Raw genomic sequence first — 57,671 nt, 5'->3', positions numbered from 1 at the left:
GCGCGAGCAGGTTGCCCACTGCACCCCGCAATGGGCGGAGCAGATCACCGGCATCGCGGCTGCAACGATCGTGCGGATCGCACGCGAGATGGCGACGGTCGCGCGCGAGCAGCGCATCGTGTTGCCGGTCCAGTGGACCGATTCGTGGGGCAAGACGCACGATACGGTGGAGGGTGCGCCGGTTGCGTTCCATGCGATGCGTGGCCTGGCGGCGCATTCGAACGGGTTTCAAACGATCCGCGCGATGGCCGTGTTGATGTCGCTGCTCGGCACCATCGACCGGCCGGGCGGCTTTCGGCACAAGTCGCCGTATCCGCGCGCGGCGCCGCCTTCGGCGAAACCGCCCAACGATCCGGCGTCGATCAAGCCCAATACCCCGCTTGCCGCGGGGCCGCTGGGCTGGCCCGCTTCGCCCGCGGATCTGTTCGTGCACGAGGACGGTTCGCCCGCGCGCATCGACAAAGCATTTTCATGGGAGTACCCGCTGGCCGTGCATGGCCTCATGCATTCGGTGATCACGAACGCTTGGCGCGGCGATCCTTATCCGATCGACACGTTGCTGATCTTCATGGCGAACATGGCGTGGAATTCGTCGATGAATCCGGGGCAAGTGCGCGAGATGCTCGTCGATAAGCGCGAGGACGGCCAATACAAGATTCCGTTCCTCGTGGTGTGCGATGCGTTTCAGTCGGAGATGACCGCATTTGCGGATTTGATTCTGCCCGACACGACCTATCTCGAGCGGCACGATGTGATGTCGATGCTCGACCGGCCGATCTCGGAGTTCGACGGGCCCGTCGATTCGGTGCGGGTGCCGGTCGTGCCGCCGACGGGCGAGTGCAAGCCGTTCCAGGAAGTGCTGATCGAACTGGCGAGCCGTTTGAAATTGCCCGCGTTCACGACGCCGGAGGGCAAGCGCAAGTTCCGCGACTATCCGGACTTCATCGTCAATTTCCAGACGGCGCCCGGTTCCGGCACGGGTTTTCTGATCGGCTGGCGCGGCAAGGATGGCGAGAAGGCGGTCGTCGGCGAGCCCAATCCGAAGCAGTGGGAGCAGTATGCGAGCAACAACTGCGTGTACCACCACAGGTTGCCCGAAGCGCTGCAGTACATGCGCAATTGCAATGGCCCGTATATGCAGTGGGCGGTCGACAACGGCATGCGCAAGTTCGGTTTGCCGATCGTCATCCAACTCTATTCGGAGGTGATGCAGACGTTTCGCCTCGCGGCGCAGGGTAAGACGAGCGGGCGGCAGCCGCCCGATCATTTGCGCGAGCGGATCGTGCGTCATTTCGATCCGCTGCCGTTCTGGTATCCCCCGCTCGAATTCGATGCGACCGATCTGGGCCGTTATCCACTCGCGGCGATCACGCAGCGGCCGATGGCGATGTATCACTCATGGGATTCTCAGAATGCGTGGCTGCGGCAGATTCACGGTGAAAACCATTTATTCGTCAATCCCGCGACGGCCGCTGCAGCCGGGATCGACGACGATGGCTGGATCTACGTCGAATCGCCGTGGGGCAAGGTGCGTTGCCGCGCACGCTACAGCGAGGCGGTCGAGCCCGGCACCGTTTGGACCTGGAATGCGATCGGCAAGGCGGCCGGCGCGTGGAATTTGGCGCCTGGCGCCGGGGAGTCTCAACGCGGCTTCTTGCTGAACCACGTGATCACCGACGAGTTGCCGAGCGACATGCGGGCCGGGGAGCGGATCTCGAACTCCGATCCCATCACCGGGCAGGCCGGTTGGTACGACGTGCGCGTGCGTATCTATCGCGCCGAAGCCGATGCCGCGACGACGCTGCCGCAATTCGAGCCGATGCAGCCGTTGCCCGGTTCGACGCACGTGCTTCAGCGCATACAGGCGTATTTCGCCGGCAAGGGCGAGTTCGCGGCGAGACTTCGCCGCAATCCGACAACGAGCGAATCGCCGCGCGAGGCCGCGCATCCAGAAGGAGACCGATCATGACGCAGATGGCGCTTGTCATCGACCTGAACGTTTGCGTGGGGTGCCACGCTTGCGTGACGAGTTGCAAAGAGTGGAACACGTCCGGCGAGGCGGGCAGTCTTGCCGATGTTCGCCCCTATGACGACGATCCGTCCGGGACGTTCTTCAATCGCGTGCAGACGTATGAAGCAGGCGTATTCCCGATGACCGACACGATCCACTTCCCGAAATCGTGCCTGCATTGCGAGGATCCGCCGTGCGTGCCCGTCTGCCCGACGGGCGCGAGCTATAAGCGCAAGTCCGACGGCATCGTGCTGGTCGACTACGACAAGTGCATCGGCTGCAAGTACTGCGCATGGGCTTGTCCCTATGGCGCGCGAGAGCTCGACGAAGGTCGCAAGGAGATGACCAAATGCACGTTGTGCGTGGATCGCATCGACAATGAAGCATTGCCGGAGCGCGATCGCAAGCCGGCGTGCGTGTTGGCCTGCCCGACTTCGGCACGCTTGTTCGGCGATATCCACGATCCTCAGTCGGAGGTCTCGCGCGCGATCAGCGAGCGTGGCGGCTATCAGCTCATGCCGGAATGGGATACGAAGCCGTCGAACCATTACTTGCCGCGCGTCACCACCGCGCCTTCATGCGGCTGCGGCAGCACTTGCGGCGGCGCGGCGTCCGGCGCGCAACAGGCATCGCTCGAAACGAAACTCGAACGCGGCGAAATCGCGCTTGCCGCACTGGCCGTGCAGCGTTGAGGTTCACGCGCTCATTCAATTCAAACAGCATCGACGGAGCGCCCCATGCGGCCCGCCTTCTCAGTTATTTTTCTCACGACGCTTTGCGGTGCGGCGCAAGGCCTGCTGCTGACCCTCGTCGGGCTCGAAGCCACTGCGCGCTTTGCCGCGGGCGTGACCGTGCCTTCGGCGTTCTATGTCGTCGGCGCTGCGCTCGCGGTCGTGCTTGGCGCACTTGGCCTGCTTGCATCGTTTTTTCACCTCGGACACCCCGAACGAGCCTGGCGCGCGATCGCCATGTGGCGCACGTCGTGGCTCTCGCGCGAATGCATCGCACTGCCGGCGTTTCTATCGCTTGCGACGGTGTACGGCGTCGCGCACTGGCTAGGATGGGGCGATACGCTTGCAATCGGTTTGGCCGCCGCCGTGGCGAGCATCGTCTTGTTCGTTTGCACCGCGATGATCTATGCCTGCTTGCGCTTCCTGCAGGAATGGGCGAGTCCGCTTACGCTCGTGAACTTCATCCTGCTCGGCTGCGCTTCCGGTTGCACGTTGGCAACGGCGTGCGCGGCGTGGCTGGCGCCGGCGCTCGTCGTCCTGCTCGCGCCCTGCGCATGTGTGTTGACGCTCGCCGGTTGCGCGAGCCGCTTGGCCTCGCTCGCGCGTAATGCGCGCCTGAAGCCGAAATCGACCGTGCAGAGCGCAACCGGAATTCGTCACGGCAAAGTCGAGCAGAAGTCGCGCGGCTTCACGGCGAGTGCGTTCAACACGCGTGAGTTCTTTCATGGACAGAGCGCCGGTGCGCTGCAGACGATCAAGGCTGGGTTCGTGACGGCCGCGTTCGCGGCGCCGTTCGTGCTGACCGGCGCGGGTGCGCTCGCGCCCAGATCGAGCGCAGCGGCGCTCGTGTTGGGCGCCGCGTTCGTGGTGCAGTATTTGGGGCTCATCGCGGAGCGTTGGTTCTTCTTCGCCGATGCGGCGCATCCGCAGAACATCTACTATCAGCGCGCGTCATAGCGAAGCGCGTAGGTGTGCGCGCGTGTCGTCGATCGCGCCGTGTTGCGGGTCGGTCGCCGAACGCCGAGCTCCGGCTACACGCCAGGCCGCTGCGTGCGCACGCATTGCGCGAGCGCCCGCACGCCGGGTTCGATCCGATCCTGCGCAATCGCTGAGAATCCCATGCGGAAATAGCGCCGCGCGTCCTGATCGTCGGTCATGAAGAAAACGTTGCCCGGCTCGATCAATACGCCGACGGCTTGCGCATCGGCGGCCAGCCGCTCGGCATCGAGCCATTGCGGCCCTTCGACCCACGACGATGCGCCACCCGTGATGGGCACGTAGCGCGCTTCGGGCAGATGCGCGTCGAGCGCGGCCATCAGCGTCTGCGAGCGCTCTCGGTACGCATGCGCGAGCCGCCGCAACAGCGCATCGTGATGACCGAGGGCAAGAAACGTCGCGAACGCGCGTTGAACGTAGCCGACCGGATGCCGCACCATCAAACGCCGCAGCGCACGCAATTCGCGAATCAGCTCGCGCGGGCCGACGACATAGCCTAACCGCAGGCCCGGCGCGAAGGTCTTGGAAAGGCTGCCGACGTAGATCACGCGATCGGCGGTATCGAGGCTCTTTAGCGCCGGGTGCGGCGTGCCAGAGAAGGTGTTCTCGCTTTCGTAATCGTCTTCGACGATGACGAAGTCATGCTGCCGCGCCAACTCGAGCAGCGCGCGCCGTCGCTCGATCGGCATCGTCGCGGTGGTGGGGCATTGATGGCTCGGCGTGACATACACATAGTCGCAGCGCGCGAGCGAGGCGGCGAGCGCATCGGGCTCGATGCCTTGACTGTCCACGCGCAGCGGCAGCAACTGCGCGTTGCGGTTTTCGAAGATGTTGCGCGCATCCGGATAGCCGGGGTTCTCGAAACCGACGGTCGTCTCTTTGCCGCAGAGCAAATCGGCCACCAAGTACAAGGCCTGCTGGCAGCCGTTCGTGATGATGATTTCCTCGGGCGCCGCGAATACGCCGCGCCGCGGCAGCACGCGCGTGCGGATTTGCTGGATCAGCGATTCGTCGTCGCGCTCGATCAAATCGGGCGCCCAATTGCGAATCTCCATGATCGACAGCGCTTTCATGCAGCACTCGCGCCAATCGTTGGTCGGAAACAGCGACTGGTCGAACTGTCCGTAGATGAACGGAAATTCGTAATGCTGCCAATTCGCCGGCTTGACGATATTGCGCTGTGCCGAAGGCGGATGCGCGATGCGTTGCCGCCAAACGGGACGGCCGGCCGCCTCGCCGTTTTCTGCGCTCGATGGGGCGGGCGCTGCGGTGTCGAAGCGTGGCAGGCCGCGCAGCATTTCGGGATTGACGAAGTGTCCGCTGCGCTCGCGCGAGATCAAATAGCCTTCTTCGACGAGCATTTGGTAGGCGAGCACGACCGTGTTGCGTGCGACGCCCAATTGATCGGCCAGTTCGCGGCTCGACGGCAGGGCGACGTTGGGCACGAGTTGGCCGTCGAGGATCGCGGCGACGAGCATTTGCCGGATTTGATCCTGCAGACTCTGCTTCAATCCCGACGATCGCTGAAATTGCTGGGCCCATAACGCGGTCGGGGTGCGGCTCGGCATGCTCTCTCCTAGGGCGTCGGGATGGCGAGCGTCGCGCGAGGCATGCTCGGCGGCGCGGGTTCGCAGGACCATTCCGATTGACGGTGCTCGGTTCGCGTGATGATTGATCGAATGATACTGAACTCGGGTGCGCTTCGGCGATCGGGAGAAACATCCCTGGCGGATCGCACGCGCTTGAGGTTGCGTGGGCTCGGCGCGCTGCGGCCTGAGGCCCGTTACGCATCAACGTGTGATGAGCTCGAGCAACGAGCGCAAGATCTGGCCAAGCGCATGCCGCATCTCTTCCGGCCTGAGTTGATAGGCCAGCAGCAACGGGCTGCTCAGCAATGCAATCACCAGGTATTTCATCCACGCCTCCTCACGGTGGGGGTGTCGTGAGGCGGGCCGGTAACCGACCGCCTATCGTTTGTCGATGGCAGACAGCAGGTCCTATGCCATGTGCGCAAAGCCCGCATGCGGCATGGCATGTAAGCCATGGAGCCGCTTCGAATGAGCGATTTGCTCGCCTAGGCGTTGCGGCGCCGAAACATTGGGCGGGGAAGCGATTGCGCCCGGGAAGGCCACGCCGGTATCGGGCGATGCATTCCATGCGGCGTTGCGCGCGGCTCGGTGCGTTGAAGGGGCGATGCGCGCTTCGGATCGGTTGGCGCGAGCGGGTGTCCGCTTGCTTGGCAACGCTCGAAATGCGTCACAAAGATGAAACGTTGAGTTCGATAGAGCGGGCGGGTTTGGATACGGTGTCTAGCATTCGCTGAGAAGCGAAGCCGTGTTGGCCGTTTCGCCGCCAACGCACGCCGTCGTCGTTTGTTGAGGCGGATCAAGCTGCGCCGGGAGCATCAGGCGGATGCTGGAAGGCGCCCACCCTTGCGTGCGGTAGCGCATGAATCTAGCGCGGGCACGCGCCTTGTTGCGTTGCCCCCGAGCTTATCGGGCGCCGAAGCGGCGATCGGCCGCGTCGCAGCGCGCATGAGGCACGACATACCCCATGTTCATACCATTCGGAGGCGAGCCAAATGAGTTATTACTTCGCAAAGACGCTGCCCGTTCCTTTCGACGCTGCCGTTCAGCTGGTCGTCGACGCATTGAAGCAGGAGGGGTTCGGCGTTCTGACGGATATCGACGTGCAGAGCACGCTGAAGGCCAAGATAGGCGTCGACTTTCGTCGCTACCGCATCCTGGGCGCATGCAATCCCGCTTCCGCGCACCGGGCCCTCGAAGTCGAAGACAAGATCGGCACGATGTTGCCTTGCAATGTCATCGTTCAGGAGACGGCAGACGGCCAGACAGAAGTAGCTGCCGTCGACCCCGTGGCATCGATGCAAGGCGTCGGCAATGCGCAGTTGGCGCCGATAGCCGAGGAGGTGCAGGCCAAGTTGAAAAACGTGATCGCTCGGCTGTAGAGCGGGCGGAACTCGATCTCCAGCCGTGCGTCCGGCTCCTTGCTGCGCGTGCTCACTCCGCCAGAGACGATCGAGCGCGCCTGTGCTGCAAATAACGGCGCACGGCCGCATCGCTCGAGAGCCCAATCGCGATGTCGTACGACGCGAGCGCTTCGGTCCGTGCACCGGCGCGCGCGAGCAAATCGGCGCGCGCGGCCCAATAAGGTTGATAGTCGGCCAGCCGTGCATCGTCGGCATAGACCGCAAGCGCATCGAGCGCCGCTTGGGGGCCATCGCGCTCGCCCAGTGCGAGCGCCCGATTCACGGCGACGACCGGCGATGGGGCGAGCGCGAACAGCGCATCGTAGAGCTGAACCACTTCGGCCCAGTTGGGCCGCCGCGTTCGACAACGATGGATATGTGCGCACTGCAGTGCCGCTTCGAGCTGAAACCGTCCGATCGTGTTGCAAGCGCTCGCGCGCCGCAGCAACACATCGGCCGCATGGATCATCTCGGCATGCCACTTGGCCGGATCCTGCGCGGACAACGGCACATAATCGCCCGCCTCGTCCCGCCGCGCATCGCGCCGCGCGTGCGAATAGAGCATCAGCGCGAGCAAGCCCAGCGCTTCGGGCTCGTCGGGCAACAATTCGACCAACAGGTGCCCGAGAAACAGCGCTTCACCCGCGAGATCCTGCCGGACTGCATCGCCGCCGACCGGGTCCGTCCAGCCTTCGGCGAACACGGCATAGACGGCTTCGAGCACGGCCGACACGCGCTCGCGCAACTCCTCGCGTTCGGGCACGGTGAACGGCACGCCCGCATCGCGAATTTTGTGCTTCGCGCGCGCCAAGCGCTTGGTCATGGCCGCCGGCGAGGTCAAGAACGCCGACGCGATCGTCTTTGCGTCGATCCCGAGCACGACCTGCAGCATCAACGGCGTGCGGATGCCCGCTTCGAGCGCGGGATGCGTGCAGGCGAACAGGAGCGCGAGGCGGCGATCGGGCAAGGCGGCCGGGTCGCGCTCGTCGATTTCGTCGGCGAGCAACAGTAGCTGATTCGCACATTCGTCGCGCACGACCCGATGGCGCACCCCGTCGATCGCCCGACGCCGCGCGACCGTCATCAGCCACGCCTCGGGATTGGCGGGACAGCCGCGCGCGGGCCAATCGGCCAACGCGGCCGCGAACGCATCGGCGAGTGCGTCTTCGGCCGCAGCCACGTCGCGCGTGCGCATGGCGAGCAGCGCGACGAGCTTGCCGTAGCTGCGCCGCGCCACCGCTTCCGCGATCGAACGAGCGGTGTCGTTCGCGTCGCCGTCGCGGTGGGCCGGTGTCATGCGCCGCTCTTCGCCGCGTGGGGCAGGGTCCAGACCGGGCGCACTTCCATGATGCCGTGGCTCGCACCGGGACAGCGCGCCGCCCACGCGATCGCGGCATCGAGGTTGGCGGCCTCGATCAGGAAGTAGCCGGCCAACTGCTCCTTGGAGTCGGAGTAGGGGCCATCGAGCACTTGCGGCTTGCCGTCGACGAGCCGCACGGTCGTGGCCGTATTGGAAGGCTGCAGGCGGTTCGAGCCAAGGATCGCATCCGCTTTCCTCAACGATTCCGTGTACGCCTCATACGCGGCGGCGCCTTGTTGACGTTCGCTGTCGGACATTTGGTCCCACTGGCCTTCGGCCGAATAGATCAGCAGCAGATATTGCATATGAGCCTCCGTTGTTGGGTGGTGGCGGCAGCCCTGCATCGCGCCGCCATGACAATGACGTGCCAGGGCGGTGGCGAAGGACACGCGACGCCCGAAATAGTGCGCTCGCGGCACGCGGTTTGTCACGGCGAGGATCGCGGGGGGCGTATCCGTGTTCGAGGCGATGTTCGTGTTGTCGAGGGCAACCACGCACGGCATGGGGACACAGAGGTTAATTGTCTTACGTATTGAAAATCATTATCATTTGCATTAGTGTTAACTAGACGTAAGGTTGTCGCTCCCTGAACTTTCATCAACAACAAAATCCTTTGACGGACATGTCATTTATGTCATTTCGGCCAAGCTATCCGGCGGTTCCGCGCGCTTCTCATCCCACGCTCGGTGCGCCTTCCTTCGCGCGGGTGATATTGGCCATGCCGCTTGCGTTTGCCGGCACGCTGGCGTCGAGTGCGAATGCCGCCGCGCTTGCGCAAGAAAGCAGCGCCGCGGCACCGGCGCCGCAACCCGCCGAAACGCCAAACACGTTGCCTGCGGTCGTCGTCAAGGCCGACGCCTCGCCTCGCGTCTTGCCCAAGGCATACGCAGGCGGTCAAGTCGCGACGGGCGGGCGTCTCGGCATGCTCGGCAACGAGAGCGTCATGGACACTCCCTTCAGCGTCACCCATTACACGTCGAAGCGCATGGAGGACCAGGAAGCCGTCACGCTCGCCGATGTATTGAATCGCGATTCGTCGATTCGCTTCACCGGGCAGACGGGCGGCGTGACCGATTCCTTCTACATTCGCGGTTTTCCCATCAACGAAGGCAATCTCAGCGAGTTCGCGTTCGACGGCGTGTACGGCGTCGCGCCAAACTATCACGTGTTCCCGGAATACGTCGAACGCGTCGAGGTGCTCAAAGGGCCCGCTGCACTGTTGTACGGCATGTCGCCCAATAGCGGGGTGGGCGGTGTGGTGAACGTCGTGCCCAAGCGTGCGGCCGGCAAAGATCTTACGCGCTTCACCGCGGACTACGGCTCCGACTCGCAAGTAGGCGGACACGTCGACCTCAGCCGTCGGTTCGGCAGCGATCGCCAGTTCGGCGTGCGGTTCAATGGGCTGCATCGCCAGGGCGGCACGCCGCTCGACGGCCAAACTTCGCGCGCGGAGGTCGGCGCATTGGCCCTCGACTATCGCAGCGAGAAGTGGCGCGCGACGCTCGATGTCATCGAGCAGTACCAATGGGTGAATGCGCCCACACGCCCATTCGTCGTCGCATCGGGCATTGCCGTGCCCTCCGCGGCCGATGGCCGCCGTAACGTGACGCAATCATGGTCTTGGTGGAAATCGTACGATCAGTCGGCGTTGCTTCGTGCGGAATACGACCTGAATCCCAACGTGACCGTCTTTGCCGATGCCGGCGGCGCCAAGACCGACGTCGCGCGGCTGTCGGACCAGACGCCGACGATTCTCGATGCTTCGGGCAATACGCGTTCGATTCCGCAGAACTGGGCGTTTCAGATCAATCGCTGGAGCGCCGACACAGGCGTGCGAGCGCATTTCGATACGGGGCCCATCACGCATCGCGTCGCGCTGCAAGCGAGCTTCTACCGCGACCGTCTCGCGCAGGCGAGCAATTCGGGCGCCGCGGTGCTCTCGAGCCTTTATTCGCCGGTGGCAAGTCCGGCCCAGGATATCGCCACGCCGTCGCGCGTGCCGAAGGTCTCGTCCTCGCAACTGACCGGTATCGCGCTCGCCGATACGCTGAGCGTGCTGAACGAGCGCGTGCAACTGACTGCCGGGGTGCGGCAGCAGCAAGTGAAGTCGGAGAACTTCAATACGACCACCGGGGCGAGCGCATCGTCGTACGACAAAGGCGCGCTGACCCCGCTCGCCGCCGTGGTCTTTAGGCCGGCTCAAGACGTGTCCCTGTACGCGAACTATGTGGAAGGACTGAGCAAGGGGGACATCGCGCCCGCTAGCGCATCCAATGCGGGGCAGGTCTTCGCGCCGTACAAGACGCGGCAACAAGAGGTGGGCGTCAAGGTGGATCTCAAGACCGTGATGGCGACGCTGGCCGCATTCCGTATCACCAAGCCGAGCGGTCAGCTATACGGCGCCGCCTACACGGTGGACAGCCAACAGCGCAACCAAGGGCTCGAGCTGACCGTGGCCGGCGAGCCGCTCGAAGGCGTTCGGGTGTTGGGCGGGGTCACGCTGCTCGACGCCGAGTTGACCCAAACGAACAGCGCGGCGACGCGCGGCAATCGGCCCGTTGGCGTGCCCAAGTGGATGGCCAACGTAGGCGGGGAGTGGGATTTTCCGTGGCTGCGCGGGTTGACGCTGACCGGCGGCATCAACTTCACCGGGCAGACGTACGTGAATCAGGCGAACACGCAGTCGGTGCCGTCGTGGACGACCTTCGATTTCGGCGCGCGTTACGCGACGCAAGTCTATGGCAAGGCGACTACCGTGCGCGCAGGGCTGCTCAATGCTTTCGACTGCAAGTATTGGTCGGGCGTGGCGTCTTACGGAACGATCTCGCTGGGTGCGCCGCGGACGCTGTTCGCGTCGGCGACCATCGATTTCTGACGGGTGCAGCCCATGACTGCCGTGTTACGTGACGTGTCCGTCGACCCAACCCAACCTCGGCGCGGCTCGGGACCCGCAGCGTTGCCGCCGATATTAGGCCCCGCCATCGATCGGTTGATGCGTTCGCCGCAAGGCCTCATCGAGATGACCCGCACGTACGGGTCGCCGCTTAACGTCGTCTTGCCGCAGGTGTTGGAAGCAAACGTCGAGTCGTTGCGCGCGGTGCTGCGTCGTTACGACGTCGATCACCACCTTCTGTACGGCGCGAAGGTCAACAAATCGCCGGGCCTCGTGCGCGCCGCGGTCGATGCCGATATCGGCGTGGACGTGTCCAGTCTCGGCGAAATGCGCGATGCGCTGCGTGCCGGAATCGATCCGGCGCGGCTGTGTGCGACAGGCCCGGCGAAAACGCGCGTGTTTCATATGGCGTTGGTGGCCAACGGCGCGTTGATCTCGGTCGACTCCATCGAGGAGCTCGGCGATCTCGAAAGCGTCGCGCGCGAGATCGCTCCCGGGCGGCCGGTTCGCGTGCTATTGCGCTACCGGCCGAGCGCCTCGGGCGCGAGCCGATTCGGCATGGGCGAAGGTGAACTGCGGGTTTGCCTCGATCGCTTGGCACGGTGTGGGCCGGCGTTTTCGTTCGAAGGATTCCATTTTCACTCGAGCGGATATTGCTACGAAGCGCGTGCGAAGGCCGTGTGTGAACTGACACGCTTCGTGGATCTGGCGCGGGCTATGGGACTCGACCCGAAGCTCATCGATATCGGTGGCGGGCTCCCCGTTCGGTACGTCGAGCGCGATGCTTACGACGCGTTTCTCGACACCCAGAGCGCGGATCACTACCGCAACGGCAAGGTGCCGGCATCGTTCTATCCCTACGGCGGACCGATCGAGCCCGATGCATGGCTGGACCGTTTTCTCGCGTCGCCCTGCACGGGCCGCCGATCGATTGCGCAATATTTGAAGGCGCAAGGGTTGGCGCTAGCAATCGAGCCGGGGCGCAGCCTCGCCGATCAAACGGCGATCTCGATTTTTCGTATTGCGCGGGTGAAGGCGCGGGGCGCCGCTGAGGTCGTGATCTTTGTCGAAGGCAGCAGCTTCAGCGCTTGCGAAACGTGGTTCGCTTCGGAGTTCTTGGTGGATCCGATCCACATCCGCGCAAGCCACGGCGGAGACAACCATACCAACGACGCCAACGACGCCAACGATACGGCGGTCACGCGCGGTTGGATTGCGGGACACAGTTGCCTCGAGGAAGACGTCATCACGAATCGCTGGCTGCGGTTCGCAACGCGGCCCAAAGCCGGCGATTTGCTCGTGTATGCCAATACCGCGGGCTACCAGATGGATTTGCTCGAAAACGAATTTCACCGCCACCCGGCGCCTCGACGAGTCGCGCTCACGTACGACGCGGCGGGTGGCATCGACATCACACCTGACGATCGAATGGAGAAGTGGAATGATTTTGACTAAAGTCACCGACCTGATCGGCAATACGCCGATTCTCAGCATGTCCATTCCCGAAAAGCACTCGCAATTGCTGCTCAAGATCGAAAAGAACAATCCGGGAGGCAGCATCAAGGACCGCATGGCGCGCAACATGGTCGTCGCGGCGCTCAAGTCTGGGCGGCTGAGCGCTGGCGGGGTGATCGTGGAGTCGTCGTCGGGCAATACCGGGATCGGTCTTGCGATTGCCGCCGTCGAGTTTGGCTTGCGCTTCATCGCCGTGGTCGATCATCATGCCGCGCCCGACAAGATCGCCGTGATGCGTGCGCTCGGCGCCGAGATCCGATATGTCGAAGGCGATTACCGTGAAGACGAAGTCGCGGTAGTCGAGCGCCAGCGCTTGGCGGCCGAATTGGCGTGCGACATTCCCGGCGCGGTGTTCATGAATCAGTCGGACAACGCGGCCAACGCGGGCGGCTATTCCGAGTTCGTTCGAGAAGTCATCAATGAGATCGGCGGCGTGGATGCCTACGTCGGCTGCGTCGGGACGGGCGGTTCGATGACAGGCATTGCCCGGGGCCTGAAAGTCCACAATCCGCAAACCAAGACGATCGCCGTCGAGCCCGACGGTTCGATCGTCTTCGGGCAACCCGGTCATCCGTACTATCAGTCGGGCACCGGCACCCCGGCCGGCGATACGGTCGGTCTCGTACTCGATTACAGCTGCATCGATATGGGCGTGCAGGTGTCGGACTCGCAGGCGTTCGAAACGGCGCGCCACATGGCGCGGCGCACGGGCCTGCTCGTCGGCGGTTCGACGGGCGGGGTGATTTATAAAGCGCTCGAATTCATTCATAGCGGCCTGATCGGCGGCAACGTCGTCGCGGCGGTCGCCGACGGTGGCGAGAAGTACCTGCATACGGTCTTCAACGAGAGTTGGCTGCGAGAGCGAAATCTCCTCGACCCGCAGATAGGGCGCCAGCTCGACCGCTGGTTCGGACAGGAGGGCTCTGCCGAAGCGCCGCGCGATCTCCCGCGCCTGCATGCGGTGGCGGCGGCATGACGGCGGGAAACATAAGACGGCACGCGCCGCTGAAGGTGGCCGTTTGCGGCGCGGGCCGGACCGGGCATCTGGCGGCGGTCCTGTTCAAGCAACTCGACGGCGTGCATGTTTCGGTGCTCACCAGCAACCGTGACGCGATCGAGCGCCATCAGTACAGCGAGCACGGTATCGCCGCGACGATGCCCGATGGCACGACCCTCACCGCGCGTCTCGATGTTTTTTCGAGTGACGCGGGCACGGTGCTCGCCGATGCCGACATCGTCATCGTGACCGTGCCGGCACACGTTCGGCCGTCGATGTTGAGCGCCATCGCCGCCCATGTCCCGCGGCACAAGCGTGTCTATGTCGGTGCGATCCCGGGGTTTTGCGGTTTCGACTGGCTTGCCGAGCGCACGTTTGCGTCGCATCGCAATGTCGTCATCTGGGGCATGAAGGACGTATCGCATATCGCCTTCGATCTGACACCCGGCCTATCCGTGCGGATGGGCGGCGCAAAAAGCACGCTATATGTCGCGACGCACGCCCGCGAAAGCGCCGCCTCGCGCGCCGCCTTGCTCGCCCTGTTGCGCAGGCTCTATACATCGCCCATCGAGCTGCTCGACAACTATCTGGAGATCACGCTGACCCCGGGCAACCCCATCATGCACAGTTCGGTGATCTATGGCTTGATCGGTCCGTATGCGCAATGGCACAACAAGACGTTTGCCTCGCCGATCCGCTGGTGGAGCGATTGCCCCGAGCTCGGCGCCTATTTTCTCGAGCGCAGCGACGAGGAGAATCAGTTCCTCTGCAAACTGGTTCAAGCGCGCTTGGGCATCGATTTGTCGTCGATCAAGCCGCTAAAAGACGAAATCATCGAAGCGTACGGCACGCAGATTCGCGATCCCGGCACGATGCTGTCGGTGTTGCGTTCGAACCAAGCGTATGACGCGATCGAAGCCCCGTTGATTCGCGCCGACGATGGCCCAGGCTACGTCATCGACAAGGCGCATCGGGCCTTTCGCGAGGACGTGGCCTACGGCTTGGCGCTGCTGGTCGAAATGGGCCGGCGTCTCGATGCGCGCTTGCCTCACATCGAAGAAGTCTTTCGCTGGAACGTGTTCTACATGGATGGTCTACGCGGTTCCGCACTCGATTACTTTCCCGAAACTTGGCCAGCTTGATGCGCAGCCCTATGAAAAACACTCTTTCGCTATTGCAGCCCGATCACACCTTCTACGCGCAGCGGCGGCAGGGCGCCTGCGAAGCGGCGAACCGCAATGCATTGCGTCGCTTGATTCGCTGCCTATTCGCCGAAAAGATCATTGACGCGGGCGCGCTCATTTTTTTGCCGGATAGCCGTGCGGCCTGGTTCCCGCTGTGGAGCAGGCACGCGATGCTGCTCTTTAGCGACCTCGAGGTGGCGCCGGCCGATACTTTCATCAATCGCGGTGCGCTAACGCTGATCGAATCGAACGGCGTGCGCACGCCTCTCACGAGTCATGAGCAACTGCTCGATCTGCTTGCCCCATGCTTTGACTTCGCACCGAGCGAGCAAGGCATGAGCCGCCTGAAAGCCGACATCGCGAACAGCATCGAAAACGATGCGCTTGCACGGATCTACCGCGACGCATGGAATGCTGCGCTGCGCGAGCGAATCGAGGTGGCCGATGTGGGCGGCTTTGCCGGCTATCTGCATCGACAGATGACCGTGCGCGATGCGGCAGTGCTGCTCGATCAATGGGGCTCGCTCGAAGGTCACCCCTTCTATCCGACGTGGAAGAGCAAGCCTGCGCTCGATCCCGAGCAGGTCGCCGCGCTTTCGCCCGAGTTCAATGCGAGAGTCCCCGTGCGTATCGCCGCATTGCGCGGCGACATGGCTTATGTCGAGCGAATGCCGCATGTCGAGAGCGTCCACGCTTGGTTTGCGGCGAACTTCCCGCAGTTGTGGATCCACTGGCGAGACGGTCTGAATGAAAGGGGGCTCGACGAATCGGACTGGCTGCCGCTGCCGATCCACGCATGGCATCTGCAGCACTGCGTACACGAGGACTACGCGACGCAGATCGAGGAGGGTGTGCTGATTGTGGAGGGCCCCGATGTCGAGACTTGGCCTACGATGTCGTTTCGGACGATGATGCCGCGATTGCCGGGGCCCGTGCCGTTCATCAAATTGCCGGTGGCGTTGTGGCTGACGAGCGAACAGCGCAGCCTTCAGGCGAAGTCCATTCATATGGGGCCTCGCATCAGCACGGTGATTCAACGCATTCTTGCCGATGAAAACGGCTTCGACGGGACGCTCGAAATCTTCCCTGAGGAACTCGCGTTTCACTACAGGCACGCGGTGCGCCAGCAAGATAGCGCGGGACGCCATTTATCGGTTGCATTCCGTGCGAGCAAACAAGCCTTCGATCGTGCCGACGGCCTGCTGCCGATCACGGTGGCGGCATTGCTGACGGATTCGCCCTGGGATGGCCGTCCGCTCGTCACCGAGCTCATTGAAAAGCGCAGCGCCGCGCCAGCTACGAAGGAAGTCGTCGAGGCTTGGTTTCGCGAGTATGCGCGCGTCGTCACGCATCCTGTGCTCGGCATCTATCTGCTCTACGGCGTCGCGCTCGAAGCGCACCAGCAAAACGCCTCGGTCATGTTCTCCGCCGACGGCATGCCAAAAAGCATGCTGATTCGCGACTTCGGCGATGGCCGGACCTATGCGCCGCTATTGGCGCAGCGGGGACACCAACTCGAACCCTACGTCCATCCGGGCATTTTGCCGACCGTCTTCGCGGACGATATCGAGCCGGTTCGTGCGTTCGTGTTAGACGCGTGTTTCGTCTGTCATCTCCATGAAGTCGCGCTGCTGCTGACGCACGAGTACGACCTGCCGCCGGTCCGGTTGTGGGAAATTCTGCGCGATGAAACGGAACGCGCCTTCGACGCGTTCGCGCCTCGTGTCTCGCGCGAGCTTTGGAACACCGAGCGCGCTGCGTTCGTGGACGAGCCGTGGCCGACGCGGTCCGTCTTGCGGATGCATCTGCGCGAGTATTCGGACTATCGGCTACAGCACCACTTGCCCAATCCGTTGCGACGAGTCAGTGACGAGGGCTGACCGATGACGCATGCCGCTGTCGAGCCGGACCGCGGAGCGCGCTTGATTCACGTGCTCTTTGCCATTCAGCTCATCTCCATGGGGGCCATGGAGATGAGTGGCCCATTCTGGCCGCTCCATCTAAAAGCGCTTAGCACATCATCGCTGCAGTTTGCTATTGCGGGCGTTGCCGTCTATGTCGGGCCGATGCTCGGCATCATGCTGACGAGTGCGTTCTGGGGGCGGGTTGGCGACCGCACGGGGCACAAGCTGATGATGATTCGGGCGTTGCTAGGGTTGTCGCTGACTCAGTTTGCGCTGGCCTGGGCAGCGGACGTCTGGACGATTCTCGCGTTGCGGTGCGTACAGGGCGCGTGTGCGGGGTACATCGCGCCGGCGCAGACCTATGGCGTCGCGATCGTGGCGCCTTCGCGCAGAGCTCGGCTATTTGCGTATCTGCAGGTATCGACCAATCTTGGCTCGTTGGCCGGTGCGGTATCGGGCGGCTTGATCCTCGATCATGCGACTTTCTTCTGGATCAATATCGGCGCGGCGCTCCTGTGCATGGGCTGCGCGATGGCGGTGGCGGTGATGCTGCCGAGCGATCATGTACGCCGCGCTGTCCCGGCGGCATCTGAGGCGAAGCGCGCGGATGTGGACGGTTCGGCGTTGACGTGGCGATCGGCCCCGATACCGGGCTTGCTCGGTATCGTCGGGATGTTGTTGGTAAGCCGTATGCTCGCGCAGACACCGTTTTCACTCTACGTCAGTTCAACCTTCAACGTCGGCAACTGGGTGGTGGGCCTTTGTTACGGCATGCTGTCGCTGGGGTTCGCCGCATCGGCGGCGCTTTGGGCGCGCTATTTCGAATGCCGCGCGCTAGTCGAGTCGCTGCAGCGCATGACGTTCGTCGCGCTGGCCTGTGCCGCGCTCGCGCTCGGTGCGGCGCTAACACGCCAAGTCGGCGCGTTCGTCGCGATTCATTTCGTGTGGGGCGCTCTGCTCGGGGCGACGACACCGGTGCTGATGTCGGTGATCTCGAAAGCGGCGGGCGTCGCCCGCCAAGGGTATGTCCTGGGTGTCGCGCAAAGCACGACCCAGCTCGCGTCGGTGTCGGGCATTGCGCTCGGCGGCTGGCTGAGCGATGCGGTGGGCTTGCGATACATCTACTTCTTCGTCGCTGCGTCTTATGGGCTTGCGGCGGTCCTCATCATGGCGCTAAGACGCGAGCGCGGTGCGATGACTCGCGCTCTCATGTCGCCTGGGCAGTAAGGCTGAGACCGAGCGAACGCGGACGATCGGGTGGCGGCGTGCACTCAAGCATGCGGCTGCATCGTTCCGTATCGGGCCAGCCATCCACGCGACGCGCCCAGGCGCTCGAGAAGGGGATGCCAAAACGCGCGACGTTCAAAGGCGTCGACGGGAACGTCGGTTTCTATCGAGACCGTCTGCGCCAACTCGTCGCTGGTGAGCGGATCGCCTTCGATCAACTGTTGTCTCAGAACACTTTCATCGGCGTCCGACGGCTCCTCGGCATGCGTTGCTCGCCGGTTCAAGCGTTCGACCAGCACGGCGACATCTGCGCGGAAATCGGCGATGAAAACGGGAATAGCGAGGAAAGCGGCAAGCTCGATAAAGGAAGCACGATGCGCTCGATTCAGAAAACTCGCGTCGACCACGACCGGAAAGCCGGCCGAGAGGAGTGCGTCCGCGGTCGCGCGGAGTTGTGCGTAGTTCGCGTCGATCGCTTTCCGCGTGTACGTGCAGGAACGCGTGCCGTGTACCTTCGGAAATGTGAGGATCCCCCGCTCGTCGCGTTTTCGCTCCACATCGCTACTAAGGCGAATCGCGCCGATATGCCGCGTGAATGCTTCGCTCGCCACGGATTTGCCTGATCCCGAAAAGCCATGGCAAAGGATGAGGAACGTCTTCGGCGGCTCGACGAGACGGTCCACGAGGCGCGAATAGTTGCCAAGCGAAGACATAGCGTCGATGTCGCCCGCCCTGCCGTGTGTCTTCAAGGCCGTCACCAGCATTCGCACGAGTGCCCTGTATACGACGTACAGCCTCAGCGCCGCCAGCCCTGAGAAGTCTCCGGTCGAAGTCACCCAATCGTTCAAAAAGCGCGTCGCCAAATCGCCCCGCTCTCGAGCCAGTAGATCCATCACGACGAAGGCGATGTCCGCCGTGATATCGATCCAACGCAACGCATCGCTGAACTCGATGCAATCGAAGATTGCGACGTCATCGTTTCGACTCACCATGTTATCGAGGTGCAAGTCGCCGTGACATTCGCGTACGAATCCCTCGTTCCTGCGGCTATCGATATGCGCCTTTAGTCGAACGATCTCGTTGCGGCACCAGTTGGCCGCGCCATGAGGAACGGTGACCGACGGATTGCGCTCGAGCGAGGCGAGTACCTCATCCACCTGCTCGCAAACTTGCTTGGCCGAGCCCAGTGAGTCGCTCGGCGCATGACGCGAGGCGGCGGCGTGAAACGATGCAAGGCGCGCTGCGACACGGTCGATATGGGCCGTGCGCAGTGCGCCACGCGCAAGCAGCGCGGACAGCGTATCGCGTTCATCGAAGCGGCGCATTTTCAACGCGTGATCGACCGGCGCGCCTTCGGCGCCCACCCTGAACGTACGCCTGATGCGCACGATCGGCGCCACGCCAAGATAGAGCGAAGCGGCAAGGCGGCGGTTCAGCCGCAGTGCATCCCGGCAACTGCGGTATCGCGCTGCTCGCGTCGTGAAGTCGACAAAGCCTAAGTTGACCGGCTTGCAGATTTTGTAGGCGTATCGTCCTACGAGATAAACCACGGAGATATGCGTTTCGATGCGAACGACGCAGCCAGCGGGATGCGGATAGGTTACGGCGCGCCGCAGCGCCAGTTCCATGCGGCGCCATTCGGCTCGCGTCGCTTTGTCGTCGGGCGCATTGCAGGCGCGCTCGCGCGGGCGGCACCGGGTGATTTCCCGATCGGAACGATGCTTTATCGCCGAACCTCTCGCCATCTTCGTCCAGCACCCGGAGCAGTCGATACGTTGCACGTAGTGTGAGCCCGCCTTGAACGGTGGTATTGACTTCAATCAAGCTACGACATATGCCGGCGCTAAAGAATGAGATGGGGGCGAAGATCTGTTCGTGCATTTTTCGGAAATCCGCAGCGAGGGCTTCAAGTCGCTGCGTCACCCTCTGCTCGCTGCGCTCGCGCATGATGTCGTGCCGGAACACGACGGGCGGGGCCCCTAGCCCGACCTTCAAAAGAAAAATCGCGACAGCATCGGCAAAAGCGCCCAGACTGCACCCATGGCGTTTGCGTTCGCGATCGTCGAACCAGGAGAATCCGAATGGCTAAAAGCACGATGCGGGGCAATCGCGAAGCGAAAAAGCCGAAGCAACCCAAAAAGGTGGCCCCTCCTGCGGAAGGGATTTCTCTCGTGGATGGATCGAAGGTTGCCGCGACTCGCGTACCGGCCAAAAGAAAATAGGCGTATCCCGGGTATGGCTCCGAGGCATTTATGCCAACCCTTTCCCTCGAGGTCAGCAGGGAACACCCCTCTATAAGGACGGGGAGTCCCGGGTTGCTCTTTGGATGCCGCATCGGTTCGATGCGAAGCTCATCCGACGCTTTCGTGCATCGCTAACCGAACGCTACCCGTTCGAGCATGGCGAGGTATTGAGCGTGGATCGAGTCGTTCCCCTTGGCTGCAGTGTTCCTGCGCGATGTTCATCGACGCATGCGACACGTGTCGTCCAGCCATCTTCTCAGGAGGAACCGATCATGTCTCAGTTCGATCGACGGTACGTCGATGCCATGATGGCGTCCGCTACAAGCATCGCGAACCGCGCACGCCGTCGCGACGTGTCCTATCCGTCGGTAGCATGGGCGTCGCAGGAGATCCCTCTATGAACGCGTTGCTTCGCTATGTGGCGCGGCGTCGCTTCGCGTCGCCGCTGTGGACCGACACCGCCCCGGTGCGGCAGGAACTGTTCGGCGTCGAACGGCTCGAGCAACACGCGCAGAGTCTCGCTGCCGCGCAGGCCGTGACCAAGACGCCGCCCGCGGTGTTGTCCTTGCACGCACGGCTCGACGACAACGCAGCCGTCCTGCTCGCGGCCTATCGGGCGAGCGCGGCGGAACTGGATCGCGGCCGGGACGTCGTGCCGGCGGCCGAATGGCTGCTCGACAACTACCATCTCGTCGAGAAACAAATCCGTGCAATCTGCGACGACCTGCCTCGCGGTTACTACCGGCAGCTACCGAAGCTCGCCGCGGGTCCTTTTGCCGGCTATCCGCGCGTATTCGGCCTCGCGTGGGCGTTCGTCGCGCACACCGATAGCCACTTCGATCCGAAGGTCCTGCGGCGTTTCATCGACGCGTATCAGCGGGTCCAGCCGCTCACGATCGGTGAATTGTGGGCGGTCGAGATCACGTTGCGCATCGTTCTGATCGAAAACCTTCGGCGTCTCGCCGACCAGATCACCGTTGGCCGCGGCGCACGCGCCGACGCGGATGCGCTCACCGAGCGCCTGCTCGAAGCGGGCAGCGCGCGCTCGGCGCTCGAAGCGGATATCGCCACGCGCTCGTCGGGCGTGCTCTCGGAACTGTTCGCGGCACAACTGGCTAAACGGTTGCGCGACCAGGACCCGCGAACCACCCCCGCGCTGGGCTGGTTGGAGGAGCGGCTCAGGCTTCAGGGCACTAGCATCGATGAAGTAGTGCAGCACGCGCAACAGCGGCAGGGCGCCTCGAACGTCACCGTACGCAACGTGATTACCAGCCTACGGCTGATCGCCGATATCGACTGGACCGACCTATTCGAGAGCATGAGCCTCGTCGATGCGCGGTTGCGCGCGGGCAGCGCTTTCGATGCGATGGATTTCCCTACCCGCAATCTGTACCGCAGCGCGATTGAGCAACTGGCGCGCGGCTCGCGCTTGACCGAACAGGAGATCGCAGATCTCGCGCTGCATTCGGCGCATGCGGCGGCGGAGAAAGCGGGCGATGCAGCGGGTTCCGAGCGAGCCAGCGACCCCGGCTACCACCTGATCGCCGAGGGGCGCCGTGCACTCGAACGGATCATCGCGTTCCGTCCCCCGCCACGTTTGCGGCTCACGCGATTGTATGTCCGCCTCGGCATCGGCGGCTACGTCGGTGAGATTCTCACACTCGCCGCGATGTTGCTCGCGTTGGCGCTGTGGCTGCTTTGGCCGCGTGCGCCGTGGGCTTTCGATGCGACGCTGCTCGCATTGTTTGCCGTGTGCGCACTGCTGCCTGCCATCGAGATCGCGACCGCGCTCGTCAACCGAACGATCGCATGGACTTTCGGCGCGATCACGCTGCCGGGGCTCGAACTGAAGGCGGGGGTGCCGTCGTCGCTGCGCACGCTGGTCGCGGTGCCGACGTTGCTGACGAGCGAAGCGGACCTGCGCGAGCAGATCGAACGTCTCGAGGTGCATCACCTCGCAGGCGCGGGCGGCGATCTGTCTTTCGCGCTGCTCGCGGACGGCCTCGACGCCGATCGGGAGGTGATGGCGGGCGACGCGCACCTGCTCGAGGTGGCGGTCGACGCCATCGACGCGTTGAACCGTCGCTACGAGCCAAGCCCTGGCGGTAGCCGTTTCCTGCTGCTGTACCGCCGGCGCGTCTTCAACCCGAGCGAAAACACATGGATGGGCTGGGAGCGCAAGCGCGGCAAGCTACATGAACTGAACCGCTTGTTGCGCGGCGCGACCGACACCACCTTCGTGCCGATCGCGGGGCGTGCGCCGCACGTGCCGCCTGACGTGCGTTACGTGATCACGCTCGATGCCGATACGCGTTTGCCGCGGGATGCGGCGTTGCGGTTGATCGGCAAAATGGGGCATCCATTGAACCGCCCGAAGTTCAGCGCCGACGAGCAACGCGTAGTCGATGGGTACGCGATTCTTCAGCCGCGCGTCACGCCTTCGCTGCCTGTGGGCCAGGAAGGCTCGCTGTATCAGCGCGTTTTCTCCGCGCCCGGCGGAATGGACCCGTATGCGGCGGCGGTGTCCGATGTCTATCAGGATCTGTTCGGTGAAGGTTCGTACACGGGCAAGGGCATCTATGACGTCGACGCGTTCGAAGCGGCTTTGCATGGCCGAGTGCCGGAAAATGCACTGCTCAGCCACGATTTGTTCGAAGGGGTTTTTGCGCGCGCCGCTCTGGCATCGGATGTCGAAGTGGTCGAGGAAGTGCCCTCGCGCTATGACGTGACCGCTAAGCGTCAGCATCGCTGGACGAGAGGCGACTGGCAACTGCTGCCATGGATCGTCGGTCATCGCGGCCGGGGCCCGCACGCGATGCCGTCGATCGGCCGCTTCAAAATGCTCGACAATTTACGCCGCTCCCTGCTCGCGCCGTCGATGCTCGCCGCGCTCGGTCTGTGCTGGTTGATGCCGATCCGAACCGGGATCGAGGGCGCGTTGCTGGTGTTGGGCGCACTGGCCATTCCCGCCTTTGTGCCGACGCTGTTCGCCATCGCGCCAAGGCGTAGCGGCGTTCGTCTGGGCAATCACATCCGCGTGCTGGCCGCCGATGTGCGGCTCGCCGCGTTGCAAACGTTTCTGTCGGTCGCGTTCCTAGCCGATCACGCTTGGCGAACCGGCGATGCGATCGTGCGCGCCCTGACGCGTCTTGTCGTGACGCACCGCCACCTGCTCGAATGGACGACGGCTGCGCAGTCAAAGGGCAGCCCGCGCCTCGACTTGCGAGGCTTCTATCGGCAAATGACAGGCGGTGCAGTGCTCGGGTTGGCGCTGCCGGTTGCCGCGATCGCGATAGCGCCGTCGCATTGGCCGCTTGCGTCGTCATTCGCGTTGTTATGGCTAGCCGCGCCGTCGCTCGCTTCGTGGGCGAGCCGCTCGCCTCGCGTCGCGCAGCGCCTGGCTCTGTCGGACTCGGACGCGCGCGACCTGCGTCTGATCGCGCGACGCACTTGGCGCTTCTTCGAGACCTTCGTCACGCCAGCGGAGAACATGCTGCCGCCCGATAATTTCCAAGAAGACCCCAAGCCTGTCGTCGCGCATCGGACTTCGCCGACCAACCTCGGTCTTTATCTTTTGTCGGCTGTTGCCGCGCGCGATTTCGGCTGGACCGGCACGACCGAAACGGTCGAGCGCCTCGAAGCGGCGTTCGCGTCGATGCAAAAGCTCACGCGTTTCAAGGGACATTTCTATAACTGGTACGGGACACTGGATCTCAAGGCACTGGCGCCGGCTTATGTTTCGTCGGTCGATAGCGGCAATTTGGCGGGGCATTTGATCGTTCTCGCCAATGCTTGCGAAGAATGGCTGCATGGGCCGCTCGTGCCCGCCGCGCGTCAAGGCATGACCGATGACCTGCGGCTAGCGCGTGAAGCGGCCGGCGCGCTGCCTGCCGCGAGCAGTGCGCGCGGCAAGCAGCTCGCCGCGATCTTCGACGAAATCGAAGCGCAATTGCAAGGTCCACAGACGCTCGAAGCCCTCTCGCCGTCGCTGGTTCGTTTGACGGAAAAGGCCGCAAAAGCGACGCGTGAAATGGTTCCGGCCCGCAGCGACGACAGTTCCGCCGATCTCATGTTCTGGCTCGAGGCGCTAAGAAAGAGCGTGCTCGAACATGGCCGCGACCGGCAACAAGTCGCTGGCGCGCTGGATCAGTTGCGGGCGCGGTTGCAGTCGCTGGCCGACGCCGCGCGCGCGATGGCGCTCGGGATGGATTTCGCGTTTCTACTGGACCCGGAACGCAAACTGCTCTCGATCGGCTATTCGCAGTCCGATAACAGTCTCGACCCCAGTTGCTACGATTTGCTCGCGTCGGAAGCGCGGCTCGCGAGCCTGTTTGCGATCGCCAAAGGCGATGTCGCCACGCGCCACTGGTTCCGTCTCGGGCGCGCGGCCACGCCGGTCGGGAGAGGCTCGGCGCTGATCTCGTGGTCCGGATCGATGTTCGAATACCTGATGCCCTCGCTCGTGATGCGCGCGCCGGTCGGTAGCCTGCTCGAACAGACGAGCCGCCTGGTCGTGCAGCGACAGATGTCGTATGGAGCGTCACTCGGCATTCCGTGGGGTATTTCCGAGTCGGCCTATAACGCCCGCGACATCGAATTCACCTACCAGTATTCGAATTTCGGCGTGCCCGGTCTGGGTCTGAAGCGTGGTCTTTCGGAGAATCGCGTGATTGCGCCGTATGCGACAGGGCTGGCCGCGATGGTCGACCCTCGGGCCGCGCGGCAGAACTACGCGAAACTCGCAGGGCTGGGCGCGCTGGGGCGCTACGGTTTCTACGAAGCGCTCGATTTCACCCGCTCGCGGCTGCCGGAGAACAAAGAGGTCGCCATCGTTCGCAATTTCATGGCGCATCATCAGGGCATGACGATCGTCTCGATCGCCAACACGTTGCTCGATGCTCGGATGCGCGCGCGTTTCCATCGCGAACCGATGATCCAGGCGAGCGAGCTGCTGTTGCAGGAACGTATGCCGCGCAATGTCGCCGTTGCGCAACCCCGAGCGGAGGAAGTGAGCAAGGCGGCAGTCGACGCCGGCGCCGTGCCGGCGATCGTGCGGCGAATCGCGGCGCCGGCCCAGGCCGAGGGCGCACCGGTTACGCATCTGCTGTCCAATGGTCGGTACGCCGTGATGCTGACGGCAACCGGCGCGGGGTACAGTCGTTGGCGCGACCTGGCCGTGACGCGTTGGCGTGAAGACGTGACGCGCGACGACTGGGGCTCATTCGTCTTCTTGCGCGATGTCCACAGCGGTGACGTATGGTCGGCCGGCGCACAGCCGGTGGGTCGCGAAGCCGAGTACGAAGAAGTCATGTTTGGCGAGGACCACGCGGAATTCATCCGGCGCGACGGCTCCCTGACGACCACGATGGATGTGCTCGTTTCGGGCGAAGCGGACGGCGAAGTGCGCCGCGTGTCGGTGGCGAACAGCGGACGACGGGCGCGCGAGATCGAGCTCACGTCCTACGCCGAAATCGTCCTAGCCACGCCCGCCGCCGACAACGCGCATCCCGCCTTCTCGCGCATGTTCGTCCAGACCGAGCACTTCGCTGAGTTCGGCGCGCTGGTGGCCACGCGCCGTGCCCGTTCGGATGACGAAAAGCAGGTGTGGGCGGCGCATTTCGCAGTGGTCGACGGCGAGATCCTCGCCGATCCGCAGTACGAATCGGATCGCGCCCGCTTTCTCGGGCGGGGGCGCAACGCGGGAACGGCGGCGGCGATTTTCGGCGATCAGCCGCTGACGAACACCACCGGCACCGTGCTCGATCCGATCTTTGCACTCAGGCATCGCGTGTTGGTGCCTCCGGGCAAGGTCGCCCGCGTCACGTTCTGGACGGTGGTGGCCGAGTCGCGGGCGTCGTTGCTCGACCTGATCGACCAATACCATGACCGCAACGCCTTCGATCGCGTCAAGACGCTTGCGTGGACCCAGGCTCAGGTGCAATTGCGGCATCTCGACGTCCAGGCCGAGGAGGCGGCCGATTTCCAGCGCCTCGCCGCGCCGGTCATCTACGCCGACTCCCGTTTCAGGGCGCCTTCGGACATCATCGTTCACGGGGCGGGCGCCCAGTCGGGACTCTGGCCGAATGGGATTTCCGGCGACTTGCCGATCGTGCTGTTGCGCATCGATGAACTCGAAGATATTGCGCAGGTGCGACAGCTCTTGAGGGCCCATGAGTATTGGCGAATGAAGCGGCTGGGTGTCGACCTCGTGATCGTCAACGAACAGCCCGCCTCGTATATTCAAGAACTGCAGGCCGCGATCGAAACGGCGGTGCGCAGCAGCCAGTCGCGGCCGCGTTTCGGCGAAGAACTCGCGCAAGGGGCGGTCTATACGCTACGCGCGGACTTGATGAGCATCCAGACACGCGCTTTGCTGCAATCGGTCGCTCGTGTGGCGCTGACCGCGCGTCGCGGCCCCATCGCCGACCAACTCACGCTGTTGCCGCGATTGCAGGCCCGGTCGTCGGTACTTGGACGGCAGCGGTTGCCGATGTCGCCGCCGCGATCGGCGCCGGTTCCCCCCCGAGTCGTACCGGCGACTTCAACCGAGGGGCTCGAGTTTTTCAACGGGCTTGGCGGCTTCGATAACGACGGTGAGGAATACCTGATCGTGCTCGCGGATGGCGCGACCACGCCTGCGCCATGGATCAACGTGATTGCCAATCCCGGCTTCGGTTTTCAGGTCGCGGCAGAAGGCAGTGGTTACACCTGGGCTGAAAACAGCCGCGAGAACCAGCTCACGCCCTGGTCGAACGATCCGGTTCAAGATTCAGCCGGCGAAGCCATCTACGTTCGCGACGAAGTCACGGGCGAGCTGTGGGGCCCCACAGCGTTCCCGATCCGCGACGGCGGGACCTACAGCGCCCGCCATGGGCATGGATACAGCCGCTTCGAGCATGAGGCGCATGGCATCGCGCTCGACTTGCTGCAATACGTGCCGCTGGCCGACCCGGTGAAGATTTCCCGGCTGACCTTGCGCAATCTGTCCGGCATGCCGCGGCGCCTGTCCGTGACGGCGTGGCTGGAATGGGTGCTGGGCACCTCACGCGGCGCATCGGGACCCTTCGTCGTGACGGAAATCGACCCTGCCACCGCTGCAATGCTGGCGCGCAATCCCTGGAGCATGGGGTTCGCGGGGCGCGTCGCCTTCGCCGACCTCGCCGGTCGGCAGAGCGCGTGGACGGCCGATCGCACCGAATTTCTCGGCCGCAACGGACGAGCTGCCGCCCCCGCTGCGCTGACCGGCATGGCGCCGCTGTCGGGTGCGGCCGGCGCTGGCCTCGATCCATGCGCGGCGTTGCAGTGTGTGATCGAGTTGGGTGTGGGCGAGCGTGTCGAGGTGGTGTCGTTCGTAGGGCAATGCGCATCGGTCGAACAAGCGCGCGCGTTGATCGCGCGCTATCGCGAGGCCGATCTCGATGCAGTCCTCGCCGAGGTGACGCGCTACTGGCGGAGCGTGCTCGGCGCCGTCCGGGTGAGGACGCCGGACCGCGCGATGGACCTGATGCTAAACGGCTGGCTGCTGTATCAGACGCTCGCTTGTCGGATCTGGGCACGCTCGGCGTTCTATCAGGCGAGCGGGGCATATGGCTTCCGGGATCAGTTGCAGGACGGTATGGCGCTGACGCTGGCGCAGCCGGACGAGACGCGGCGGCATTTGCTGCGTGCCGCGGCGCGGCAGTTCGTCCAAGGTGACTTTCAGCATTGGTGGTTGCCGCAGTCGGGGCAGGGTGTGCGTACGCGAATTTCCGATGACCGAGTGTGGCTTGCGTTCGCGACGGCGCACTACGTGCGGTGCATCGGCGATGCCGAGATCCTCGATCAAATCGTGCCGTTCCTCGATGGACCGCCGCTGCGCCCCGGTGAACACGATGCGTTCTTCCAACCGATGGTCGCCGAAGAGTCGGCGTCGCTGTTCGAACACTGCGCGCGCGGACTCGATCAATGCATCGAGTTGACCGGAGAGCTTGGTTTGCCGCTGATGGGCACGGGCGACTGGAATGACGGCATGAACCGAGTCGGCGCACAGGGCAAGGGAGAAAGCGTTTGGCTCGGCTGGCTGCTATTGCGGACCATCGAATTGTTCGCTCCGCTGGCTGAATCGCGCGATGCGCTGTGCGCCGCGCGTGCTGCGCGTTGGCGCGCTCATGCGGCGTCGGTGCGCGCGGCGCTCGAGCGCGAGGCATGGGACGGGCAGTGGTATCGCCGCGCGACTTTCGACGACGGCACGTGGCTCGGCTCGAAGGACAGCGACGAGTGCCAGATCGATTCGATTGCACAAACCTGGGCCGTGCTCTCGGGCGCGGCCGATCCGGCGCGCGCGGCGCAGGCGATGGTCTCGCTCGAGCAGCATTTGATCCGCCGCGAGGACGGACTGGCCTTGTTGTTTGCGCCGCCGTTCGACAAAACGTCACGCGATCCCGGCTACATCAAAGGCTATCCGCCGGGGTTGCGCGAAAACGGCGGCCAGTATAGCCATGCGGCGATGTGGGCGATCCTGGCATTCGCTAAACTAGGCGACGGCAACAAGGCAGCCGGACTATTTTCACTGCTCAATCCGGTCAATCATGCGCGCACGCCGAGCGACCTCGAGCGCTACAAGGTCGAACCTTATGTGATTGCCGCCGACGTCTATTCCGTGACGCCGCACGTCGGGCGCGGTGGCTGGACTTGGTACACGGGATCGGCCGCATGGATGTACCGCGCTGGCGTCGAAGGGATTCTCGGCATTCGGCGGGAAGGCGATCATCTCGTGATCGCTCCGTGCATTCCGGATGCGTGGCCCGGATTCGAAGCGACGGTCAACTTGGATTCGACGCGATATGACATCCGCGTGGAATCGGCGGCTGAGCAAGACGTGACGTATGCGCTACTCGATGGCGCTAGCGTCGATTGTGCTGGAGAACTCGTGCGTGTGCCGCTGGATGCAAAGTCGCATTCGCTGATGATTCGCTTCGCTAGGGAGCGAGCGGGGACATCGATGGCGATCGGGTTGCGGGCGGGGGCGGGCTGACGGATATGGAGCGGGAAGCGGCGCCTCGGCGAGCGGGGCGCCGCTCAAGAAATCGAATATCGATTCTGTGGGCCGGCGACATACTGCTTTCTGGCAATTTCGAGGAGCCTGTCACGACACTCATCGAAGGCGCCGAGTAGCGAGCGCTCGTCGGTGCCAGCGCCGGGCTGCAGATTTCTGATGATCGCGTCGCCCACCTGAAAGGTGATTTCGCGCGAATTGTCGTATCCCCAGAAACAGACGCAATGCCTAGATGCATCGTAACTGCGGCTGGGATTGGGGAACTCGAGTGCCACGATCAGCCTTTTGTGCGTACGACCGAGGAGTAGCGCCATTTGCTGGCATTCGAATCGATGGAGGCATCGTTTACGCGTCGCTGTTCTGCGCGCAATGCGTCCGCGGTTTCGAGGATAAGCGCTTGCTTTCTACGATCCTGGGTGTACTCGCTCACTCGGGCGGCAAGATTCGGAGTTTGTTGTTTGATCGGTGATCGCATGATGTGTCCTTCCTGGTAGAGGAGGCCACAACGCGCGACCAGCCTAGTCCGACTGTACACCCTTTGGGTGGCGCCGGCGGCTTTTATTATTTGCCGCGGTCATTCTCTAGACATATACAAGAACGTTCGACATTCGCGAACGGCCCTTGGCAAATTGCGGTTGGACCCTGCCGATATACCGTTGATAACTTGTCTCCCAATAGAAAACCCGCTTTGGAGACAGCACGATGAGTGGCCCGCTGCATCATATTCGCGTCATCGAGATCGGAACGCTTATTGCCGCGCCGTTTGCCGCACGCCTCATGGCCGAATTCGGCGCCGACGTAATCAAGAAATCTCTTTCTGACGGTGCACGAGGAGGGCACGCATGGGCGTAGGCGTGCTCCCGCTGAAGGTCTATCAGATCATGGGCCGCCCGCTGGGGCTGGCCGCGGTCGCACTCGAAGACGATTGGGCGCGGTGCGAACTGATGCTCGTCGTGCGCGATGTCGATGCTTTGTCGCCCGTCAGCCGCTTGCTTTTCGATCATCTGCGTTGCGCGCAGGCCGCGCAGGGCTGAGCGGCGTTGCATGGGATGACGAGCCGGCAAGTGTACGAGCACGCGCAAAGCTGACGCAAGGATCGCCGGGGTAACGTGCGCTGGGGTAGGGTTGATGTCGATCAATTCGTGTTACCCGGCTACGCAATAAGCTCCAATGCTGTGCGCTGTAGCCCGCCCACTTCCATTTGCGCGGTGTCGTACGGCTGGCGCCCCTATGAACCGAGCCATGCCTGAGACGGTCTCTCTCGGCCGCGTGCCTATGAAAGGAACCGCTATGCCGAAAAAGCAATCGGTCAGATCCAAAGATTTCGCGTTATCGAGCGTACCGGCGTTTTGGCCAATGGCCATGGCGGCCGCCTTGTTCGAGCAGGGCGTGCAGTTGTATGCGAAGAATCTGAAGTTCGTCGATGAGGAAATCAAGATCAACGAGGAACTGAGGCCGTCGATGGCGACGCCCAATCGCGTGCGCCTCGATCTGCGAACCATGGTCCTACGCGAGTATGGGACCCCGGGAGGGATACCCACCCTTGTCAATGCGCCTTATGCGGGCCATACGGCGATGATTGCCGACTATCGGGACGGGCAGAGCTTGGTGCAGACGCTTTTGGCTAACGGCGTGGGCCATGTCGCACTCACCGACTGGAAGCCGGCGACCTACGACATGAAGGATTTCGAGATCGACAATTATCTGGCCGAAATCGTCGTGGCGATCGACGATTTGGGTGGCCGCGTCAATCTCATCGGTCTGTGCCAAGGCGGCTGGGTTTCGGCAATGATCGCCGCGCGGTTTCCCGATAAGGTCAATTCGCTGGTGTTGGCGGGCGCACCTATCGATACCGATGTCGGCGATGCGCCGATTACCCGGATGGTGCATGAGTCGCCGTTGTCCTTCTATGAAGAGTTGGTCGCGCTCGGCGGCGGGCTGATGAAGGGCAAGTTCATGCTTCAAGGCTGGAAGAATATGCACCCCGAGCAGCACTACGTGCAGGAGCAACTCGAGCTTTACGAGCACATCGACGATCCTGTCTATGTTGCAAAAGAAGAAGCGTTCGAAAGTTGGTACGAGAACCCGATCGATCTGCCGGGACGCTGGTACTTGCAAGTCATTGGCCAGCTCTTCAAGGAGAATCGGTTCGCAAAGGGGCAGTTCGTCGGACTCGGGCGCAAGCTCGACCTACGCAACGTCACGTGTCCGGTCTATCTTCTGGCGGGTGCGGCCGACGATATTACTCCGTCGGAACAGGTCCTCGATGCTGAGAAATACCTCGGTACGCCCAAGGAGCGCATCGTCAAGAAGACCGTGCCGGGAGGCCATATCGGATTGTTCATGGGGCAGCGCACGCTTGCGCAATATTGGCCGGAAATCGCGCGATGGGTGATGAAATCGTAGGCCATGCGCATGCGCTCGGGCGATACCGGCGATCATGATCGCTAGGGCGCAGAATCGGCCCTGAGACGGGCCGATCGATCAAGCTCGAAGGCGACAGGGTCGACGGTATCCCTCAACGGCTACCGTGCCCATCGATCAACCGAGCCATCCCTTGATGTTCTCGGACATGACCTCGGTCGAGATGCCATAACGCGCGTGGAGCGTAGGCAGGGCGCCCGCATCGAGAAAGGCATCGGGCAGCGCGATTTGACGGAACGCGCCGGTGAAGCGGGCCTTCACGAGTTCGCATGCGACGGCCTCGCCGAGCCCGCCGATCACGGTGTGGTTCTCCGCCACCACCACCATGCGGCCGCTGCGTTCGGCTTCGCGCAAGATCGTGTGCGTATCGAGCGGTTTGATGGTGGGCACGTGCAGCACGGCGACATCGACACGATCGGCTTCCAGCGCCTTTGCGACTTCGAGCGAGCGCATCGTCATGATTCCCGAGGAAATCAAGAGCACGTCCTTGCCGTCGCGTAGGAGCTTGGCCTTGCCGAGCTCGAAGCGGTAGTCGTACTCGTCCAGCACCGCGGGCACATTGCCGCGCAGCAGCCGCGCGTAGACGGGTCCCGAGTGCGCGGCGATCGCCGGCACCATTTGCTCGATATCGAGGGCGTCGCACGGGTCGATCACGGTCATGTTCGGCATCGCCCGCATCAATGCCAAGTCCTCCGCCGCCTGGTGGCTGGGGCCGTAGCCCGTCGTCAAGCCCGGCAGCGCGCACACGAGCTTCACGTCGAGGTTATCCTCGGCAATGGTTTGGTGGATGAAGTCGTACGCGCGCCGCGTGGCGAAGACCGCATAGGTCGTGACGAACGGCTGCGCACCCTCGTGCGCGAAGCCGGCGGCTGCCCCCATCAGCAATTGTTCCGCCATCCCCATCTGGTAATACCGATCGGGAAACGCTTTCGCGAAGATGTGAAGATCCGTGTACTTGCCGAGATCGGCCGTCATGCCGATGACATCGGCCTTCGTGCGCGCCAACTCCACCAGCGCATGACCGAACGGGGCCGAACGGGTGGCTTGGCCTTCCGCCGCGATGGAGGCGATCATCGCGGACGTTTTGAGTCGGGGTGGTTTTGCAATCGTGCTCATGCGTGTCTCCCAGCGTCGAGTGCTTCGAGCGCAAGTTGCCACTCGTGCGCATCGACTCGAATGAAATGGTTTTTCTCGCGTTGTTCGAGGAAAGGGACGCCGCATCCCATCTTCGTGTCGCAGACGATGATGCGCGGTTGCGGTTTATCGTGCCGGCGCGCGCGCTCGAAGGCGTGCGCCACGGCATCGAGATCGTTGCCGTCGACGCGTTGCACGTACCAACCGAACGCTTCGAGCTTCGGCACGAGCGGCTCGAACGCCATGATCTGCGTGGACGGGCCGTCGGCTTGCTGATTGTTGACGTCGACCACGGCAATGAGATTGGCGAGCTTCCAGTGCGAGGCGGACATCAGGCCTTCCCAAACCGCGCCTTCGTCGAGCTCGCCGTCGGAGAACAGCGTATAGACGAATGCGCCGGAGCCTTTGCGCTTCAGGCCGAGGCAACTTCCGACGGCGATCGTCAGCCCTTGCCCCAGCGAGCCGCCCGACATTTCCATGCCGGGGGTGTAGCTGGCCATGCCCGACATCGGCAGGCGGCTATCGTCGCTGCCGTAGGTTTCGAGTTCATCGGCCGGCAGGATGCCCGCTTCGAACAGCGCCGCATACAGCGCGATCGCGTAGTGCCCGTTCGATAGCAGGAAGCGGTCGCGGCCTTCCCATTCGGGATCTTCGGGCCGGTAGCGCATGGCGCCGAAGTAGGCGACGGCCAACACGTCGGCGATGTCGAGCGCCTGACCGATATACCCCTGTCCTTGCACCTCACCCATCAATAACGCGTTCCTGCGGATTCGATATGCGCGCTCGGCAAGCGAGACCTCCGGCGCGATTGCTCTGTTGTCCATCCAAGACTCCTGTGGGATCGAAAGACGCGCGGCCTTTCAACGATTGACCGACTTCGCCGGAACGAGGAACACGAGCAGCGCGCCCAGCGTTACGGTGAGAGAGATGAAGATCAGGCCCGCGGTGGACTTGCCCGTCAGATCGTTGAGCCAGCCGACGATGGCCGGGGAGAAGAAGCCGGCGAGATTGGCGAAGCAGTTGACGGCGGCGATGCCCGCGGCCGCCGATACGCCGCCGAGCAGAGCGGTCGGCAGCGACCAAAACTGTGAGGACGCGGCGAGAATCCCGGCCGATGCGACGCTCAGGCAGACGATCGAGGCGCCGACGCTACCGAGCAAGGGCAAGGCGGCGAAGCCTGCGACCGAAACGAGCATCGGCACGGCGAGGTGAAAGCGGCGCTCGCGTAGACGGTCGGCGCTCATGCCCACGAGCGGCAGTGCGACGATGGCGCACAGGTACGGAATCGCAGTGAACAGGCCTACCCAGAGCGGGTCCGATACGCCAGCCTTGCGGATGATGGTGGGCAGCCAAAACGTCAGGCCGTATTGACCGAGCACCACGCAAAAATAGATTGCCGCCAAAAGCCACAAACGCCGGTCGCCGATGAATGCTTTGATGGAGCCGTGGGCGGTTTTGCGGGCGTCATCGCCTGCGACATTGCGGGCGAGCAGATGCTTTTCCGCTTCGGTGAGCCACTTCGCGCTTGCGATGCCATCGTCGAGATAGAGCAGGATCACGACGCCGAGCACGAGGGAAGGCAATGCTTCGAGTAGAAACAGCCATTTCCATCCGGTGAGCGCCATCACGCCTTGCAGCGAATGCATGATCCATCCCGACAGGGGACCGCCGAGAATGCCGGCGAGCGGGATCGCCATGAAAAAGATCGACAACGCTTTCGCGCGGCGAGCGCTCGGGTACCAGTAGGTCAGATAAAGAATGACGCCCGGTGCGAAGCCCGCTTCCGCGACGCCCAGCAAAAAGCGAAGCGCGTAGAAGGCCGTCGGCGATTTCACGAAGATGAAGCTTGCGGAAATCACGGCCCACGTCAGCATGATGCGCGCGAGCCACTTGCGCGCGCCCACCTTATGAAGTATCACATTGCTCGGCACTTCGAACAGAAAGTAGCCGAGAAAGAAGACGCCCGCACCCATGCCGTAGATCGTTTCGCTGAATCGCAAATCGCTGAGCATCTGCAGCTTTGCGAAGCCCACGTTGACGCGATCCAGATAGGCGCCGAGATAGCAGAGCATGAGGAACGGAATGATTCTGCGGCTGACCTTCGCGTAGGTTCTAGCCTCGAAGGTCGGCGAATCGCCGTCGGCTGCCGCATCCGTTGCGGGCGATGCCGCGTAGGTGGATTTCATCTTTTGTCTCCTATGGGCCGAGCCCCGGCGCCGTCGATCTACGATCGCTCGCTGCGGCGTCGCGCGCAGCCATGCGCGGGGCGTCGGCTACCCAATTCCCGTGTTGTCCCGGGTGTCAGTCACGAAAGCCGCATCGGCGCGGCGCGCTCGTCAATGGATCAGCATGCCGCCGTTGACGTCCAGCGTGATGCCCGTCAGGTACGTCGATAGATCGCTCGTGAGGAATACGCATGCATTGGCCACATCGGCGGCATCGCCGAGCCGGCCCAACGGTATCCCCTTGATGATTTCCTCGCGCATCTGCGGCGTGAGTTTGTCGCCCGTGATGTCGGTCTGGATCAGCCCCGGCGTGATCGAATTGATGCGGATATGGTCAGGGCCGAATTCGCGCGCCATCGCTTTTGCCAATCCCAACACGCCCGCCTTCGCTGCGCTGTAGTGCGGGCCGCCGAAGATGCCGCCGCCGCGCTGGGCGGAGACCGACGACATGCAAACGATGCTGCCGCACTTGCGTTCTTTCATTGCGGGGATCACGGCTTGCGACATGTAGAGCGTGCCGCGCAAATTGACGTCGACGATGGCGTCGAAATCGCTGCCGCCGATCTCGAGCGTGCGCACGGGTTGTGTGATGCCTGCGTTATTGACGAGGCCGTCGATTCGACCGAAGCGTTCCAGCGTGGCATGCACCGCGGCGACACACGCCGCTTTATCCGTCACGTCGCAGGCGAGACCGAGATGCTCCGTGCCAAGATCGGCCGCGGCGGCTCGAGCGTCTTCCTTGCGCAAATCGATCACGACCACGCGGGCGCCTTGTTCGGCCAGCGCCTTCGCCGTTGCCTTGCCGATCCCGCGCGGCGAGGCCGCGCCGGTGACCACGACGACTTTGTTCTCGAGCAACATCGATTGTCTCCTGTGTGTTGATTGGTGCCCGTAGTTTTCGCTGAAGGGGCGGCCGAAACAACGCGGAAACGCTCAACCATCGCTGAGAAAAATTCAGATGACGATGGGCGATGCTTAGGAGCGCGCCGAAGCCTCGCGCTCCATCCAAGCGAGAAACCGTTCGACGCGGGGTAGATCGGCGTTTTGGTTCGGGTAAACGAGGTGATGTGCGCCCACTTCGACCGCCTGCGCTTGATCGAAAACCGGCACCAATAGTCCCTCGCGGATTTTCACCGAGGCAAGCATCAGGCTTTCGAGTGCAATGCCCAAGCCCAGCGCTGCCGTTTCGATCGACATGTACGAGCGGTCGAAAGAGAAGTCGAAGGTCTTCTGCGCCGCTGGCACGCCGGTTCGGCCGAACCATTGCTTCCACTGGACGAGCGGCGTCTCCGAATAGATCAGGCGATGCGTGAGCAAATCGGCGGGGGTGCGCACGGGGTTGCGTTCGAGGTAGCTGGGCGAAGCCAGCGGGGCGATGTACTCGCCTCGAATCGTCCTCATTTCGAGGTTGCTCCAATTGCCGTAGCCGTGCCGAATGTCGACGTCGTAGTAGCCGTTCGAGAATGAGATGTCCTCATACGAACACGCCAGATTCAGTTGGATGTCGCCGTTCGCCTCTTGGAACGAGGACAGTCTCGGCAGTAGCCACATCAGCCCGAAGCTCGGACTGGAATGCACGCGCAGGATGTCCACTTCCCTGCGGCTCGATGCTCGTTCGGTCGCGCGGCTCAAATCGGCCAGAGAACCCGTCACGTCGGCAAGGTAGCGTTCGCCGGTAGGCGTCAGCGCGAGGCCGCGCCCGGAACGTTGGAACAACGGTCGACCGATGATCGACTCCAAGTTGCTCAATTGGTGGCTCACGGCCGAAGCCGTCAAGCCGAGCTCCTCGGCCGCGCGGTTGACGCTTTTGGTTCTCGCGACGCTCTCGAACGCGATGATGGCTTTGAGCGGTGGAATACGCATCGTGAAATATTTTTCAGCCTTAGTTGAACGAAACCGCGTTGCTTGCCCGCGGTGCACGCTGCCATTCTCTGCCTACACCAGACAGACACCAATGACGCGGCGCACAACCGCGCAGGAGACATTGATGCATTATCCGCATTTCGCTTCGATCGCGCGAACGCGCCGACGCTAGGCTCGCGGACCGTTCGGCTCGGCTTCCACCGGGAAAGCCGGTTCACGTTCCGCGAGTTCCAATCCCCCGCTCGAATCATTTGCGCGCCTGCCGCAGGGCGCCGCGCGCCCCGCCTATCGCGATGGGAGACTTTGAATGACGCAACCGCCGTACGTGTTGTCGGCGCGCTCGATCGTAAAAAGCTTCGGCCCGACGAGCGTGCTGAAAGGGTGCGATTTGTCGATTGCGCCAGGCGAAGTGCATGCCTTTCTCGGCGGCAACGGCGCAGGCAAGTCGACCTTCATCAAAATCGTCTCGGGTCAGTACGAACCCGATGGCGGAACGCTCGAATTCGACGGCAAGCGGCTAGCGAGAGCGGCCGCCACGCAAGTCGAGGACGGCGCGATTTCGGTCGTGAACCAGGAGCTCGCGCTACTGCCGCATTTGTCGGTCGCGGAAAACATCGCGATGCCGCGTTTGAGGCGAGCGGCGCAAAAGTACAGTGAACGTGCGTCGACCGCGATCGCGATCGACGCGCTCGCGCTGATCGATCCGCGCTTTGCGCACGACGTGGCCGCCCGTTTGGTTGGCGATCTGACGTTGCACGAGCGGCAACTCGTCGAGATCGCGCGTGCGCTCGGCTCGGGCGCCAAGCTTTTGCTGCTCGACGAGCCCACTGCGAATCTGACCGCGGCGGAGACTGCACGCCTCTTTGGGGTGATACGACGGCTCGTGAAAGAGACAGGCCTCGCCGTGCTCTTCGTCTCGCATAGGATGCGCGAGATTCGGCAGATTGCAGACGTCTGCACGATCATTCGCGACGGTAAAACCTCCGTCGATCGGGTAGCGCTGAGCGCGATCGCGGACGGCGAAATCATCGAGTGCATGGGGCAGAGCGTTGCAGCGGAAGATCATTCGCGCTCGCAAGCGCCGGCACGAACTCAAGCGCAAGCGAGCGCATCGTCGGGCGCGGGCACGGCCCGGCACGCGACGCGGGGCGATGCGTTCGCCCTCGCGTGCGCGGGCATCACACTGACGATTCCCCCCGGTTCGATCGTCGGGCTGGCTGGCGCGCCGACCGGTCCGATCGCGTTGATCGAAGCATTGACCGGACAAGCGCTTCACCGCGAATGGTCGATCACGCGTAACGGCGCACCGATGAGATACGCGAGTTGCGCCGCGGCGGCGCGCGCCGGCATCGGCTTCGTTTCGGGCGACCGTGCGAACAAGGGCATCCTCGCCACGCTGCCGATCATCGACAACCTCATGGCTGCGCGGCGCATCGTCGAGCGTCGCGGTATCGCACGCGCGGACGAAGCGCAGCGAGGCGCACGCTTGATCGAAGCGCTGAACATCCGCGCGCGCTCGCTGTGGGATCTGCCTGCGACGCTGAGCGGCGGGACGCAACAGAAACTGCTGATTGCGCGCTGGTTGCCGCTCGAACCTAAGTTGCTGGTGCTGGAAGAGCCGACACGCGGCGTCGATATTCGCACCAAGCGCGAGATCTACGCCTTGATCCGCGAGCTGATGGTGCAAGGAACCTCGGTGCTTTGGTGGTCGACGGAATACATCGAGCTCGTTGAGTTGTGCGAGCGGGTGTTGACCTTCGATCTGGACGGTCGCCCAACGGGTGTGCTGAACGACGCCGAGGTGAACGAAACAGAACTCGCCCGCGCGACGGGCATGGCGGCCTAGGGCCGCGCCTCGCTATTCCAATCGGAGACAACGATGAAGTCGGTCACCCATGCACTTGCTGGCGAACGAGAGCAACCGCGCGGGTACGCGCGGCGCCTGCTGTCGACGTACCGCACGGAAATCGCGATAGCGATCGCCATCGTCATCGTGGAATTGGCGGTCGGCGCGCTCGTGCCGGCGGCACTGTCCGGCGGCAATATCGCCAACGTCATGCAGGCCTGTGCGCCGCTCACGATCATGTCGTTCGGCGTGCTGCTCGTCATCATCACGGGCGGTATCGATCTTTCGGTCGGCTCCGTGTTCTCGTTGACGGGCATGGTGACGGGCCTTGCCATGGCCCATGGATATGGCGCGATCGCAAGCAGCTTGGGCGGTCTTTCGGTGGGCTTGCTCATCGGCGCGATCAACGGAGCGCTCGTCACCTTCGTGGGCCTCGCCCCGTTCGTCGTGACTTTGAGCACCTATGCCATCGCCGCAAGTTTGGCGTTCATCGTCACGAACGGCAATTCGCTGCCGATCTCCAATCCCGATTATTGGCTGCTCGATGCCGGCATGCTGGTGCCGGGCGTGCCCAACTATCTGCTGTGGTGCTTGCTGTTGCTCGTTGCGATCGAACTGTCCCTGCGCAAGCTCGTGGCCGGCCGCTGGTTGTACGCGGTCGGTAGCAGCAGCGCCTCTGCGCGGGTGATCGGCATTCCGGTCGATCGCGTGCGGCTTGCCGCCTATCTGCTATCGGGGCTGCTGGCGTCGTTCGCCGGCATCGTCAGCGTGTCCTACGTGAGCAATGCCGAGGCGACGGCCGGCGCGAGCCTGATGCTGCAGGCGATCGCGGCCGTGGTGATCGGCGGAGCGAGCCTATTCGGCGGGACGGGTTCCGCGGTCGGCGCTCTGCTGGGTTCGCTGATGATCACGGTCATCCAAAACGGCGCCAACCTGATCGGTGTGAACAGCTTCTGGCAGGGGGCCGTGACGGGTGTCGTCATTCTGATCGCGGTGCTGGTGGACCGCATGACCAAAGCGCGGCGCTAAGCCGTATCAACGAGGATAAAGGAGACGAGCATGAACCTCATTCATTCGAACGACGGTGGCGGAGCGAGAAGGGCGTTGAAAGGCCTGCTAGCGGCAACTGCGTTGCTGGCCTGCGCGGCTTTGCCCCAAACGGCGCTCGCGCAAAGCAGGCCGACCGTTGCTTACATTGCGCCCTCGCTGGATATTTCGTACTGGCAATGGGTGGCTTACGGCGTCAAGCAGCGGGCTCAGGAATTGGGCATGAACTACGTGGAACTCACCTCGGAGAACTCGCCCGCGAAACAAATGGACAATGTGCATACGGCGCTCACGCGCGGCGTGAGCGCGATCGTCATGGGGCCGGTCAGTTCGACCAGCACCCCGCCGGTTCTACGGGTGCTGAAGGAAAAGTCGGTGCCGATCGCATTTGCCGGCATCGGGCCGGCGCCGGGGCAGACGGACTTCACCTCGGCCGTCACGGCCAACAACTATGAAACCGGCAAAGCGCAGGGCGCTTACGTCTGCAAGTTGGCGAAGGAACGCGGCGGCAACAAAATCGCGATGTTGTCGTTGCCGCTCGACCGGGAAAATGCGCAGAAATACATGTCGGGTGCGAAGCAATCCTTCAAAGCGGATGGGTGTGACCTGGTCCAGGTGCTGCAGACGCACGGCCTGACCGTCAATGAGGCGATCGCCCAGGCCAATGACGTGCTGACGGCACACCCGGATATCAAGGCGATTTACGGCATGTACGATGAAGCCGCGATCGGTGCGGCGAAAGCGCTGCAAACGCGAGGTCTGACGGGCAAGGTAGCGGTCGTCACCGCCGACGGCAGCCCCACCACCATCCATCTGTTGAGAGAGGGCGCGATCCAAGGCGTGTTTCTGCAAGAAGCCGTTGGCCAGGGCATAGACGCGACCACGCAGGTCTTCAACGCACTGAACCACAAGCCCACGACGCGAGAAGTCGCATTGAACGAACCGCTCGTGACGCACGACACGATCGATCAGTCCGATGCACAAGCGAAGCTCAAGCGTGTCTATCCGCCTTCGGCCGGCAGCTATTGACCGATCGGCGGCTCGATCGATCGGGTGATGTGCGGCCGCCGCGCGTTGGCGCGGCGGCGCTTCGTTCGCCGCGAAACGACAAGTTCAGGAGAAGTCATGGAAAGTTTGCCCATCATCGATCCGCATCACCACCTCTACGATCTGCGCACGGGGAACTATCCCTGGCTGCAGGGGCCGATGCTCGAACGCGTGTTCGGCGATTATTCGGCGATTCGCAAAGACTATCTAATCGAAGACTTCTTGGCGGATATCCGGCACCAGAACGTGGTGAAGACCGTGCACCTGCAGGTCGAGTACGACCACAACGATCCCGTGGCCGAAACGCGCTGGCTGCAAAGCGTCGCGAACCGTCATGGCTATCCGCACGGCATCGTCGCTTTTGCCGATCTCGCTTCGAGCAGCGTGCAGGCGGTGCTGGAAGCGCATTGCGAATACCCCAACGTAAAAGGCATTCGGCAATGCTTGAACTTTCATCGCGATCCGGTGAAGACGTTCATCGACGATCCGCATCTCATGAGCGAGAGCCGTTGGCGCCGCGGCTACGCGCTTCTCGAGCGCTACGGCCTATCGTTCGATTTGCAGCTCTATTACACGCAGATGGACGAGGCGCTTGCGCTCGCACACGATTTCCCGAACACGCAGATGGTGCTCAATCATACGGGCATGCCAGTCGATCGGGCCCCCGAGGAAATCGAAGGATGGAAGCGGAGCATGAAGCTGCTGGCCTCTGCGCCCAACGTCTCGTGCAAGATATCCGGGCTGGGCATGGGCGATTGGAATTGGACCGTCGACAGCATTCGACCGTTCGTGCTGCACGCGATCGAAGCGTTCGGCGTAGAGCGATGCATGTTCGCGAGCAACTTTCCGGTCGACAAGCTCTTTAGCAGCTATGACGATGTATTCAACGCGTTCAAAGCGATTACGAAGGATTTTTCCACCGGGGAGCGGCATGCGTTGTTCCACGACAATGCCGAGCGCGTGTATCGGTTATGAGTTGGGCGGGGCCTTGCCGGGGCCGGAGAGAGGCAGTCGCCAGTCCGACGGTTTTGGCATGGAGTCAGCGTTACCCTCACGGTGCGCGCTATCCGTGATGCAGCATCATGGGAAGATCGGCGTCGTGGGCTCGGCGCCGCGCGGGTCGGCTTGGGGAAAGTGTTGCGCCACCAGTTGCTCGATCTCTTGCTCGCGCGACGCGGGCACGTCGGCCATCAGCAACAACTGACCATCGCGGATGGCATCGCGAAAGCGAGCGAGTCTCGTGTTCGGCTCGTCTACACCGATCATCGAAGCCGTCCAGGCCCCGAATCCGGCTCCCGCCAACGTCACTGCCACGACTGCGCCGCCCGCGATCGTGAGTCCCGCCGGAGGAAACACGAGCGCCACGAGGCCGAGAAACGCGCCCGTCGCGCCGCCGAGCGCAACCCCGCGTTCGAGCGCGTGAACCACGTCGCTGCTCTGTAGCAAGGAGGCTTCGGGCAGCTGTTCGAGCGTGACGTCGTGGTTCGCGAGGACGTGGATATGATGCCAGGTGATCCTAGAGCGCAACAATTCGTCCACGATGGCTTTCGCGATCGTCGTGTCCGGCACGAGAAAGTAAAGGCGCCTCATGACGTACTCCTTCGATCAAGAGGTCATCGTCCACAGCGAAACGACGAATTCCATCATACGCTCGTCGTGCTCGCTCGACGGTGCGCGAGCGTACGGGCTATGCGCTCGCCTCGCGCCGGGCGGCGGCTTTCGCGTTCAGGAGCAGGCCGCCGCTTCCTTTGCGCCGCGAGTTCTGCAATGTCGTGCCGGTTAGACCTACGGATTGAACGAAGTGGAGCCCAGGACGGATTGCACTAGCTGCGTTTCCGAATCGTTCTCGAAGTAGGGCCAGAACTGACGCGTTCAGATTAGTTCAATGTTCAAAAAGTATGAACGAACGAAAATGTTGAACATATTCTCGCCCTTGTTCATAATGTCTGCATGTTCAATATTTTCGAACGCGCAAAATTCATGAACGACGACCACCAGCATGCCCGACTGCATTTTGACCGGCCCACGGAAGGCCTCGTCGGACAGCTCGTCGCCGCGGCAACCCGGCGTGCGAGCATTCCGCTGCGTGTTATCGATTTCCGTGCGGCCGAGCGAAGTGATGGGCCGGCAGGCGAAGGGGAGCTCACACTGGACTTGAACGGTGCCGCTCAGCAATACTCCCTCGCGGCCCGAGGCCGGATAAGATCGCGGGAGGAGGTGAGAGCTCTAGCTGCAAGGAACCGTACCGCGCCTTTTCCGGTCCTCTTGGCAACGCCCTACCTTACGCTCGCATTGGCAGACGAGTGTGTCGAGCACGACCTGCAGTTCATCGACCTGGCGGGGAATCTGTACGTACACGCATCCGGCCAGTACATGCTGGTAACGGGCAGATCGGCGAATCCGGATATCAAGCGCTTGGCATCGAGATTGGGGAAGCCCGCGAGCTCCGCGAGCGCTTCGGCGATCAGGATGATTTTCGTGTTGTTATCCGATCCGGAAGTGGTGAACCGTCCATACCGGGAAATTGCGGCAGCGTCGGGTGTGGCGCTTGGCACCGTTGGCAGCGTGTTCGACGACCTGCGTGAGCGCGGTCTACTGGCAGGCACGGACGACCGGAGGTTGCTTGATCCTGTCGCGCTAAGGGAAGAGTGGGCTATCAATTATCCGCTTCGCCTGCTGCCGAAGCTCAACGTACGACGGTTCGCAGCAGGCGATCCTTCATGGTGGCAACACGCTGAACTTCCGGCTGGGGAGGCATGGTGGAGCGGGGAAGTTGCTGCCGCAAAACTGACCGGACAGCTCCGGCCGGGCGCGCAGACGCTCTATGTCGAACCTTCGGCAAGACCGGCCGTGACCATGGAACTTGCAAAGCGTCATCGCTTGCGAGCTGATCCCGCAGGCTCATTGGAAATCATCGATGCCTTCTGGCATCTGAACGCGGCACTGGCGGGAAAAGTGACGGCCCCGCCTCTGCTGGTATACGCGGATTTGCAGCGTACGAGGGAGCCTCGAAACGCCGAGGTGGCGGTGTTGATTCGAGACAAAATGGAGCGAGGCGAATGAATCCGCTCCATCTCGAGACGCCGCTGCCCGAGGGGAAACAGGCCGTGCTGATCATCATGGATCGCTTGGCACGGCTAACGAACCTGCAGTATTTCGTTGTCGGTGCAACGGCGCGGGATATTCTGATGTATCACCTTCATGGATTCCCTCTCAACCGCGCCAGTCCCGACATCGATTTCGCGATGGCTATCGAGAGCTGGCCGGCGTTCGAGGCGCTCAGGGCAGCGCTTATTCGAGAGCCGGCCTTTCAGCCGGACGCTAAGGTTCTGCATCGGCTTCACTATTCACCAGCCGTCGGAGATGGCTTTCCGATCGATCTGGTCCCGTTCGGCGGCGTCGAGATTTCTCCCGCGCAAGTGGCGTGGCCTCCGGACATGGCAATCGTGATGAACGTAGCGGGCTACGCCGAAGCGCTCGGTAGTGCGGTGACGGTACGCATCGCAGATCATTGCGATATCCTCGTTGCTTCGATACCAGGTCTCGTCATGACGAAATTGATCGCCTGGCTGGACCGTGGGCAGGCCAATCCGAAAGACGCGGTGGACTTCCGGTATCTGCTGGAAAATTACGGTGCTGCGGGCAATGTCGACAGGCTGTACGGAGAAGAGCTGCCATTGCTCGCTGCGTGCGATTATGAGTTCGAGCGCGCCGGTCCGAGATTGCTGGGATTGGATGTTGCATCTATCGCCTCACCGGACAGCAAGCAACAGATCGTCGGCATCCTGATTGATCACGAACTGCATGATCGGCTGGTGATGCACATGCTACGAGGCACATCTCACCGCGGCAGTTCAGTAGAGAAAATCGAGAACCTGCTTGCCGAATTCCGGATCGGGCTGATGGATTGGCCCGGGCCATGACTTCTCGACTGTAATAATGAAAAAAGGCCAGCTAAAGCTGACCTTTTTAAATATGGTGCCCAGGAGAGGACTCGGTCACGCGAGCGCGACCCCGGCTGCGCTTGCAAGCGCAGCCTTTCGAGCCCTCCCGCAAAGTGCGCAGGCACTTTGCTTCCTGGGCGGAATAATGAAAAAAGGCCAGCAAAGCTGACCTTTTTAATCTTGGTGCCCAGGAGAGGACTCGAACCTCCACGATGTTGCCACCGCTAGGACCTGAACCTAGTGCGTCTACCAATTCCGCCACCTGGGCAGGTGTGCGTCTTGCAACAAAGACCGCCATTGTACCGGCCTAAAGTTTGCTGTCAAGCATTTTGCGCGATTCGTGAACGCCCGTTCAAACCGGCCCCCGTTTGACACCCCCACACGAGCCCCCCGTGACCCAGCCCCCAAGCCCGTTCGCCCGCCCATTGGCGGGTGTTAGAATGGCGCGCATTGCCGTGTCAGACGTATCGAGCCGAGAACAATCATCGACAAGCGCCCCTTGAGCAAATACCCGTACCCGATCCCAAGCCGCGAGGAAATCCTCGGCGTGCTGCGCACGAGCGACGCCCCGCTCGCCGCCAACGACATTGCAGAAACCTTGTCGATCAAGCGCCAGGAGCGCGAAGGTTTCTTCAAGCGCTTAGGCGCAATGGAACGCGACGGCCAAATCCGGCTCGACAAGCGCGGCTACTACCAGCTCGCCCATCCGTCCAGCTTCGTGGCCGGCCGCGTGCAAGGCCACCGCGACGGCTACGGCTTCATCATCCGCGACGACGGTCAAGACGATCTATTCCTGCCGAACGCCGAGATGCAGAAAGTCATGCACGGCGATCGCGTGCTCGCACGCATCATCGGCTACGACCGGCGCGGCCGGCCCGAAGGCCATATCGTCGAAGTGACGGATCGCGCCAATAAACGCGTCATCGGCCGCCTGCTCAACGAGAACGGCGCGCTCATCGTCGCGCCCGAAGACAAGCGCATCGGGCACGACATTCTCGTCACGCAGAATACGAAGAAGGCCAAGGTCGGCCAGATCGTCGTCGTCGATCTCACCGATTTTCCGAGCCGGCACTCGCAACCGCTCGGCCGCGTGGCCGAAGTGCTCGGCGATATCGACGACCCGGGCATGGAAATCGAAATCGCCGTGCGCAAATATGGCGTGCCGCATGAGTTCGGCGACAGCGCCTTGGCCGAGGCGGCCGCCCTGCCCGACGAAGTGCGCCCCGGCGATATTCGCCATCGGGTCGATTTGCGCGACGTGCCGCTCGTGACCATCGACGGCGAGGATGCCCGCGACTTCGACGACGCCGTCTATTGCGAGCCCGCCAAAGTTGGCCGCGGCGACGGCTTCCGCCTGCTCGTCGCCATCGCCGATGTGTCGCACTATGTTCGCCCCGATACGGCGCTCGATGCCGACGCCATCGAGCGCAGCACCTCCGTCTATTTCCCCCGCCGCGTGATTCCCATGCTGCCGGAGAAGCTCTCGAACGGACTGTGTTCGCTCAATCCCGACGTCGACCGTTGCGTGCTCGTATGCGACATGCTCATTACCGCGCGCGGCGAGATCAAGGCGTACCAGTTCTATCCCGGCGTGATGCATTCTTCCGCGCGGCTCACCTACACCGAAGTCGCTGCGGTCCTGACGAACACGAAGGGGCCGGAGGCCGCACGGCGCGCCGCGCTCGTGCCGCAGTTGCAAAATCTTTACGGCGTCTACAAGTCGCTGTTCGCTGCGCGCCAAAAGCGCGGCGCGATCGACTTCGACACGACCGAGACCTACATCGTCTGCAATGCGCAGGGCAAGATCGAGCAGATTCTGCCGCGCCAACGCAACGAGGCGCACAAGCTCATCGAAGAATGCATGCTGGCGGCCAACGTTTGTGCCGCCGATTTCATGAAGCGCAACAAGCATCCGGGCCTCTACCGCGTCCACGCGGGCCCGACGGCCGAGAAGCTGGAGAATCTGCGCACGTTCCTGCGCGGCATGGGCCTTTCGCTCGGCGGCGGCGAGACGCCCCACGCGAGCGACTACGCGGCGCTGATGGCGCAAATTCGGGATCGGCCCGATGCGCAAATGCTGCAAACGATGTTGCTGCGCTCGATGCAGCAAGCCGTTTACAGCCCCGACAACATCGGCCACTTCGGGCTTGCGTACGATGCCTACGCACATTTCACGAGTCCGATCCGGCGCTATCCGGATCTGCTGACGCATCGCGCCATCTACGCGATCTTGTCGGGCCAGAAGTATCGGCCGCAAGCGCCGGCAGGCGTGGTGCTGAACACGGCGCTGTCGCCGCGCGCGCGCGCCCTTCAGCAGGCCGACGAGCAAGCGCAAACGCGGCCGCGCTCGCGCGAGAACACGGCCATCTGGGAAGAGCTCGGGCTTCACTGCTCGGCCAACGAGCGGCGCGCCGATGAAGCGTCGCGCGACGTCGAGACCTGGCTCAAGTGCTATTTCATGCGCGACAAGCTGGGCGAGGAGTACGGTGGCATGGTGAGCGGGGTCACCTCGTTCGGCATCTTCGTGCAACTGGACGCACTGTTCATCGAAGGGCTCGTGCACGTGACCGAGCTCGGCTCCGATTACTTCCAATACGACGAGATCAAGAACGAGCTGCGCGGCGAGCGCACGGGCATTCGCTATCGGCTGTCCGATCGCGTGCGCGTGCAGGTGAGCCGCGTCGATCTCGATGCCCGCAAGATCGATTTCCGGCTCGTGCGCGAGGCGGCCATCAAGCCGCCGGCGTCGCCCGGGCGTCCGAGCGCCGCGGTTCGCCCCATCGGCGAGCCGGAAACGGCAGGGCGCGGGCCGCGAGTCCGTACGCTCGCGCCGGCGCCGGCCGAAGGCGCGCGGCGCAAACCGGCCGCGCCGGGCAAATCCGCCGCCGTGGTCGAGGCGCGCGCCGCGCGTTCGCAAGCGGCGAGAAAGCGCAGCCCGGCGTCGAAGGGCGCGCCCAAAGCGCGTTCGCGCAAGAAGGGCTGACGGCCGGCGGCGCGCGGTAACCGGTCAGGGCGTACCGGGCACATTCCATGTGGCACAGCGAGGGCTCGATGCACCGCTGTGCCTTCGCATTTTTGGCTTGAAGCAACACCGATTTCACTCTGCTATGGCACGTTTAAAAGTTTTATACGGATTTCACGCGGTGACCGCGCGCTTGCGCCACGACGCGTCCACGGTCGAAGAAGTGTTTTACGATGCGACTCGGCGCGATCGGCGCATGCAGGATTTCCTGCACACTGCGAAAGAAGCAGGCGTGCGTTTGATCGCGGCCGACGAGACGCGCCTGTGGGGCCTCGCGCATACGGAGCGCCACCAAGGCGTCGTTGCGCGCGCAACCGATCTGCCGCTCGCGCAAAATCTCGCGGAGCTGCTCGACGGCATCAACGGGCCGGCGCTGTTGCTCGTGCTCGATGGCGTGACCGATCCCCACAACCTCGGCGCCTGTCTGCGCGTGGCCGATGGGGCGGGCGCGCACGCGGTCATCGCGCCGCGTGACCGCGCGGTCGGATTGAACGCGACCGCGGCGAAGGTGGCGAGCGGCGCGGCCGATACGGTGCCATACATCACGGTGACCAATCTCGCACGCGCGCTGCGCGAGCTGAAAGAGGCGGGCGTATGGATCGTGGGCACGGCGGGCGACGCGCAAGCGACGCTCTACGAGAGCAAGCTGGACGGCCCTGTGGCGATCGTCATGGGCGCGGAGGGAGAAGGGATGCGCCGGCTCACGCGCGATACGTGCGATGAAGTCATGCGAATCCCGATGTCAGGCACGGTAGAGAGCCTGAACGTGTCCGTGGCGAGCGGCGTGTGCTTGTTCGAAGCCGTCCGCCAGCGCGCGCCCGCGCGCTAGCCCAGAACGGCAGTGCTAGCGCGGGCGCTCATCCGTGCAAGCGGTGCGAAACGCCCGGCGCGCGTCGCTCAACGCTCGATCTGCTGATTCCAGCGCGTATCCCATTGGGCGCGATGCGCATTGATCGCATCCCAGTCGACGACGGTCACTTTATGAACGAGCTCGTCGATGTTGCCAAGGCTTTGCTGCATCGATGCGGGCATCTTCGCCTGACGGTTGGTCGGGATCTGCTTGCCCGCTTCGGCGGCTTTCTCTTGCGCGGGCGCCGACAGCAAAAACTGCGCGAGCTTTTGCGCAAGCTTCTCGTCGGGATTGTTTTTCACGACGCAGACGTCGACGAGCAACAGCACCGGCCCTTCTTTGGGGCTGACATAGGCGACGGGCAAGCCCTTGTCCTGCAAGTCGGCAACCCCCGTCGGCGTGAGCGGGAACAAGCCGGCTTCGCCCGTTTGCACCATCTCGGAGATCTTCGCCGAGTTCGGGATGTACTCGACGACATTCGGTCCGACCGTGCTCGCCCATTTAGTGAACGCCGGCTCGACGTTGGTCTCGCTGCCGCCCCAAAGCCGGTTCATCGCCAAGAATCCGTGCAAGCCGAAGGTGCTGCTCGATGCCGATTGGAAGACGACCTTGCCCTTGTATTTCGGATCGGCGAAATCGAGCCATGAGGTGGGCGGCGCCCAGCCTTTCTCCGCGAACAGCTTCTTGTTGTATGCGATGCCCGTCATGCCCAACTGCACACCGGCGCCGATGTCGTCCTTCGTGCGGGCGAACGGGTAGAGCTGTTTGAGTTCGGCCGAGTCATCGAGCTTTTCGCAAACGCCCAAACTCACGGCGCGGGCCATCACGCCATCGTCGAGAAACGCGACGTGAACTTGCGGATGATTGCGGTTGGCCAGCAGCTTGGCGAGGATATCCGATGACGTGCCCGGCACGACGACGACTTTCGTATCGTTGGCATTCTCGAACATGGGCAGCACTTGCGACGTGTAGGCCTTTTCCATCGGCCCGCCGTTCATGCCGATGTAAATCGTCTTCGATTGCGACCATGCGGGCGTTGCGGCCACGCACGCCCCGGCCAACATTGCCGTGGCCGTTAGGGTTCGGAAAGCATTCATTGAGGTCTCCTGGTGAAAAGGCGAAGCGTTACGCGGGAACGGACGAGAAGCGATTGACGTCGAACGCGTCGAGCGGCGTCTCGGTGGCGCCGTCGATCACGAGATCGGCGAGCACCTCGCCGACGCCCGGGGCGAGTAGGAACCCGCCGCCGGAAAAACCGAATGCATGGAGCAAGCGCGGTACGAGGCGGCTCGCGCCGATGATCGGATTGTGGTCGGGCGTGCAGCCTTCCACGCCGCTCCACGTCCGAATCAGCAGCGTGTCGCGCAGGGCGGGCAATAGCGCGCACGCGTCGCGCATCACCGCGCGTGTCGTGTCGGACGACGGTTGCGCAAGATCGCCGTCGCCATGACCGCGTCCGCCGCCGATCACGCAATTGCCGCGCGCCACTTGTCGCGCATAGATGCCGCCGCCGAATACGCCGAGGTTGTGCTCGAGAAAATACGGCAATGGCTCGGTCACCCACATGTTCGGATAGATGGGCTTCATCGGCACGGAGTCGCCGAAGCGCTCGGCCAGCGTGCCGGCCCAGGCCCCCGCGGCGTTGATGAGCCAGTCGGCCTCGTATGTCTGCTCGCCGGCGCGCAGCAAAAACCGATTGCCGTCGTGCTCGGCATGGTCGAGCCCCGTCAGTTCGCGCACATCGGCGCCGGCCTCGCGCGCCGCCCGCGCAAACGCGGGTGAAACGAGGCGCGGGTTCGCATGCCCATCGCTCGCACAAAGAGAACCGCCGATCGCCGCGGCGCCCAGCCACGGGTAGCGCCGGCGAAATGCCGTGCCCGACATGAGTTGCAGTGCGAGTCCATGCTCCGCTGCGATCCGTGCATAGGCTTCGAGGCGCTCGAGATCGGCTTCGCTGCGAGCCAATCGCAAATGGCCCGACACGACGAATTCGCCATCGATCCCGATCCGTTCGCCGAGCCGGTCCCAGATGCGCCGAGCACGCAATGCGAGCGGCAATTGCTCCGCTGGGCGGCCTTGACAGCGCACGCCGCCGTAATTGACGCCGCTTGCCTGCGCACCGCAGTAGCGGCGCTCGATCAACAGCACGCGCATGCCGCGGCGCGCGAGCGCCAGCGCGGCCGACGAACCGACCAACCCGCCGCCGACGACGGCCACGTCGTATTGTCGCGCTGGCTTATTCATCGCGTGCATCCTCCGGCACCGGCGCAACTTGCTCGTCGCACAGCGCCGCCGCAAGCGGAATCGGCTTGATCGGCGCCTGCGCGCGCAAGCGGCCGAGCGCCTGCTCGGGCAAGCCGGACTCCGCCGCCAACAGCGCGGTGGCAGCCTCACCGCACATGCGGCCTTGACATCGCCCCATGCCTACCCGCGTCAGCGCTTTGAGACGGTTGATCTCGGTGGCCGCGCCCGATCGGATGCAACGGCGCACCGTGCCGGCGTCGATTTCTTCACAGCGGCAGACGGTCATGGCATCGGGCCATGTGCGCGCGCGTTCGAACGGAGCGGGAAACGCGGTTTCGATGCCCGTGCGAAACGTTGCGATGCGCCGCAATGCGCGACGCGTCGAAGTGGCCGCGGCGACCCGCCCGCCGGCCTGTTTCAGCGACGATTCGGCATCGAGATCATCGAGCAGGGCGAGCGCGGCGAGGCGGCCGGCGCTCTCCGCTGCATCGGCCCCGGCGATCCCCGCGCCGTCGCCCGCCACGTAGACGCCGCGCAGCGAGGTGCGTCCCGCCGCGTCGCGCTCGGGCAGCCAGCAATGGTTCAGCGCATCGTAGCGAAAGCGGCAGCCGGCGACATCGGCAAGCTGCGTTTCGGGCCGCAAGCCGAAACCGATGCCGACCGCATCGCATTGCAACGTGCGCACCGACGTGCCGGCGCTTCCCGCGTCGCCCGTCGCACGCCATGCGATGGCCGTCACATGCGTTTCGCCGCGAATCTGCTCGAGCGATACACCTCGCTCGATCGGCACGCCGTGCGCACGGAGCCAGCCGACGTAATAGAGCCCCTTCGCCAGCACGGCGGGCTGCGCGGCGAGCTTGGGCAGCGCCGCCGCCTGCTTGCCGATGCCGTTGGTATCGAGGATGGCCAGCACCTGTGCGCCGGCTTTCGCGTATTGATAGGCGACGAGGTAGAGCAAGGGCCCGGTCCCGGCGAACACGATGCGCCGCCCGATCGCACAGGCTTGCGCCTTCAACGCGGTTTGCGCCGCGCCCAGGGTGAAGACGCCGGGCAAGGTCCACCCCGGCACCGGCAGCACACGGTCGGTCGCGCCGCTCGCGATGACGAGATGCGAGAACGGAAGGGTTTGCTCGCGCGTGCCGCGCAACGTTGCGAGATGGCCGATGATGCCCGCGTTTTCGCTCGCGCCGGCGCCAAGGGATCGCTGCATATCGGCACGTTCGCCGTTCATCTCGCAGGCCCATGCCAACGTGTTGGGACGGTAGTCCAGGTGCGGCAGCAAGCGCGCCATTGAGGCGTGGAGCGCGGTGGCCTTGCGCGCCTCGAAGCCGTAAAGGGCACGGGCGGGCCGCTGAAACAGCGCGCCCTCGGGCGGTTGCCGATAGATTTGGCCGCCCCAGCGTGCGTTTTCGTCGATCACGACCGGGCGCTGGCCTGCTTCGACGAGCGTCTGCGCGGCCCGAACCCCGGCCGGTCCCGCGCCGACGATCACGATGTTGGCGGGTCGCGTCATGGCGCGCGTTCCTCGCCGGCGCCGTGCGCATCGACGGCCGTGGTGCGCAGGCGCATACCGCTTTCGATCGGCGTCGAACAGGCGCGCAGTCGCCGGCCGTCTTCAGTGCGGATCCAGCAATCCTGGCAAGCGCCGATGAGACACAACCCCGCGCGCGGCTCGCCGCTGAAGTCGGAGATGCGCAGCGCATGGCGCTTGGTCAGGATCGCCGTGAGCACCGTATCGCCCACGAGCGCGCTCGTGGGCACGCCGTCGAGCGTGAAGAAAACGGGTGTGCGTTGCACTTCGGCCAGACGGACCAGTTGCCCTGCCTCATGAGACATATTTAGTTATCCTAAGTACAGATGGGCGGCGCGAAGCGTGGGACCCGCTTCGTCAGTGCTGCCCGATCAGGATGCGATTCAAGCCGTATGCGCGGTCGAGCAGCAACATGGCGGCGGCTGTCACGAAGATAACGAGCGTCGAAACCGACGCCATCATCGGGTCGATCGATTCGGTCGCGTACATGTACATGCGAACGGGCAGCGTCACCGTCTGCGGCGACGTAACGAAGATCGACATCGTCAGTTCGTCGAAGCTGTTGATGAATGCGAGCAGCCATCCGCCCGTGATGCCCGGCACGATCATCGGCAGCGTGATGCGTCGAAACGTCGTCCATCCGCTCGCGCCGAGCGACTGCGCCGCATGCTCCACGCTGCGATCGAGGCCGGTGGCGGCGGCGAGCACGAGCCGCAGCACGAACGGCGTGACGATGACCGTATGCGCGAGCGAAAGCCAGGCGAAGGAGCCCGTCGCGCCGATCAACGCGAAAAAGCGCAGCAGCGCGATGCCGAGCACGAGCCCGGGAATGACGAGCGGCGAGAGCAGTAGTGCGTTCAGGAAGTCCCGGCCCGGAAAGCGTGCGCGCGCGATCGCCAGCCCCGCGGGTAAGGCGAGGGCGAGCGAGAGTGTGGCCGCAACGAAGGCGAGTTTGATGCTCGTGAAGAAAGCGGTGATGAAATCCGGATAGTTCATGATCGCGCGAAACCAGCGCAACGAAATACCGTGCGTGGGCAAGGTCAGCGTTTCATCGGGCGTGAACGCGACCAGCACGACGATGACGAGCGGAGCCAGCACGAACGCGATGACGAGCGCGTGAAAGGCGAGGGCGAAAGGGCCGTTGCGTCGCATGTCGATTTCCTTGGTTCAACCCATGCTGCGCCCATAACGGCGTTCGAGCAGGCGGTAATAGGTAAGCATGATGACGAGGTTGGCGGCGAGCAGCAGCAAGGCGATGCACGCCCCGAGCGGCCAGTTGAGCGAGCCGAGGAACTGGTCGTACACGGCCGTTGCGGCTACCTTCAAACGCCGTCCGCCCAGCAAGCCGGGAATCGCGAATGCGCTCGCCGACAATCCGAACACCATGAGGCTGCCGGACAACACGCCCGGCATGACTTGCGGCAGCACGATGCGGCGCAGCGTGGTGGCCGGCGACGCCATCAGTGAAAGCGCCGCTTGCTCCGTCTGCGGGTCGAGCTTTTGCAGCGCGGTCCAGACCGGAATCACCATGAACGGCAGCATCACGTGAACGAGTGCGATGACGATCGCGAACGTCGTGTATTCGAGCTTGTAGGGGCCGAGGCCAATCAGGCCGAACGCTTGATTGACGATGCCCGCGGTGCCGAGCAGCATGCTCCAGCCGAACGCGCGCACGACCACCGAGACGAGCAGCGGCGCGAGAATCACGAGCAAGAAGGCGGAGCGCCATGGGTCGCGCATCTTCGAGAGCACATAGGCTTCCGGTGCGCCGATGGCGATGCACAGGAGCGTCGTGATCGCAGCGATGCCGAACGTGCGCAAGAAGATCGTTTGGTAGTAAGGCGAAGTCAAGACATCGACGTAGTTGCCGAATTGAAAGGCCGCGATCGGCCCGCTTGCCGGGTCGAATCGATAGAACGTCAGGACGAGCGTCATCGCGAGCGGCACGAGCACGAGCGCCGCGAACAGCGCAAAGGCGGGAGCGGCAAGCAGCCACATCGGTACATACGCGCGCCACGGCGCCCGGATGCGAGCGAGCGCCGGCGACGCTTCGGCCGTACCGGCGGCGGCTTCGAGCGTCGCATTAGCCATGGCGTGCGTCCCTCGCGACGAAGCGCACGGCTTCGCTCTTCCAATCGATGCCGACGGTATCGCCTTCGGCGAGCGGCTCGTCGCCCTCGTTCTGACAGCACACGAGAATTTCTCCCAGGCGGCAATCGACGCGGTACAACCACTGGCTGCCGAGGAAGAAGCGGCTCGAGATCGTGGCGGGCAAACGGCCGCCGCCGGATGCGTCGAGGCGGACCTTCTCGGGGCGGATGCATACGGTGACGGCGTCGCCGATCGCCGGCCTGTCGTGCCGCTGCGAATGCGGGCCATGGCCGATATCGATGCGCTCGGCGCCCAGATCGATTTGCGTGCGCGCGTCGTCGGCCGCAACGACGGTGCCGGAAAACAGATTGGCTTTGCCGATGAACTCGGAGACGAAACGATTTTCCGGGCGCTCGTAAGCGTGATACGGCGTATCGACTTGCGTGATGCGGCCTGCTTCCATGACGACGACGCGGTCGCTGATCGAGAGCGCTTCCGATTGATCGTGCGTGACCATGATCGTCGTCGTGCCGATGCGACGTTGAATCGCGCGCAGCTCGAATTGCATTTCCTCGCGCAGCTTGGCGTCGAGATTGGACATCGGCTCGTCGAGCAAGAGCACGGGTGGCGCGATGACGATCGCTCGCGCAAGCGCGACGCGCTGACGCTGCCCGCCCGAAAGCTCGCGTGGAAAGCGCTGCGCCAGCGCTTCGAGCTGCACGAGCGCAAGCACCTCGCGCACGCGCTCGTCGCTTTCCTTTTTGTTCACGCGCCGCATTTCCAAGCCGAAGCTGACGTTTTGCGCGACCGTCATGTGGGGAAACAACGCATAACTTTGGAAGACGATGCCCAGGCCGCGCTGGTTCGGTTTCATATCGGTGATGTCACGGCCGTCGAGCACGATCCGCCCGCTCGTCGTCTGCACGAAACCAGCGATCATCTGCAGCGTGGTGGTTTTGCCACAGCCCGAGGGGCCCAGCAATGAGACGAATTCGCCTTTTTCGACCGATAGATTCAGATCGGTGACCGCGTGCATGGTGCCGAACGACTTCGAAACGTCGGCGAGCGTGAGGAACGACATGGTCCGGCTCCTGGGAAGCGATGGCCCGGCGATCGGTGGTGCAGCGTCGGGTCTCTAAGGCTGAACGGATTCTGTGCAGCCATATAAAGCGCGTCAATTTGGAATTCCGTCAAACGGGAAGAAAAGTGAAAACATTTCATTGAACGAAATACATCGGCAAAAACGTTCAAAGCTATTCCATACGGTGTTGCGAGGGTTTGCCCTGGGCATGAGCGGTCGCCGAGGCAAAGACGCAAAAAACTGCGATACTGCCGGCTACGAACGGGTTCGGGAAAACCTTCCGGTGAATGAAACTAGAGGATCGGCACATGGGCGTTAGGGCAGCGCGAAGCGATATGGGCGGGACCGACGACGATCAGGGCGGCGCCGATGCACCCAGCGTCGGCATGCTGCCGCGCGCATTCGCGCTCGTCCGAGCGCTGGCGGCGCTGCAGGCCAGCGGTGCGCGCGTGACCCAACTCGCGAAAGCCGTCGGCCTCACGCAAGGCACGACGCATCGAATCTTGCGGGCGCTGATGGCGGAGGGGATGGTCGAGCAGGACGAGCGCTCGAAGCTCTACCGGCTCGGCGTCGATTTCTTCGCGTTGGCGGCACAGGCCGGCAACCCCGGGGGGCTGCGCAATCTGTGCAGGCCCGCGTTGCTGCGACTGTGCGCGAGCCTAGGGGAGACGATCTTCCTGCTGGCCAAGAGCGGTTTCGACGCGGTGTGCCTCGATCTTTGCGAGGGGCCGTTCCCGATCCGCTCGTTCACGAACGATGTGGGCGGGCGCATCGCGCTCGGCGTCGGGCAGGGCAGCCTCGCGATCCTCGCTTTCGTGCCGGAGGCCGAACGCGAGGAGATCATCCGCTTCAACGTGCCGCGCATTCGCGGCTACGGCATGCTCGACGAAGTGTATCTGCGCACGGAAATCGAACGGGTGCGGCAACTCGGCTATGCCGCGCGTAATAGCGGCGTGCTCGAAGGCATGGCCGGCGTGGCGGTGCCGATTCTCGACCGCACCGGCACGGCCGTTGCGGCGTTGAGCGTCGGCACGCTCGCGTCGCGGCTCGGCGACGATCGGTTGCCGATGGTGGTGGAACTGCTTAGGCGCCAAGCCGAGGCGATCGGCCCGCTGACCAATCCGTTCGATGCCGCGCTCAAGCGGCGTCCCGCGCACGGTCTCGTTGCGCTGCCCGAAGGCGAGCGCGTTGCATGATTCGCGCGGGCCGCGGCAATGCAGACGCCGAAGTCCGGTAAACTCACGCCTTTCGCTCGCATTTTGCCGCGCTATATGACCCAAGACGAACTCAAACGATTGGTCGGCCAAGCCGCCGCCGACTATGTGAACGCCCATGTTGCCGCAGGCGCCGTGATTGGCGTCGGCACGGGCTCGACGGCAAACTGCTTCATCGATGCGATAGCGGCGCACAAGCATTGCTACCGCGGCGCCGTCTCGAGTTCGGTCGCCACCACCGCGCGGCTGCAGCAGCACGGCATTCGGGTGTTCGATCTCAATGAAATCGAGTCGCTACCCGTTTACGTCGACGGCGCCGATGAGATCGATCCGGCCGGCGCCATGATCAAGGGCGGCGGTGGAGCGCTCACGCGCGAGAAGATCGTCGCCTCGGTCGCCGATGTCTTTGTCTGCATCGCCGATGCCTCCAAGCGCGTGCCCGTGCTCGGCGGCTTTCCCCTGCCGGTGGAAGTCGTGCCGATGGCGCGCACGGCCATCGGGCGGCGGCTGGCGGCGCTCGGCGGCGTGCCTGTCCTGCGCGTGACGCAGGACGGCGCCCCTTACATCACCGACAACGGCAACGAAATCCTGGATGTGAAAAATCTGGCGATCGACAACCCGTGCGCGTTCGAAGCGACGGTGAACGGCTGGCCGGGCGTGGTCACCGTGGGCTTGTTCGCCAGCCGCGGCGCCGATCTCTGCTTGCTCGGCACCGAGCGCGGCGTCGAAACCATCGATTTCCGCGCGAACCGCTAAGGCCTACAGCCGGGACCAATTTTTGCCGTAATCATGCTCGACATGCAGTTTTGAGGATCGACGCGATTATGCAACGCGAACTTCGGCAGGCCCTCGATACGGCCTATTCGCGCCTGAGGGACGAGCAAGCGGAGCCTACGGCGTTCGCCGGCAACTATGCGCTGGGATTGGGCATCGTCGTAGGCGGGCAAGCCTGCGGTGGCATGACGGAGCAAGAAGCGGCAGACGAGCGTGCCCATCTGGGCATGCTCGCCGCGTTGTTCGAAGT

The 57,671-nt window shown here is 63.4% G+C and carries 42 protein-coding genes, 1 tRNA gene and 2 pseudogenes (2 of these 45 cut by a window edge); 25 read left to right on the top strand and 20 right to left on the bottom strand.

The annotated features are described in order from the left end of the window. The 3 genes in view from QQS38_RS14995 to QQS38_RS14985 are tightly spaced (at most 45 nt apart) and all read left to right on the top strand, a layout consistent with a single transcriptional unit that may run on beyond the window. On the top strand, positions 1-1,969 hold the 3' portion of the coding sequence (locus QQS38_RS14995; protein ID WP_479646153.1) for a molybdopterin oxidoreductase family protein. Its footprint begins 992 nt before the window's first position; only the last 1,969 of its 2,961 coding nucleotides appear in the window; its start codon lies off the left edge, out of view; its stop codon occupies positions 1,967-1,969. Further along, entirely contained in the window at positions 1,966-2,703 is a 738-nt protein-coding gene (locus QQS38_RS14990) for a 4Fe-4S dicluster domain-containing protein (RefSeq protein ID WP_479646152.1), read from the top strand. Before QQS38_RS14995 ends, QQS38_RS14990 begins: the two co-directional genes overlap by 4 nt. Before the next feature lie 45 nt (positions 2,704-2,748). After that, positions 2,749-3,699 carry a dimethyl sulfoxide reductase anchor subunit family protein gene (locus tag QQS38_RS14985; protein ID WP_479646151.1) on the top strand — a complete coding sequence of 317 codons (951 nt, stop codon included), beginning with the start codon at positions 2,749-2,751 and terminating at the stop codon, positions 3,697-3,699. Between the two features lie 74 nt (positions 3,700-3,773). On the opposite strand, the gene pdxR is transcribed toward QQS38_RS14985, so the two are convergent. Together pdxR and QQS38_RS14975 are read right to left on the bottom strand one after the other, a co-directional pair. Next, the gene (pdxR, locus tag QQS38_RS14980; RefSeq protein WP_479646150.1) at positions 3,774-5,306 is read right to left on the bottom strand and encodes a MocR-like pyridoxine biosynthesis transcription factor PdxR; all 1,533 of its coding nucleotides are present in this window, start codon (positions 5,304-5,306) and stop codon (positions 3,774-3,776) included. A gap of 222 nt (positions 5,307-5,528) precedes the next feature. Beyond that, positions 5,529-5,654, bottom strand: a complete 126-nt coding sequence (locus QQS38_RS14975) for a hypothetical protein (protein WP_479646149.1) — start codon at positions 5,652-5,654, stop codon at positions 5,529-5,531. Positions 5,655-6,319: 665 nt separating this feature from the next. Between QQS38_RS14975 and QQS38_RS14970 the strand changes: the two genes are divergently transcribed. Then, on the top strand, positions 6,320-6,706 hold the full coding sequence (locus QQS38_RS14970) for a DUF302 domain-containing protein (protein ID WP_479646148.1): 387 nt from the start codon (positions 6,320-6,322) through the stop codon (positions 6,704-6,706). A 52-nt stretch (positions 6,707-6,758) separates the two neighbouring features. On the opposite strand, the gene QQS38_RS14965 is transcribed toward QQS38_RS14970, so the two are convergent. Beyond that, positions 6,759-8,024: an RNA polymerase sigma factor gene (locus QQS38_RS14965; protein WP_479646147.1), complete on the bottom strand. Its 1,266-nt coding sequence runs from the start codon at positions 8,022-8,024 to the stop codon at positions 6,759-6,761. Then, a complete protein-coding gene (locus QQS38_RS14960; RefSeq protein WP_479646146.1) occupies positions 8,021-8,392 on the bottom strand; it encodes a YciI family protein in 372 nt (123 codons plus the stop codon). The genes QQS38_RS14965 and QQS38_RS14960 overlap by 4 nt, the downstream gene beginning before the upstream one ends. Before the next feature lie 326 nt (positions 8,393-8,718). Here QQS38_RS14960 and QQS38_RS14955 point away from each other — a divergent pair, with 326 nt between their 5' ends. From QQS38_RS14955 to QQS38_RS14930, 6 genes are all read left to right on the top strand, one after another. Then, the gene (locus QQS38_RS14955) at positions 8,719-10,962 is read left to right on the top strand and encodes a TonB-dependent receptor (protein ID WP_479646145.1); all 2,244 of its coding nucleotides are present in this window, start codon (positions 8,719-8,721) and stop codon (positions 10,960-10,962) included. A gap of 117 nt (positions 10,963-11,079) precedes the next feature. Further along, complete coding sequence (locus QQS38_RS14950) at positions 11,080-12,435, top strand: Y4yA family PLP-dependent enzyme (RefSeq protein ID WP_479646144.1); 1,356 nt, start codon at positions 11,080-11,082, stop codon at positions 12,433-12,435. After that, positions 12,422-13,471, top strand: coding sequence for a PLP-dependent cysteine synthase family protein (locus tag QQS38_RS14945; protein WP_479646143.1), 1,050 nt, complete (start codon positions 12,422-12,424; stop codon positions 13,469-13,471). The genes QQS38_RS14950 and QQS38_RS14945 overlap by 14 nt, the downstream gene beginning before the upstream one ends. After that, positions 13,468-14,634, top strand: coding sequence for an NAD/NADP octopine/nopaline dehydrogenase family protein (locus tag QQS38_RS14940; protein ID WP_479646142.1), 1,167 nt, complete (start codon positions 13,468-13,470; stop codon positions 14,632-14,634). The genes QQS38_RS14945 and QQS38_RS14940 overlap by 4 nt, the downstream gene beginning before the upstream one ends. An 11-nt stretch (positions 14,635-14,645) precedes the next feature. Further along, positions 14,646-16,556: an IucA/IucC family protein gene (locus QQS38_RS14935; protein ID WP_479646141.1), complete on the top strand. Its 1,911-nt coding sequence runs from the start codon at positions 14,646-14,648 to the stop codon at positions 16,554-16,556. 3 nt (positions 16,557-16,559) lie between these two features. Further along, positions 16,560-17,807, top strand: coding sequence for an MFS transporter (locus tag QQS38_RS14930; RefSeq protein WP_479646140.1), 1,248 nt, complete (start codon positions 16,560-16,562; stop codon positions 17,805-17,807). Positions 17,808-17,851: 44 nt separating this feature from the next. Here the strand turns inward: QQS38_RS14930 and QQS38_RS14925 are convergent, their stop codons facing one another. After that, entirely contained in the window at positions 17,852-19,435 is a 1,584-nt protein-coding gene (locus QQS38_RS14925) for a bifunctional aminoglycoside phosphotransferase/ATP-binding protein (RefSeq protein ID WP_479646139.1), read from the bottom strand. A 1,012-nt stretch (positions 19,436-20,447) separates the two neighbouring features. On the opposite strand from QQS38_RS14925, the gene QQS38_RS14920 reads away from it, so the two are divergent. Then, the gene (locus tag QQS38_RS14920) at positions 20,448-29,063 is read left to right on the top strand and encodes a GH36-type glycosyl hydrolase domain-containing protein (protein WP_479646138.1); all 8,616 of its coding nucleotides are present in this window, start codon (positions 20,448-20,450) and stop codon (positions 29,061-29,063) included. Positions 29,064-29,107: 44 nt separating this feature from the next. Here QQS38_RS14920 and QQS38_RS14915 read toward each other — a convergent pair whose 3' ends face one another. Then, positions 29,108-29,398: a DUF1488 family protein gene (locus QQS38_RS14915; protein WP_479646137.1), complete on the bottom strand. Its 291-nt coding sequence runs from the start codon at positions 29,396-29,398 to the stop codon at positions 29,108-29,110. A 388-nt stretch (positions 29,399-29,786) separates the two neighbouring features. Between QQS38_RS14915 and QQS38_RS14910 the strand changes: the two are divergent. The 3 genes and pseudogenes from QQS38_RS14910 to QQS38_RS14900 all read left to right on the top strand — a co-directional run. Further along, a pseudogene (locus QQS38_RS14910) lies at positions 29,787-29,891 on the top strand (CoA transferase); the annotation flags it as partial. Positions 29,892-29,917: 26 nt separating this feature from the next. After that, a pseudogene (locus QQS38_RS14905) lies at positions 29,918-30,118 on the top strand (LysR family transcriptional regulator); the annotation flags it as partial. Positions 30,119-30,374: 256 nt separating this feature from the next. After that, positions 30,375-31,490 (top strand): alpha/beta fold hydrolase, encoded by a 1,116-nt coding sequence (locus QQS38_RS14900; RefSeq protein ID WP_479646136.1) that lies wholly within the window; start codon positions 30,375-30,377, stop codon positions 31,488-31,490. 135 nt (positions 31,491-31,625) lie between these two features. On the opposite strand, the gene QQS38_RS14895 is transcribed toward QQS38_RS14900, so the two are convergent. The 5 genes from QQS38_RS14895 to QQS38_RS14875 form a co-directional block, all read right to left on the bottom strand. Further along, on the bottom strand, positions 31,626-32,624 hold the full coding sequence (locus QQS38_RS14895) for a transketolase family protein (RefSeq protein ID WP_479646135.1): 999 nt from the start codon (positions 32,622-32,624) through the stop codon (positions 31,626-31,628). Next, the gene (locus QQS38_RS14890) at positions 32,621-33,466 is read right to left on the bottom strand and encodes a transketolase (protein WP_479646134.1); all 846 of its coding nucleotides are present in this window, start codon (positions 33,464-33,466) and stop codon (positions 32,621-32,623) included. The genes QQS38_RS14895 and QQS38_RS14890 overlap by 4 nt, the downstream gene beginning before the upstream one ends. 36 nt (positions 33,467-33,502) lie before the next feature. After that, complete coding sequence (locus QQS38_RS14885; protein WP_479646133.1) at positions 33,503-34,828, bottom strand: MFS transporter; 1,326 nt, start codon at positions 34,826-34,828, stop codon at positions 33,503-33,505. A gap of 150 nt (positions 34,829-34,978) precedes the next feature. After that, on the bottom strand, positions 34,979-35,728 hold the full coding sequence (locus tag QQS38_RS14880) for an SDR family NAD(P)-dependent oxidoreductase (protein ID WP_479646132.1): 750 nt from the start codon (positions 35,726-35,728) through the stop codon (positions 34,979-34,981). 114 nt (positions 35,729-35,842) lie between these two features. Beyond that, on the bottom strand, positions 35,843-36,730 hold the full coding sequence (locus tag QQS38_RS14875; RefSeq protein ID WP_479646131.1) for a LysR substrate-binding domain-containing protein: 888 nt from the start codon (positions 36,728-36,730) through the stop codon (positions 35,843-35,845). Positions 36,731-37,037: 307 nt separating this feature from the next. Between QQS38_RS14875 and QQS38_RS14870 the strand changes: the two genes are divergently transcribed. The 4 genes from QQS38_RS14870 to QQS38_RS14855 all read left to right on the top strand — a co-directional run bounded on the left by QQS38_RS14870 (position 37,038) and on the right by QQS38_RS14855 (position 41,645). Then, positions 37,038-38,576, top strand: coding sequence for a sugar ABC transporter ATP-binding protein (locus tag QQS38_RS14870; RefSeq protein WP_479646130.1), 1,539 nt, complete (start codon positions 37,038-37,040; stop codon positions 38,574-38,576). A 33-nt stretch (positions 38,577-38,609) separates the two neighbouring features. Continuing rightward, complete coding sequence (locus tag QQS38_RS14865) at positions 38,610-39,605, top strand: ABC transporter permease (RefSeq protein ID WP_479646129.1); 996 nt, start codon at positions 38,610-38,612, stop codon at positions 39,603-39,605. Between the two features lie 30 nt (positions 39,606-39,635). Further along, entirely contained in the window at positions 39,636-40,652 is a 1,017-nt protein-coding gene (locus tag QQS38_RS14860; RefSeq protein ID WP_479646128.1) for a substrate-binding domain-containing protein, read from the top strand. Positions 40,653-40,748: 96 nt separating this feature from the next. Beyond that, a complete protein-coding gene (locus QQS38_RS14855) occupies positions 40,749-41,645 on the top strand; it encodes an amidohydrolase family protein (protein WP_479646127.1) in 897 nt (298 codons plus the stop codon). A 105-nt stretch (positions 41,646-41,750) separates the two neighbouring features. Here QQS38_RS14855 and QQS38_RS14850 read toward each other — a convergent pair whose 3' ends face one another. Then, positions 41,751-42,260: a DUF1269 domain-containing protein gene (locus tag QQS38_RS14850; protein ID WP_479646126.1), complete on the bottom strand. Its 510-nt coding sequence runs from the start codon at positions 42,258-42,260 to the stop codon at positions 41,751-41,753. Between the two features lie 390 nt (positions 42,261-42,650). On the opposite strand from QQS38_RS14850, the gene QQS38_RS14845 reads away from it, so the two are divergent. Both QQS38_RS14845 and QQS38_RS14840 read left to right on the top strand, forming a co-directional pair. Further along, positions 42,651-43,733, top strand: a complete 1,083-nt coding sequence (locus QQS38_RS14845) for a type IV toxin-antitoxin system AbiEi family antitoxin (RefSeq protein WP_479646125.1) — start codon at positions 42,651-42,653, stop codon at positions 43,731-43,733. After that, complete coding sequence (locus QQS38_RS14840) at positions 43,730-44,593, top strand: nucleotidyl transferase AbiEii/AbiGii toxin family protein (RefSeq protein WP_479646124.1); 864 nt, start codon at positions 43,730-43,732, stop codon at positions 44,591-44,593. Before QQS38_RS14845 ends, QQS38_RS14840 begins: the two co-directional genes overlap by 4 nt. Positions 44,594-44,795: 202 nt before the next feature. On the opposite strand, the gene QQS38_RS14835 is transcribed toward QQS38_RS14840, so the two are convergent. Continuing rightward, positions 44,796-44,882 (bottom strand) — tRNA-Leu (locus QQS38_RS14835). A gap of 231 nt (positions 44,883-45,113) precedes the next feature. Between QQS38_RS14835 and rnr the strand changes: the two genes are divergently transcribed. Further along, the gene (rnr, locus tag QQS38_RS14830) at positions 45,114-47,597 is read left to right on the top strand and encodes a ribonuclease R (RefSeq protein WP_479646123.1); all 2,484 of its coding nucleotides are present in this window, start codon (positions 45,114-45,116) and stop codon (positions 47,595-47,597) included. A gap of 124 nt (positions 47,598-47,721) precedes the next feature. Next, positions 47,722-48,465, top strand: coding sequence for a 23S rRNA (guanosine(2251)-2'-O)-methyltransferase RlmB (gene rlmB / locus QQS38_RS14825; protein WP_479646122.1), 744 nt, complete (start codon positions 47,722-47,724; stop codon positions 48,463-48,465). 68 nt (positions 48,466-48,533) lie between these two features. On the opposite strand, the gene QQS38_RS14820 is transcribed toward rlmB, so the two are convergent. The 7 genes from QQS38_RS14820 to QQS38_RS14790 are packed head-to-tail and all read right to left on the bottom strand — an operon-like array spanning position 48,534 to position 55,433. Then, entirely contained in the window at positions 48,534-49,583 is a 1,050-nt protein-coding gene (locus QQS38_RS14820) for an ABC transporter substrate-binding protein (protein ID WP_479646121.1), read from the bottom strand. Between the two features lie 28 nt (positions 49,584-49,611). After that, positions 49,612-50,730: an NAD(P)/FAD-dependent oxidoreductase gene (locus tag QQS38_RS14815; protein ID WP_479646120.1), complete on the bottom strand. Its 1,119-nt coding sequence runs from the start codon at positions 50,728-50,730 to the stop codon at positions 49,612-49,614. Then, entirely contained in the window at positions 50,723-52,243 is a 1,521-nt protein-coding gene (locus QQS38_RS14810) for an FAD/NAD(P)-dependent oxidoreductase (RefSeq protein ID WP_479646119.1), read from the bottom strand. Before QQS38_RS14810 ends, QQS38_RS14815 begins: the two co-directional genes overlap by 8 nt. Further along, positions 52,240-52,566, bottom strand: coding sequence for a (2Fe-2S)-binding protein (locus QQS38_RS14805; RefSeq protein ID WP_479646118.1), 327 nt, complete (start codon positions 52,564-52,566; stop codon positions 52,240-52,242). The genes QQS38_RS14810 and QQS38_RS14805 overlap by 4 nt, the downstream gene beginning before the upstream one ends. A gap of 52 nt (positions 52,567-52,618) precedes the next feature. Further along, positions 52,619-53,413 (bottom strand): ABC transporter permease, encoded by a 795-nt coding sequence (locus QQS38_RS14800; RefSeq protein WP_479646117.1) that lies wholly within the window; start codon positions 53,411-53,413, stop codon positions 52,619-52,621. 15 nt (positions 53,414-53,428) lie between these two features. Continuing rightward, positions 53,429-54,352, bottom strand: coding sequence for an ABC transporter permease (locus tag QQS38_RS14795; protein WP_479646116.1), 924 nt, complete (start codon positions 54,350-54,352; stop codon positions 53,429-53,431). Then, on the bottom strand, positions 54,345-55,433 hold the full coding sequence (locus QQS38_RS14790) for an ABC transporter ATP-binding protein (RefSeq protein ID WP_479646115.1): 1,089 nt from the start codon (positions 55,431-55,433) through the stop codon (positions 54,345-54,347). The genes QQS38_RS14795 and QQS38_RS14790 overlap by 8 nt, the downstream gene beginning before the upstream one ends. Before the next feature lie 335 nt (positions 55,434-55,768). On the opposite strand from QQS38_RS14790, the gene QQS38_RS14785 reads away from it, so the two are divergent. The 3 genes from QQS38_RS14785 to QQS38_RS14775 form a co-directional block, all read left to right on the top strand. After that, positions 55,769-56,629: an IclR family transcriptional regulator gene (locus QQS38_RS14785; protein WP_479646204.1), complete on the top strand. Its 861-nt coding sequence runs from the start codon at positions 55,769-55,771 to the stop codon at positions 56,627-56,629. Between the two features lie 75 nt (positions 56,630-56,704). Then, the gene (gene rpiA / locus QQS38_RS14780) at positions 56,705-57,403 is read left to right on the top strand and encodes a ribose-5-phosphate isomerase RpiA (protein WP_479646114.1); all 699 of its coding nucleotides are present in this window, start codon (positions 56,705-56,707) and stop codon (positions 57,401-57,403) included. Positions 57,404-57,471: 68 nt separating this feature from the next. Further along, positions 57,472-57,671, top strand: partial view of a hypothetical protein gene (locus QQS38_RS14775; RefSeq protein WP_479646113.1) — the 5' portion only. Its footprint extends 37 nt past the window's final position; 200 of the gene's 237 nt are visible here — the first part of the coding sequence; the start codon lies at positions 57,472-57,474; its stop codon lies off the right edge, out of view.

Source organism: Trinickia sp. Z7, assembly GCF_056498045.1.
This window is presented reverse-complemented; position numbering and strand designations above follow the sequence as displayed.

Coding starts and splice junctions, on each gene's coding strand:
- QQS38_RS14990 (WP_479646152.1), top strand. CDS start 1,966: ATGACGCAGATGGCGCTTGTCATCGACCTGAACGTTTGCGTGGGGTGC.
- QQS38_RS14985 (WP_479646151.1), top strand. CDS start 2,749: ATGCGGCCCGCCTTCTCAGTTATTTTTCTCACGACGCTTTGCGGTGCG.
- pdxR (WP_479646150.1), bottom strand. CDS start 5,306: ATGCCGAGCCGCACCCCGACCGCGTTATGGGCCCAGCAATTTCAGCGA.
- QQS38_RS14975 (WP_479646149.1), bottom strand. CDS start 5,654: ATGAAATACCTGGTGATTGCATTGCTGAGCAGCCCGTTGCTGCTGGCC.
- QQS38_RS14970 (WP_479646148.1), top strand. CDS start 6,320: ATGAGTTATTACTTCGCAAAGACGCTGCCCGTTCCTTTCGACGCTGCC.
- QQS38_RS14965 (WP_479646147.1), bottom strand. CDS start 8,024: ATGACACCGGCCCACCGCGACGGCGACGCGAACGACACCGCTCGTTCG.
- QQS38_RS14960 (WP_479646146.1), bottom strand. CDS start 8,392: ATGCAATATCTGCTGCTGATCTATTCGGCCGAAGGCCAGTGGGACCAA.
- QQS38_RS14955 (WP_479646145.1), top strand. CDS start 8,719: ATGTCATTTCGGCCAAGCTATCCGGCGGTTCCGCGCGCTTCTCATCCC.
- QQS38_RS14950 (WP_479646144.1), top strand. CDS start 11,080: ATGCGTTCGCCGCAAGGCCTCATCGAGATGACCCGCACGTACGGGTCG.
- QQS38_RS14945 (WP_479646143.1), top strand. CDS start 12,422: ATGATTTTGACTAAAGTCACCGACCTGATCGGCAATACGCCGATTCTC.
- QQS38_RS14940 (WP_479646142.1), top strand. CDS start 13,468: ATGACGGCGGGAAACATAAGACGGCACGCGCCGCTGAAGGTGGCCGTT.
- QQS38_RS14935 (WP_479646141.1), top strand. CDS start 14,646: ATGAAAAACACTCTTTCGCTATTGCAGCCCGATCACACCTTCTACGCG.
- QQS38_RS14930 (WP_479646140.1), top strand. CDS start 16,560: ATGACGCATGCCGCTGTCGAGCCGGACCGCGGAGCGCGCTTGATTCAC.
- QQS38_RS14925 (WP_479646139.1), bottom strand. CDS start 19,435: ATGGAACTGGCGCTGCGGCGCGCCGTAACCTATCCGCATCCCGCTGGC.
- QQS38_RS14920 (WP_479646138.1), top strand. CDS start 20,448: ATGAACGCGTTGCTTCGCTATGTGGCGCGGCGTCGCTTCGCGTCGCCG.
- QQS38_RS14915 (WP_479646137.1), bottom strand. CDS start 29,398: ATGGCGCTACTCCTCGGTCGTACGCACAAAAGGCTGATCGTGGCACTC.
- QQS38_RS14900 (WP_479646136.1), top strand. CDS start 30,375: ATGCCGAAAAAGCAATCGGTCAGATCCAAAGATTTCGCGTTATCGAGC.
- QQS38_RS14895 (WP_479646135.1), bottom strand. CDS start 32,624: ATGAGCACGATTGCAAAACCACCCCGACTCAAAACGTCCGCGATGATC.
- QQS38_RS14890 (WP_479646134.1), bottom strand. CDS start 33,466: ATGGACAACAGAGCAATCGCGCCGGAGGTCTCGCTTGCCGAGCGCGCA.
- QQS38_RS14885 (WP_479646133.1), bottom strand. CDS start 34,828: ATGAAATCCACCTACGCGGCATCGCCCGCAACGGATGCGGCAGCCGAC.
- QQS38_RS14880 (WP_479646132.1), bottom strand. CDS start 35,728: ATGTTGCTCGAGAACAAAGTCGTCGTGGTCACCGGCGCGGCCTCGCCG.
- QQS38_RS14875 (WP_479646131.1), bottom strand. CDS start 36,730: ATGCGTATTCCACCGCTCAAAGCCATCATCGCGTTCGAGAGCGTCGCG.
- QQS38_RS14870 (WP_479646130.1), top strand. CDS start 37,038: ATGACGCAACCGCCGTACGTGTTGTCGGCGCGCTCGATCGTAAAAAGC.
- QQS38_RS14865 (WP_479646129.1), top strand. CDS start 38,610: ATGAAGTCGGTCACCCATGCACTTGCTGGCGAACGAGAGCAACCGCGC.
- QQS38_RS14860 (WP_479646128.1), top strand. CDS start 39,636: ATGAACCTCATTCATTCGAACGACGGTGGCGGAGCGAGAAGGGCGTTG.
- QQS38_RS14855 (WP_479646127.1), top strand. CDS start 40,749: ATGGAAAGTTTGCCCATCATCGATCCGCATCACCACCTCTACGATCTG.
- QQS38_RS14850 (WP_479646126.1), bottom strand. CDS start 42,260: ATGAGGCGCCTTTACTTTCTCGTGCCGGACACGACGATCGCGAAAGCC.
- QQS38_RS14845 (WP_479646125.1), top strand. CDS start 42,651: ATGAACGACGACCACCAGCATGCCCGACTGCATTTTGACCGGCCCACG.
- QQS38_RS14840 (WP_479646124.1), top strand. CDS start 43,730: ATGAATCCGCTCCATCTCGAGACGCCGCTGCCCGAGGGGAAACAGGCC.
- rlmB (WP_479646122.1), top strand. CDS start 47,722: ATGGCACGTTTAAAAGTTTTATACGGATTTCACGCGGTGACCGCGCGC.
- QQS38_RS14820 (WP_479646121.1), bottom strand. CDS start 49,583: ATGAATGCTTTCCGAACCCTAACGGCCACGGCAATGTTGGCCGGGGCG.
- QQS38_RS14815 (WP_479646120.1), bottom strand. CDS start 50,730: ATGAATAAGCCAGCGCGACAATACGACGTGGCCGTCGTCGGCGGCGGG.
- QQS38_RS14810 (WP_479646119.1), bottom strand. CDS start 52,243: ATGACGCGACCCGCCAACATCGTGATCGTCGGCGCGGGACCGGCCGGG.
- QQS38_RS14805 (WP_479646118.1), bottom strand. CDS start 52,566: ATGTCTCATGAGGCAGGGCAACTGGTCCGTCTGGCCGAAGTGCAACGC.
- QQS38_RS14800 (WP_479646117.1), bottom strand. CDS start 53,413: ATGCGACGCAACGGCCCTTTCGCCCTCGCCTTTCACGCGCTCGTCATC.
- QQS38_RS14795 (WP_479646116.1), bottom strand. CDS start 54,352: ATGGCTAATGCGACGCTCGAAGCCGCCGCCGGTACGGCCGAAGCGTCG.
- QQS38_RS14790 (WP_479646115.1), bottom strand. CDS start 55,433: ATGTCGTTCCTCACGCTCGCCGACGTTTCGAAGTCGTTCGGCACCATG.
- QQS38_RS14785 (WP_479646204.1), top strand. CDS start 55,769: ATGGGCGGGACCGACGACGATCAGGGCGGCGCCGATGCACCCAGCGTC.
- rpiA (WP_479646114.1), top strand. CDS start 56,705: ATGACCCAAGACGAACTCAAACGATTGGTCGGCCAAGCCGCCGCCGAC.